Genomic DNA, 57,671 nt, shown 5'->3' on the forward strand with positions numbered 1-57,671 from the left:
AATATGATGGGGTCGCAGGACCGATTAAAGTTATTGGCTTTTCCGAGAGAAACCGATTACCCCAACGGGGTTAAATATCAATAGCCCTGGGTGGAGTGAAACGGAACCCAGGGTTGAAATGCGCAACATCAAACCAGGCGCAATCACCCAGTTTTTGAATGCTCCCAGCCAGCATGCGCCGCATCGCAAAACGTTTGTTTTATTGTCAATGCGTCCTTGTCCTTATGCCGGACGGGCACATCCTTTTTCATTGATAAAAAGGATGCAAAAATCTAGTCAAAGTGACCCTTCTCCCCACCTCAGGATTTTTTCTTTCCGGCGCACAACCCTGAATACCCACCAAAAATCCTTCCCACCAACGCCGGCCCGGGCGACTTTGACGGCCCACGCCGCTTTCACCTTAGGGTGAAATAGGGGACTTAAGGATCGAAACTTTTTCCTTGGGTTCTGTCGCCTGGCCCTTTCATAAAAGTCCAGATCAAGTGAGGATTAATACGCATAGAGTTGTCTATTAAGGGTAGTTTCCTTTGACGGAAGGGGTGGCCCCGAGTACACGGGGACGGAGTGGTTTCTCCTTCCCAAGAAGCTCACCCATGGCTTTTTTAAGTTTACAAGTCGCCCATGATTTCTGAAAATATTTTAAAGGACTGGACGCGGGTTTGATGGTCAAAAATATGCGATGTGATCATGATCTCATCGGCCTGGGTCAGTTCCAGGAAAGCTTTTAGATTTTCGCTTAGTCTATCGCGCCCGCCAATCAGAGCATAGGTCAGCATCTGATCGATCTCACGCTGAAAGATCCCCCAGGCACTGGTCTGTGAAGGATCATCGGGTGGCTGCATCAGTTCTCTTCGTCCGGTGATGATTCCCAGGATCAGCCGTTTTAAGGTCGTCGCCTGCCGTTCCGCTTCTTCATCGGTCTCGGCGGCAATCACCTGGCTGCAAACCATCACATAGGGTTTGTCAAGTTGTGGCGAAGGCTGGAAATTTTCGCGGTAGATCTCCAAGGCGGCCAGCAGTTGAGCCGGCGCAAAATGGCTGGCAAATGCGTAGGGCAATCCCTGTGATGCTGCCAGATAGGCGCTGTCGGTGCTTGAGCCCAGGATCCACACCGGGACATCGGTGCCCTCGGACACAAAAGACCGCACGGCACTGTTCCGGTTGTCGGCAGAAAAATATTGCCGTATCTTCTTCACTTCATTGGGAAAATCGTGCACAGCCACCATCCGGTCTGAGCGTATTTCACGGGCTGTCAGCTGGTCGGTGCCCGGCGCACGGCCTAAACCCAGGTCAATCCGCCCGGGAAAAAGCGAGGCCAAGGTTCCAAATTGTTCCGAAACGATCAAGGGCGAATGGTTCGGCAGCATGACCCCGCCCGAACCGATCCGGATGCTTGTGGTGCCTTGCGCCAGATACCCAATGATGACCGGGGTTGCGGCACTGGCCACATTGGGCATGTTGTGGTGCTCGGCCACCCAAAAACGGGTGTAACCAAACTGTTCCGCCTGTCGTGCCAGGTCGAGGCTATGCTGTAAAGCTTCGCGCGGCGAGGATCCTTCGGCAACAGGTGCCAACTCCAAAACCGAATAAGGAATGTTTTTCTTTGATGTCATAGTCTAAAACCGATTGAACTACTACTAACAACAAGCCAGCCGATTTGATTAAAAACAGCTCCTCATTTTTCAGCGTTCCTGCACCTATAAAAAAAAGATCGGCCATTGGCCGTTAGTGCTACTCTTTATGAGTATGGTTGAACATCTTGGAATTTGAGACTGATCACTGTCACTGCCGACTTCCTCCTCACCTTATCAATAATGATTCTATATTATGCTTTTCGATAAATATTTTGTTGGAACTATTAATCCATCTTTCGTAAATTGAACCATAAAATTGCGGAAAGTAAACCGCCGGCTGGTCATCAACCAATCCGGGTTCGAAGTCAGGAGCGGAAGAAGAGGCCGGCGGAACTGCCGCAATATAGAACTAAATTCTATGTTTTCATGAGTTATCAAGAAGATTTTGACGCATGGAAAGACCAAATTGAGAGTCTTCCATCCGATCAAGTCAAGCTACCCAATCAACCCATTGATGATTTTGTAGCAAGTACCGAAACCCTGGCTGTTGAAGCCAATGAAGACCGCGAGGCACTGGCTGCCGCCGGTATGGATGTGACCCTGATTGATGAACTGCGGCCCCTGAGTGGCGCCCTGCGCTATTGCCAGGCCGTGTGGATGAGTGAGTATCGTGCCCGCGAAGAAGCTCAAAAGGAATGGTTGGAGCAATCTCCGCAAGCGTATCAATTGCGGAATGAGCTTTTGCACCACCTGGCATTTGCCTATCGGCATCACAGCGAAGCGCTGCAAAAAGTAATGCGGATCCGCGAAGGAGCCACCCACGCCGATATGGTGCAGGATTTGGTTGATATCGCCCTGTTGGGTGAGAAGTATCCCGAGCCACTGACGGCCATTAATTTTGATATGGCTCTGCTGGAGCAATCGCGTACGGTGTCGCATGCCATGTCGGAGCTGCTGGCAGCCTCCAATGGAGCGGCAGGCGACAGCAGTGCCAACAAACAAATGCGGGATAAAGCATTCACCTTACTCGCCGAAAAGGCCCGAATTGTTCGTGATTATGGTCAATATGTCTTTTGGAAAGATGAAAACCAAAAGAAACGCTATTACGCTTGATTTTATTGGTCCCCGGGCAGCTAAGACCCTCCCCGGGGACCTTTAACCCTCCACAACGCCAACCGACCCTCCACAGCGAGAACAAAGCCGCCACAGCGAGAAGAATCTTATCCACAACGGGGGAAATGCCGCCACGACGGGAAAAATCTTATCCACAACGGAAAAAAAGCGTCCACAGCGCGAAAAATCTTGTCCACAGCGAAAAAAATGCCGCCACAGCGGAAAAAATCTTGTCCACAACGAAAAGAAAGCGTCCACAGTGCGAAAAATGCTATCCACAACGGAATGAAAGCCGCCACGACGGGAAAAATCTTGTCCACAGTCAGAAAAACGCCGATTGGAAATAGGTGGTCATGCCCAATCATTTTCATGCGATTGTCATTATTGGTGAAAACGATTACCGCGTCTCTACATCCGGCAAACCCGCGAATAAATTCGGGCCACAATCCAAAAATCTGGCATCGATCATTCGTGGGTTTAAATCGGCCGTTACCATGGGCGCCCGTAAAATCGATTCCGAATTTGCCTGGCCATCCCGGTTTCACAACCACATCATCCGCCATCCGAAATCGTTCCAGCGAATTTCAAACGATCCGCCAGCTGCCGGACCAACCCGGCCAACTGGACGGACGATCGATTGAATCCGGACAAGCAAAAACATGGACATGGGGAGAATGGGGGGTGTGGGGTGTGTAAGCGGGCAATAGAAGATTCTATGAAACGCACAAAAAATAATTTTAGGCCAGTGGGGTTTTGAACCCTTTGCATGATTCTCGGAAAGACCCTGAAACAAATTCAAAAGGATGCTCTGCAAGTGGGCACGGGGGTAGACTTTGAGGATTTGCATTGACAAAACAACCCTATTGCGTAACAGAATGCCCTGACTACTCAGAGACGGCCAGCGATCGGAAACGACCTTTCAAGTCGATCACGTCAAAGACCCAAAACCACTTTTTTAAGCTTTTTCTGTAGCTGAATGACAAAATCAATCCTGTCTTCCCTAAAGTTGCCAGATGGATATTTTTCGTAGTTCTCAAATTTCTGCTTTGTGTATTCAAGTGACTCCAAGATAAAATCAAGATCCTCTTTTTCAAGGTCTACTTTCATATATTATTTGTTTTTAGTGTAATCGTGATCAAATCCATTTCTCGATAAATACAGCATAAATTTCTGTAAGGCATCTGAAGCATAAGGTTCCTTTAACCTCCGTATTCTTCTGATATTGAAATTGAATTCGTCGTCTCTTCGGTTGTATGGTCTTTGAGGCAATCCTTTCAAGGATGTGTCAAGAGATATAACTGGCTTTAAAAATACTTCAAGCTGTCGAAGTTTTTTCACGTGCGTCAAAGCATCTTCGAGTTCACAAAGCTTATTTTTACAGTTTAAATAATGCTTTCTCAACTTCTTATATCTCAGTTGTAAAGGAAAATGAAAAAGTTCACTTTCAAGTTCTTCTTTCTTCAAATCTATTTTGCAAACTCCATCTGAATCAAAAATAGCTAAATCTAAAACATCCAGTCTCAAAGAGTAATTACGTGGAAATTTCACAAACAGATCTTTACATTCAATTTCAACATAGAGATGCGAATGCAATGGTCGTTCTTTTACAATCTCAACTATTGAAGCAACTTCAAAATCATGGTCTCTGCTTCCTTTTTTTCGGATAGAAATGTTACATGGCTGAACCAACAATATATATTGCTTCTTGCCTAACTGAAAGATATCTCCATTAGCTAGCGGATAATGTAAGAGATTAACGGTCTCTGAAGCATCGAATATTTCTTTATTTCTTAAATCAATAGCCTGCTCGCTCCATCTAACCTGCTCATTTTCTACAACAATCCTATCATAAGAACGAATTGTCGCTATCGAAGAATTAAACTTTGATCTTATTTTCGGATCCGTAATCGAATCTTTTAGTGACGAATCTTGGATTATACTTGAAACTCGAAATAGAGTATTCATCTCCCAAATACCTTCCTGAATCGAGGTTCTTTGAACGATATGGTTATATGTTTCTGGGGACATCTCCCTTATCTCCTTTATTACATTTCGCTGTGCGTTCTTTAGTATCTCGATTGACTGATCCTTTAATTTTTCAACCTCCTGAACAAGAATTACATTCTTAATTCCTTCGATAAAAGACCATTTGGGATCGGAACTAAATGATTCCTTCGAAATAGGATAGAACTTCGCTGCAATTTCGGGAGCGATGGTGTATGTGGTACACCATTCTTTTTTTTTATTAAATTCTTTCCCCACAGAGATGAGATGGGAAAAAACAGCGCAGCAAGTTTGTTCTATATAGTCGCCGGTATTGAGTGTTTCTAGTAGATAATATATTCCGTTTTTCTGCGGGTCTTTTAACTCCATGTCAAATAGACAAAGTACTCTATCGTTGGCATTCAATATCGTCGTCGAAAAGAAATTTTCCCTCTCTTTCTCCCATTGCTCTGGTGAAAATGTTTCAACATATTTTGGCATAAAAGATTTTAGACTGATAACCGGAGAAATATTGACGACATCATCATCTTTACCCTGGGCTTCATAAATCATTTTCATATGTTCATATTTGCTAAGAACATCTAGGTCCTCCCATATTTTTTCCAGCCCGCGATTAAAAATAGGATCAGGATCGCTCCAATTAACGAAGTCCAGACTAGGAGCACTCACTTTTTCTTTCTTCAAAAATTTCAAGTTTCCTATAAACTCCTCTTTTAGGTTTTCAATAGAAAAACGGTCATCGATGTATGCAATCTTTCTTATTCCCGCTTGCTCCAATAACTGGGCTAAAGCTGCTGTCGGATCATTTGCTGTTGTGATTGATGAGGTCATTTCTTAATCACGTTAGAAAGGTTAATTGTGAATTTATATCTACGCTTATTTTCATTTAAATCTGGTGCTAAACTTATTGTACAACCAATTGAATCCAACAATTGCTGGACAATAAATAATCCCAATCCTCGGCCGGTCGATTTTGGTTTCAATGTAACGAATGGTTCAAACAAACTTTCTTGTACATTTTTCGAAACACCAAAACCATTATCAAAAATATCCACCCATGGTTTCTGTATTACAATGGAGATTTGAGGTTTGAATTCAGGTTCATTCCGTTTTCTATCATTTAACCAGTATTCCGAATTAAGAATAATGTTATCGGTTACCTGAGTAAAAACGCCGCGGTTCATTTCAACTTCAAAATCATCTGTAATTATTAAATCAAATTCAATATTTTGCCGTTCAAACCGATTCTGAAAGAAATCTTCTTGAGATTTGAAGAAACTACTAACAAGAAAATTCTCTTTTTTATCACGAACATATTTCAATGCAGGATCAAGGTGCTTCAATTGAACTCTCAAACCTTTAATTGTAGACGTGATATACTCAAAGAAAACATACATATCCGAATTGGAAAGAGTGTTGTTCTCCAGTTTCTTTGAATAAAAGCTCGATTTTTCAGCCAATTGGTCTGAAATATTTTTGAACTCGTGACTAACCGTTTCTGCAGTTAGGCCAAGACCTGCTAATTCCGAAAAGTTATTAAGCTGTTCATCTAGGATCTCGATCTTGGATTTTAATACAGTTATTGCTTCGTCCAATACCTCCACCTGCTCAATGATCGGAAGTATCTCATTTAATGATATTTCAGCATTTTCTAATTGAAGAGACATTTTAGCAAAGTATTCTGCGTATTTCTTTTCTGTTTCGTTTGAGAATAGCGGCGATCGCTTAATCCTATTAGCTTCTTGTTGTATCTCTTTACGCGTTGTTGCTATGCTCACTTTGGCTACTTTCGCATTGTCTTTTACCAATTTAGCTTTATCTATTGGTTGTTGTAGCGCATTAAAAGATTGTGATATTGTCTGGATTTTTCTGTTCTTCGTACTGTGTTCCAGGATAAACTCATTGTAATTACGTCGAACAAAATTTAAGAATCGATTGCATTCATCTCTAATAAAGAAAGCCATGCTTTCAAAATTTCGAGAATAAGGATTAGAAACCAGCCCTTCCCGGTCGGTTTTGTCTTTCAAGTTGCCGTTTTCATATTCATCAATGGCAATGTAGCCGATTACGTTAGAAGGCCTCAAATAATAATATGAAGTCCCAGTTGTTTGAGCCTCTCTTAATCTTAACCAGTCGTTCCCATCTAATCCAAACGGTTTAACAGCAAATCCGTTCCTATAGATTTTAATCCCAATTTGCTGCTCTGCAAATTCCCTATAGTTTGAGAATGAGCTAAAAGCAGACTGAAATTTTTCTTCAGAATTAACCCAGCGATCAAAAGAGAATTCATGAATTTCACCTGTGAAATTCCCCGGATGGGCAATTCCTCCATCTGTAATTTCAAGTTTAGACAAATCGGAATGAAGTTCAAACTGTTTTGAAAACGATAAAAAGAAACTTCCCTCTTCCATTCTCTGAAGGTTGAAATCGTTTTTCTTAAGTTGCAAGAAATCTTGAAACTTTCTACCCCTGTCTGGTTCTATAAATTGGAAATATTCGTCTTTCCGTTGTCCGATTAACTTTTCAGGGCGGATTTTGCCAGTTATAAACAATAAATCGTTTTTTAAGTGGAAAGAAAAACATGAAAGTGCAATATCTCTGAGTGCGACGTTCTCTTCAAGCAAATCTATGCTTTCACCATTCACCTTTAAGAAAACTTCAAAAGGCTTATTATCTTGATATGGAGATATCATTTGAGATATCTGTCCTTTAAAAGTCTCTAAGTTTTTTCCTTTCCACACTTCAGCATCCTTAATATTGGAAAGAATTAACGTCGTTCCCTTCCTCTTTGAATCTAGCTCCTTATAATCAATAGGAATCTCACTTAACTTTATGTTTTTCTCAAAATCCTCCCAATTAAAGGCAATGTGAATTTGGTTTTTATTTTCTCTAGCAGTAAATATCTCACAGCATTTTGCTAAACGTTGAGTGCTTAATCTTCCAAGCCCCTTCTCTCCAAGTGGCGCTCTTCCCTTTGCTGTTTTTGCTTTAAGTAGTTTAAGGTTCCTTTTTGAAGAAGTAGAAATTATCAGCCATGCATTTCTGATAACTTGTAAATCCATGCCATCTCCATCATCTTCAACCAAAATATATCCTTTATGATCAGGATAGAAAAGAGAAGGATTTGAATATTTATTTGTAGTATCGATCTCAACTGAAACATAAGTCGCATCTGCATCATAGGCATTTTTAACAAGCTCCATTAGCGCTGTTATTTCATCTGTAACAAGTTCTTCCCCGAGCTGTTTTACTACGTGTGGATTTATATCAAAGCGTAAATTTTGTAGCATTTTGAATCAATAGGGTTTTCGGAAGATAAGGATTTTTTCTTTACTCATTGTTTTACTGATGTTATTACGACTAGGCATTCGCTTATATAATATTTCACGCTCAACATCCGAAATAAATTTTATCCCCTTACTTTCCATCAGCTCAATCAAGATCAAATCATTCCGGATCTCTCTACCTGCAACATGTCGATTCCCAATTGTCCAAATTAAATAGGCATTTAGACTCAGATTTTCGATAATGCGATCAAGCGATATCTCAAAATCATTTACAAATGCGATTGTTTTTGAGAGTTTCCTCTGATCTTCAGCAGGAAAGCTTTCGAAGAAATCTTTGAGTGCTTTGGTCTTTGCAAATAATTGTTCTTTATTGTTGATAACTTCTTTCTCAATTCTACCCCCTAGACTGACTCTATCGATCTCTTGAGTAGTTCTTAGAAAGTTATAATCAAGATCATCATCAATATCTTTTAAATTTATCCATTGCAAAGGCAAATAAGCATGTTGCCCATAAGTGACAGTTGTATGGTTATCGCCATAAGGAGGAGAAGATACGAGCAAATTGTATTTTAATGAGGTCTTGATCGATTGAGATGTGTCGCCCCAGCAGATACGGACGTTATTGGTGTAATAATTATCTTTTTTATATCCCTTGCTTGTTAGTTCTGCATCAAATCGAATTATGTCATCTAAGCTTCGCCTCGCGATTTTTCTGAATTCAGTAATTGGCGATATTCTTCTGTTCATAATCTCCAGTTGAGGCCTTTGGTGCAATTTATAGGTCGATGTTCTGTCATTGCTAGTGATTCTAACAGTTTCTGCTAGCGCAATCCAAAAGAATTGTCGCAAATCTAAATCTTCGAACGACTGAATCACTCGCCTAATTTTTGATAGCTCAATTTGAGTTTGTACAGTAAACCACTTATTGATGTTTGGGAAATTCACTTCCACTTTGTTTGATGAGTCTTCATCGATTCTCTTTGTGAATATCGACACCCCTTCATTAAGCTTTGCCAAATGAAATACTTTAGTTTTAACTTTGGATAGAAGTACCGCCAAAGGATTTATATCTTGACCAAAGCAATTCAATCCGTATTTCATCGCAATTATAATACTTGTTGCAGACCCCATGAATGGATCCATCATTAAGGCATCAGAGGGAAGAAATCTTCTTATTGCTCCTACAACAGCTTCTTGGCTCATTGGAACCATCATGGCGGGATATTGAAATAATCTATGAACGTTGTCTGCCCTGCAATTCCTGGATGCATTTAGCTGATCCTGATCAATTTGTTTAATACAATTTAAGATTTCAAAGTCAAGGTTGCCAGAACTCATCATGGATAAATATATAATTGATCAAAAGTAATCAAAAATGCTTAACAGTAAATTTTCAAACGGCTAAAATACTTTTACCATCAAATCACTGGCAAACATACATCCGATGCCATTCCAAAAAATCGGGGTGGGGTAAATACTTGGCCGGTTTGATTAATGGTTTCCCTTCGAACTGCTGAAACCATTGTTGGTAATAGGATCGGGTACAATAATCCTTTGTGCTTGGCGCCAGAACGAGTTTGTACTTTTCATCAAATGAAATCAAACCTCTATCGAAAGCCCTGTCAAAATGGGCACTCAAGCAAATCCCGTTGGACGGATTGAGCCGTTCTTCTTTGTTTTCGGCCCAAGGAATAATATGGCTGGCAATCAACAGTTCGGGCATGTCGATTCCGGTAACAGCGCATTTTCCGGTATAGTTAGCCAGCACAATCTGCCGAAAAACCGATTGGTTCACGCGCACTTTTACTTCGCGGACTTTGGTTTCGCCTTTTAAGTTTTCCGTACCGGTCAACAACTCGGCATACTTGGTTTCAATTTCCTGGTGCTCTAACTCAGCCAAAATCCGTTCGCTTTCAAACAGCAATTCTTCCTTATTGTGGATAAACTCATCCCAAATGGGTTGCACCTGTCGGATACCCCCTGTTAATCCCCGGACTCCACGTTCCTGGTGGTAAGGGTCAACACTGGCAAAGTTGCTTAGCCGCATGGACATGGCGCTCGGTGTGCGCCCAACAAGTTCAGCCAAATGAATGATCTCAGGTGTTCGGTGATGCAATTTCCCAAAAGGCAAACGTAAGTACAGGTTCAAGGCGAGGATCAGTTCTTCGCGGGTCCAAAGTCGTCGTTCGGTGGGCATAAGTTCGGTTATTTTTTGCCTGACTAATGTAGTAAACAAAACTTAGATGGCCAATACGGTTTCATTCGTGCATCGTGCACATCCATGCAACAAAGATAGGGAGTTTTAGCGGGCGGATTGGGGCGGGACTGACCACCTCCTTCCCGAAGCGAGTTCGGGACAGGCTCTTGGAAAGGACAACCACCTCCCCCGTGGAAAGGACGAACCACCTCCCCCTCGCGTTGCTCGGGTACTCCTTCCGTCAGAGGCCGGACAGGCTCTTGAAAAGGAGGAGAAATGCTCAACTTGCGGGGGTTTGCTGTTGATAGCAAGCAGTATGTCACTGGCCAAAATTCTCCTCCTTACAAAGAGCCCTTCCTTCCCCGAGTACTCGGGGAAGGAAGGAGTACTCCCGGTTTACCGGGAGGGAGGTGGTTGGGAGTATTTCTTCTTCATCAACTTGGTGGCTTGGTGTTAAAAAAAGATTCAAGCTGTACGATTCAATCAAAAAAAATTGAGCGCCCCACTTGTTGTGAGACGCTCAATGATCAGGCGTTAGGAAACGCTTGACTTAACTTTTGGCTTCCCCGATTTCGGCCTGGGGCTGGTTTTCTTCGGGAAGCATGCCTGTCCACTTTTTGATGCGGTAGTTGATGCGGATGGTGAGCATATACATCACCGGTGCAATGAGCAGGGTGAGGAAGGTGGCAAAGCTCAATCCGAAGATCACCGTCCACGACATGGGCCCCCAAAAGGCGACACTCTCGCCACCCAAGGAAAAGTCGGGGTCGAAATGGGTGTACAGCGTAATGAAGTCGAAGTTGAAGCCCACCGCCAGTGGCACCAGTCCGAGCACGGTGGTAATGGCCGTGAGCAACACGGGCCGCAGCCTGGTTTTTCCGGCAATGACCAAACATTCAATTTCTTCTTTGACCGGCAGGAAAGCCCCTTCGCTGTAGTTCAGCTCATCGCGCCGCCGCTTGCGCATCAGGTCGATGTAGTCGATGAGCACAATGCCGTTGTTCACCACAATACCCGCCAGGGAGATGATCCCGATTCCGGTCATGATGATGACAAACTCCATTTTGAAGATGGCCAATCCGAGGAACACCCCGATGGTGCTAAACAGCACGGTGATCATGATGATCATGGGCCGGATGAAGGAGTTGAACTGGGTCACCATGATCAGGCCAATGAGGGCCACGGCTACCAGCAAGGCAAAGAGGAGGAAGTCGCTGCTTTCGTCCTGCTCCTGTTGTTCGCCGGTAAAGGCATAGTCGTAACCGCCGGGCATTTCGTAGCTGGCCAGCACCTGCCGGATTCGGGCATTCACCTCGTTGGCGTTGAAACCTTCGGTGACATTGGAGCTGATGGTGAGCACCCGCTTGTGGTCAATGCGGTTCACCTTGTCGTAGGTGGACGAGTACTCAAAGTCGGCCAAGGCCGAAATGGGAATGCTATTGCCTTCCACCATCAGCTTTTGGTTCATCAGGGTCGACACGTCGTTGCGGTATTCTTCTTTCAGGCGAATGAAGATATCGTACTCATCTTCGCCGTCTTTAAAATCGCCCACATCGTAGCCATACAGCGAATTACGCAGGGCCATGGCGATTTCCTGGGTCGACAGTTCGTAGCGGCGGGCCTTGTCGCGGTCCACCTTCACCAGCATTTCGGGCTGGTTCACATTGATGTCCAGCTTCAGTTCTTCCAATCCGGGAATGTTGTCGCGGTTGATCCGGTTCATGAAGTCGTCGGTAATCTTGATGAGTTGTTCAAAGTCGTCGCCACTCACCTCAATGTTCACATCGGCACCCACCGGCGGCCCGTTCTCTTCTTGTTCAACAAAGATTTTTGCACCCACAAAACCCCGCAGGTTGCCCGACAGCTCCCGCATAATTTCGGCCGTGTTGATGCCATCGCGCAGCTTAAACTCCACAAACGAAATGGAGGTGAGCGATTTGTTGGGGCTCTGGTCGTTCTCGAACATGCCGCCTTTGCCGTTGCCCACCGAGGTGGTGACCGACTTGACAATGGACTGGTAAGGTTCGAGGGTCCGGTTGATGATATCTTCTACCTGGCGCGACACCACATCGGTGCGGTCGATGGAGGTTCCCAAAGGCAGCTCCATGGTGACATAGATGGTTTGCGGGTCGGTGCTTGGGAAAAACACCACGCTGGGTTGGCGCACCCCGTAAAACCAAATGGACACGACGAGCAGCAGGAAGGTACCGCCAAAATAAAGGATGGGCTTCCAGCCGGTGAGTGCACTGCGCAACTGGCGTTCGTAAAAGTTTTCGAGCCACACCAAAAAACGGGTTTGAAACCAGCGTGCCCACGGGCGAAACACCAGCACATTGAGCACCATGAGCAGGGCCACCGTCATGATGAGGTTACCCAGCAAATAGATTTTGGCCAGGTAAAACACCGCGGCAATCGCGGTGAGGATGACGGCGTGCTTCACCGTTTTTTTCCAATCCACCTTTCTGCGGATATCATCAATTTTCATGAACCGCGCAATGAATGGCGGGTTGAGCACCAGGGCAACAAACAGCGACGAGGCCAGCACCACAATCAGGGTTTGTGGCAGGATGCCCATAAATTCGCCCACAATGCCTTCCCAGAACATGAGGGGCACAAAGGCCGCCAGGGTGGTCAGGGTGGAGGAAATGATGGGATAGGCAATTTCGCTCACCCCTTTTTTGGTGGCACTTAGCGTGGAATAGCCCAGCCCATGCAGGCGGTACACGTTTTCGACCACCACAATGGCGTTGTCCACCAACATCCCCAGGGCCAGAATCAATCCGTACAGCACCATGGAGTTCAGGGTGATGCCCATCTGGTCGAGAATGACAAAAGAGATGAACATGGACATGGGAATGGCCAGTCCCGAGAACAGGGCATTGCGGAAACCCAAGAAGAGGAACAGCACAAAAATCACCAGGATCATCCCCATGATGATGCTGTTTTCGAGGGTGGCAATGTCGTTTTTGATGTAGGTTGACATGTCGTCGGTGACAATGATCTCGAGGTTGCGTGGCAAATAGCCCTGCTCCACCTGCTCATCCAATATGTTTCGGATTTTGGCGGTGGCATCCAGAATGTTGGCGCCACTCTTTTTCACCAGTGCCAGGGTCACCACCGGCCGGTTGTCGAGCCGCGAAATGGTTGACTTTTCCTTGTATCCATCCACCACATCGGCCACCTCGCGCACATACACCGGCTTACCCTCATTCAGTTTGATAATGGTGTTGCGAATCTGGTCCATGTTGGTGTAGTCGGCTTCGGTACGCACCACACGTCGCGTTTGGTCGGCTGTAAATTCACCGGCGCCAATGGTCACATTCTCCATTTGCAGGGCCAGGGCGATGTCATCGTAGGTGATGCCACGCGCTTCCATCTTGTATGGATCAACATTGACCTGTATTTCGCGGTCGTCGATTCCCCGGATATTGGCTTCCGAAATTTCGGGCAGGCTTTCAAACTCATCCTGCAAGATTTCGGCATACTTCTTCAGATCGCGCATGCTGAAATCGCCCGAGATGTTGACATTCAGAATGGGGAACTCCGAGAAGTCGAGGTCCATCACCAGCGGATCGTCTTCCAGGTCGCCGGGCAGGTCGGAGCGGGCCTTGTCCACATTGTCCTTGGTGTCCTGCAAAGCCTGCTTGATCTCCACATCGGTATTGAACTCCACCACAATGGTGCTCACATCCTGGTACGAAGCCGAGGACACTTGCTTGACCCCGTCCATCCCTTTCAGTTCCTTTTCAATGGGCCGGGTAATCAGGTTTTCAATATCCACCGGCGAGTTACCGGGATAGATCGTTTGGATAAAAACATAGGGAACGGCAATTTCCGGAAACGACTCCCGGGGCATTTGAACGTAGGAAAACAATCCGAACACCACCAGCATACCGGTGAGGATGTAGATGGTAATCTTGTTTTTAAGCGCCAGGTAGGCCGGTCCAAACTTCCGCGTAATGTGTTGCGAGTTATCGTGTACTTTTTCTTTCTTCATGCTTATGGGTTTTTACAGCGATCCAGGCTGTTCATGAATTGATATGCACCACGGTTCCGTCAATGACCTGGCTAAATCCTTCGGAAACGACTTTCATGCCGGCTTCCAGGCCTTGCGTCACTTCGGTGCGGTTGTTGTCGGACACGCCGGTCTGCACATAGACTTTCCGCGCGACCTGGCTGTTCCCCTCGGCCTCAACCACAAAGGTGTATTTCCCTTTGAAGTCTTCCTTGATGAGGATGGAAGGAATGACGATGGCCTCTTCAGCCACGTAATCGCGAAGCTTCACCACCGCATCGAGGTTGGGCTTAATCAGGTTGTCCTTATTTTGAAGGTCGAGGCGGATGCGGAATGTCCGGTTGTTGGGATCGATAAAATTACCAATCATCAGGATTTTGGTGGTGTGGGTTTTGCCAATGGCCGGGAAGTACACCTGCACTTCATCGCCCTGCTCAATCTTGGTGAGGTACGACTCGGCCACATCGGCATACACCTTGATCTTTTGAATGTTCACCAACTTGGCAAAGGGCACCTGGGGACTGGCAATCTGTCCCTGCTTCTGGTAAATCACGTCAATCACTCCATCCACCGGAGCCACAATGCTCGACATGCTTCTTTGGGCTTTCAGTCCTTCCAGTTGCTGCTCCAACGAGTTCATGGTCGATTTGGCTTGCAGGTACTGCAACTCCGAACCAATGTTTTGGTCCCACAAATTTTTCTGACGCTCGTAGGTGGTGCGGGCCATCTCCAGGTTGATTTCCACTTCATCGATGGTCCGTTCAATGGGTTCGGCATTCAGGGTCGCCAAGACCGTTCCTTTCGAAACGCGCTGTCCTTCCTTCACCTTGATGTCCAGAATCTGTCCGGAACCTTCGGGGCTGACATTCACTTCCTGGTCGGCTTCCACGCTGCCGCTCACTTCAATAAAATGCTCAAACTTTTGAGGTTGAAGTTCGGTAAGCACCACTTCAACTTTATCTTCTTCGGTGGTGGCTTTCAGCTCTTTTTCAAGCTCGGCTATTTTCACCTCCAGCTCGTGCAGTTGCTGCTTGTATTCCACCAGCTGGGCTTGTTTTTCCTGGCTCTCATTACCGGCGTTACCAGCAGCACAGGAAGCCAAAAGGACAACAACCAAAAGGCCTGCGAGCTGATGCATCAATTTTTTGTTTTTAACGATTCGGTTCATCTTGTTTCTTGTTTAAAGTTTTCCAATTGCTTTGTCTAGGGTAATCTTCGAGTTCAGGAGTTGAATGACGGAGGCCACCCAGGCTCCCTGCGCCTCAATGTACTGGGTTTCGGTTTGCGAAAGCTCTACACTGCTACTGATCCCGTTGTTGTACTTGATGGTTGTCTTGTCGTAAATCTTCCGGGCCAGTTGTTTGTTGTCCACATCGTTTTTGAGTTGATCCACGGCACTTTCAATGTCGGCCACTGCCGTCAGGTAATCTTTCTGCAAGGTTTGCTCGGCCAGTTTCTGATCGTTTTCCGCTTGCTGGTAGGCAAACTGCGCCTGCTTCACAATGGCCCGTTGCTGGCCTGCCGTGAAAATGGGCACCGTCAGGTTGAAACCCACCATGGATGATTTGAACCAGGGCACACTGCTTTTAAACAAGTTGGCGCTGTTGCCGTAAGCTGTTTTCGACCAGTTGTAAAACCCACTCAGCTTGGGCAAATAAGCCGATTGGGCCAGCTTATACTCCTTCATCGACAATTGCCGCTGGGTATCCAGCATCCGAAAATCGATGTGCGAGGCATAGTCGAATCCGCCAACCGGCTCTTCCTCCTGCAGCAGCGGATCGAGAAATTCATTGAGCGACTCGCTGAGCGCGATCGTTTCTTCCACATCCACGCCCATGGCGTATTTCAACACCATGCGGGCCACGCGGATTTCGCGCTCGGCCTTCAGGATTTCATTCTCGGCCTTCTGAACCAACAGGCGCATTTGATCCACATCCTGCTCTTCGGAAAAGCCATTTTCATACATGGCGCGGGTGTCGTGCTCCAGCTTTTGCGAGTTCTGCAGGTTCTCTTTCATCACCTTCAGGTTTTCCTCGGCGGCCAGCACCATAAAGTAAGATTGAGCCACGGCATGCTTAATCTCAATTTCTGTTTTCTCTTTGGTCTGCGAAGCCATCTGCAGGTAGATTTTGGCCGACCCGACACCCACAATGTAGGAGCCATCAAAAATCAACTGGTCAACGGTAAATCCAAAGTCGGAGTTGTAATCCTGCCCAAACTTCACGGGGATGTAAGTTCCGGCTTCTTCGCCAAAAAACTCTCCGGGGATGAGCGATACGGGCAGATTTAAAAACTTGGTGTAATTGGCGCTCCCCGAAATTTGCGGCAAACCCATGGCAATGGTTTCCCACACTTTCTTTTGAGCAGCAGAAACATCAAGCCCGCTGTTTTGGATGACATAGGAGTGCTTCAACGCATAAGCCTGGGCTTCGGCCAAAGTAAACTTCAGATCGTCCTGAGCTTTTAAACCGCTTGCCAGTAAAAAAAATAAAAGCAAGGTCGTGAGCTGTTTCGTCTTAGTTTTCATTCTGAACATTGTTTAATTGTTGTTTATAGTATTTCAAGCCTTCTTCTGTACAAACGCCATGAAAGTGGTAATCCATCAACAGGTCGAACAATCGCATATCCCGCACTTCCTCTTCCGAAAAAACCTCATTGTCGGGATTGAGCACAAATAAAAAGCGCCCTACCACAAGGCGCGCCATCACGTCACTATCTATTTCTTCGCGAAACAAACCTTCCGCTTTTCCCTGGTCCATGATGGCCACATTATCCAGGTAGATTCGTTTCCGCTTATAGGCCCTTATTTTGCGATACACTTCGGGATAACTTTTCTTCAGATCGTACTCCATGTTGTTGTGAACGATCTTCAGCATTTCGCTGATGTGCTTCCGGATCCAAAAGATCTTGTCGATGGCATTCAGCGATTGGCCTTCCTGACAATGAAACGCTTCATCTTTCATTAAGAACGCATCGACCACCGCATCCACCAAATCCGCTTTATCCTTGAAATACAGATAAAGGGTTTTTTTCGAAATCCCCAGCTCTGCGGCAACATCATCCATGGTTACACTTCGTATGCCATGCCTCATGTACAGCTGCCCCACCTGCCCCAATATCTGTGCTTTTTTCTCTTCCATAATCCTTGCAAAGGTAGGATGCCACTTTCATCGGAAACTATAATTCCGCGAAAAGTTTCCTTGGTTTACGAAGAATTAACATAGCGCCATGAAGATTGTTTCCAATTTCGGACACAAAACTATTTTATTACCCAAAGTTTCCCGGATAAGAATCGGTGAACAAAGAAATAAGTCGAGGAATGGCGATAATCGGTTTGCGGAATGCGTCGGATTTTATAGGGTGAATTTGATAGCCGGCGAAAGGCATCTGCTAACGGATACGAATTGATTCGAAAGCGTATGGGCTAAAGCCCTCTGGTGTCATGTGGTGTTTTGCCCGCGGACAAATCCTGGGCTTAGTGATGGTGCTCATCATCTTTGTCCCGCTAACTTTGCTGCGACACAATTCAGTATGCCCGCCCTTCAGTGCAGGGCCGTTACAACAAATCAAGCCGGGCTTTAGCCCAAAACTTCTTCGCCGCCAGATTCCCGGAACTTGATTACTCCAGGTTTAAAAGCGCTTCGGCCACACGGAGGTCCATGGGATTGGTGATTTTGATGTTTTCGGGGTTTCCATCCACCAGATGAATGGCGATTCCAGCCGCTTCGCAAACCGAGGCATCGTCGGTAAAAAAATCGGACTCCCTTTGTTCGTAGGCTTTTTTTATCAATTCGGTTTGAAAAGTTTGCGGGGTTTGCACCAGTCGGAACCGGCTCCGGTCCACATGCTGGCTCGCCTGACCGGTCAACTGCCGAAGCGACTCCACCACCGGCGAAACCGGCAGGGCATTTCCTTTTTCCTGCGCCGTTTGCAAACAATGCTGCAAGGTTTGGGCCGACACCAGGGGCCGAACCCCATCGTGAATAAAGACGATTCCGCTGCCGCTGATGGCATCCAATCCGTTTTTAACCGACTGAAAGCGGGTTTCTCCGCCGCTCACCAGCCTGATTTTACCGGTGAGCTGAAACTGCCGGCGAATTTGTTCCCAACGCTCCAGTTGCGACGCCGGCAAAACAAGCACCACGTCCATTTCGGGATCAAAATCCAAAAAACGCTGGATGGTCCACACCAAAATGGGTTTTCCGGCCAATTCTATAAATTGTTTGGGAAGCTCCGCCCCCATTCGCGAGCCCACTCCTCCGGCAACAATTAAAGCAAACTTTTTCATCCATCAGCATGTTTAGGTCCTGAGCCGCAATGACGGATTGTTCGCAAGGCAATCAACAGCAACAAGCAGTTCACGACGTCAGGAAGCAAAAATAGCATTCCATTTTTTAATTCCTGTTGATTCCGCAAAACAATCGTTTTAAGGTCACCGACCTTTTTATTACTTTCGGTTGCGCTGCTATCACAAATTGTTAAAGACTCGAAACATGACACGAAATGATTCGCAGTACCTATCTTTACCTTGAAATTGAAAACAAACCCGCATAAAACAACACCGCCCATGAAAGTATTATTCGATTTTTTGAAGGAACTTCGCGAAAACAATAACCGCGAATGGTTTAATGAAAACAAGCAAGGCTACGAAGCCAGCAAAGAGCAGATCCTTTTTTTTACGGAGTTGATGATCCAGGAAATTCATAAGTTTGATGCCGATGTTCCGCTCATCGATCCGAAAGATTGCCTCTTCCGAATTTTCCGGGATGTGCGCTTTTCGCACGACAAATCGCCGTACAAAACCCACTTCGGAAGTTTCATCGCCAAAGGAGGCCGCAAGAGCGACCGGGCCGGCTATTACATTCACCTGGAACCCGGAAACTCATTTTTGGGCGGCGGTGTGTGGCATCCGGAAGCGGCTCCGCTCAAAGCCATTCGAACCGAAATCCTGGATCACCCGGAAGCTCTGAAAGCCGTACTTGATGATGAAAAATTCAAAAAATACTATCCGTCCATCGAAGGTGAAAAGCTGAAAACGGCCCCCAAAGGATTTCCAAAAGATTTTGAGCAGGTGGATTTGCTGCGCTACAAATCGTACGCCTTCGGTTTTCAGGTCGAGGATCAAACTGTTTTGGGTGATGATTTTGTCAGTCTCGCGGTTGATGCTTTTCGGGAACTTTCGAAGGCAAACCGCTTTTTGAACGACGCCTTGGACAAATGGTGTTGAACAATATCTAATCGTTCGTCGGAGTTATAGGGTGTTTTAGGCCCCAAAATGATCAGTTCATATCTTTTTTTCAAAAAGGGGGTTACCTATTGGTTCCATTCTGAATAAACCTATAGGTAGTTTCTTCCCAATCAACCCATTTTAAAAAAAGAAAGCCGGACAATCGTTCCGGCTTTCTTTTTTATTTGGTGTACAAGTATCGTTTTATATTTCGCTTGGGCGTTTTCTCAAACTCCTGGTCCACGAGTTCGATTCGTGCCAGCTGGCTGTATTTTGGAAGTTCGCGGTTGGCGTGCACCCGGTTTTCTTCCATCAGTTTGGCCACATGAGCCCGATCGAGTTTCTCAGCCTCAACGATTTCGGAGTCAGGAAAAACCAGGGCTACCAGCTTTCCTTCGCGTTCAATCACCACGTTTTCCAGTATTCCTGGCAAATTCGACAACTTGGCTTCAATCTCTTCCGGATAAATATTTTGCCCCGAAGGCCCCAGCAGCATGTTCTTGCTCCGACCTTTAATGTAGATGTAGTTTTGTGAATCGATCAGCCCCAGATCGCCGGTTTTCAGCCAGCCATCGGCGGTAAAAGCTTGCTGTGTGGCCTCCTCATTCTTATAATAGCCCTGCATCACATGGATTCCTTTCACCTGAATCTCGCCCACTTGCCGGTAAGGATCGCTGGAGTCAATACGTACCTGCATGCGGTCGACCAACCTGCCGGCTGACGAAGGTTGGGTAGTATTCCACGCATCATACGAAATAAGCGGCCCACATTCGGTCATCCCATAGCCAATGGTAAACGGAAAGTTGATTTTCCGAAAGAATTCTTCCACCTCATGACTCAGCGGTGCGCCGCCAATCACGATTTCATGAAAACGCCCGCCAAAGGTTTCGACAAGCTTTTCCTTCACCTTTTTATGCAACACCCCTGAAATGCCCGGAACCTTCAGCAGAAATTTCATCAGGGGTTTCTCCAGGTTGGGCAGAATCCGTTTCTTATAAATTTTTTCGATGACCAGGGGCACCGACAAAATCAGATGGGGTTGAATTTCCCCAAATGCTTTCAGAATCACTTGCGGCGTAGGTGTTTTGCTCAAGAAAGTTATGTGACAGCCAACAGAGGCGGGAAACAAAAACTCGAACAACAAGCCAAAAACATGAGCCATCGGTAAAAACGACACAATTTTGTTGCCGGTGGTCAAAGGCATGTGCTCGCGCGCATAAATCAGGTTCGACAGCAAACTTGCCGCCGGAAGCATCACGCCTTTGGTAAAGCCAGAAGTTCCGCTGGTGTATGAAATCACACACAATTCTTCCTCGCCCAGCTCTTCCAGGTCGAAGTTCTCGGGAAGAATCAGATCGACAGCGCCCGCTTTTAAGTGCTGCTCCCAGGCCGGAAAACAGGCTGCATCCTGATCAAACAGCAGGCTGAAGGCCGTGAGGCTAATCACCGCCTGAAGCTGCGGCATTTCTGCAACATCCAGCTTTTCAAACAGCTGGTCGGCAGCAAACAAAAGTTTTGATCCGGAGTGCTTCACAATGTGGTGCACATCAGCCGGGTTAAAATCGGGAAGCACCGGCACCGCGATAGCGCCGTAGCCAATGGTGGCTAAAAAAGAAATGGCCCAGTTAGCCGAATTTCGACCCAACAAGGCTACTTTATCTCCTTTTTGAATTCCACATTCCTTGAAAAACAAATGGATTTGATGAATTTTCTGAGCGACTTCGCCGTAATGATAAGTTGACCCGCCATAGTCTGAAAACATGGGCAAGTCCCAATGCTGCAGCAGCGATTCCTTATAAAGCCCAATCAGACTTTGCGGCGCTAATGTTTGGTTCATATTTCTATTTCTCAATGATTCCTTCAGCCGGAAATATCTTTTGTGATTCGTGCAATCCGCTCCACGGCATCGTCAACATAAGCTGTTTTTTCCATGCCGATGGTCATCGTATGCACATTTCCACTTTCCCAGGCAAATCTAAGGGATTTTTCACGAACTTCCTCCTGGGTCAAATTGCCGCCGCCAAAAATCTTCATGCCAATCACCCCTTTGCCCGCATCCTTCGCTGTTTTCAGAAGCTTCATAATCTCCTCAGGCGTTCCGTCCATCCGCACCTGATCGGGATTAATCCGGGCCAGGATGACATCGACCCAGGGATCAACCACGGCCGCTTTCATGGCGTCGATGTTGTGGCACGACACGCCCACCAGCTTGACCTCGCCTTTTTGTTTGGCTTCGGAAAGCTGCTCACGAAACGAAGCTTTTTCGGTCACCCAGTTGCCATTCATCAGGCAGTGCAGCAACACGATGTCAAAATATTCGGCACCCAGTTCCTTTTTAAAGCGATCGAGGGTTTGCTGAACCGGCACCACTTTGTTCCAGTTGTTGTCCTCGGTCCAAATTTTGGTCATCAGCTGAAAATTGTCGCGTGGCACTTCTTTAAACAGCTCGCGCACAAAGGTGTGGGTGCCATACGAATCGGCCGTATCAATAAAAGTTACCCCGCGGTCGTAAGCATGGCGCGACACTTTTTTGAAGGCATCCATGCCTCCGCGGGTCAGCACCGACTCGTGCGCCCAGCCGTTGGTTCCGCAGCCAAAAGCCAGCTGCGACACGTTCAGGCCTGTTTCGCCAAGCTTCACCTGGCCGATCGTCCCATCGGCAGGGCCGGCAAAACCAGTAAAGGCAAGACCTGCCGAAACGGCTGAGACTCCGGCAATTCCTTTTCGAACAAATTCGCGACGATTAATCTTTTTCATTTTACCAATATCTTTAAAGGTTATCTATAAAAACCTCTGACTTTCAAATCATTTCCAAATCAGACAAAATCATCCTCAATATATTGTAATTGAGTGGGAATACAAAATCCTGCTTGTTAAGAAGTTTAAACGGTTTGCCATAGCTGTTTTTTATTATTTTAGCGCTTTCTTTTAAATGAAAACTTAAGATAAAACCGAAATGAAGAAATTTTTACTGGCTCTTTTTGTGAGCGTTGTTGCGTTGGGCGCTACCGCTCAGAATGTTCAGCTACATTATGACCTGGGAGAAACCCGAAAATTGGTCACAACAACGGTTGAAATGTTCCGTCCTGACAAGTACGGTTCAACCTTTTTCTTTGTTGACATGGACTACAGCTCGGACGAACGAAATGTAGACAATGGTCTTTCTCTTGCTTACTGGGAAATTGCCCGTGCCTTTAAGTGGACAGAAAACCAAAAATTCATGCCTCGTGTGGAATTTAACGGTGGCGTATTGAAGCTCGACGGTGTTGGTACTCCATTCATTCCCATTGGAAACTGCTGGCTGGCTGGGGTTGAACGCACTTGGGCATCGGCCGACTTCTCAAAAATCCTGACTTTACAGGCGAATTACAAACACATTAAAGACAAAGAAGATGCAGCCTTCCAGTTAACTGCTGTCTGGACCATTCAAATGCTGCAAAATAAATTGACCTTCACTGGTTTTGCCGATTTCTGGAAAGAAGAAATGTTTTGGGGAACCGACTATCGCTTTTTAACAGAGCCACAACTGTGGTATAACGTGTGCCCGAATTTCTCATTCGGTACCGAGCTTGAGCTCAGCAATAATTTCGCTAAAGACGGATTCCAATTCAATCCTACGGTTGCTGCCAAGTGGACCTTTTAATCTAAAACTTCCACAAACATGAAACGTTTTTTCAAACTCGATGAAAACCACACCACCGTAAAAACGGAAGTTTTAGCGGGAATCACGACCTTCATGACGATGGCCTACATTCTGGCGGTTAACCCCAGCATTTTGAGCGCCACCGGCATGGATAAAAACGCCCTGTTTACAGCCACAGCCCTGTCGGCCTTGGTGGCTACTTTGGTCATGGCCCTGGTGGCCCGCCTCCCTTTTGCCCTGGCTCCCGGAATGGGACTGAACGCCTTCTTTGCCTTCACCGTGGTGTTGGGCATGGGCTACAGCTGGCAATTTGCACTGACCGCCGTGTTCCTGGAAGGAATCATTTTCCTGATTCTGACCGCTTTCAACATCCGTGAGCTCATTGTCAACGCCATCCCCATGTCGATGAAACATGCGGTGTCGGCTGGTATCGGGCTGTTTATTGCCTTTATTGGCTTGCAGGGTGCTGGTGTCATTGTCAACAACGATGCCGTATTGGTTGGCCTGGGCGACATGGGTTCACCCAGCGTTTTGATTGCCTTGTTTGGCGTATTGCTGATCGGCATTCTGCTGGCTTTAAAAGTGAAAGGTGCTTTGTTGATCGGTATTTTTGCGGCAACGGTTGCCGGAATCCCTTTTGGGGTGACCAACTTGCCCGAAGGACATTTGGTTTCATTACCACCTTCAGTTGAGCCCATTTTCTTCAAATTCGATTTCCACCAGATTTTCACCATCGACATGCTGATCGTGCTGTTCACCTTCCTGTTTGTCGATATGTTCGACACAGTTGGTACGCTGGTTGGTGTTTCGTCGAAAGCGGACATGCTAACCGAAGATGGCAAAGTGCCACGCGCCAAGCAAGCCCTGTTTGCCGACGCTATTGGAACAACCTTTGGTGCCATGCTGGGAACCAGCACCGTGACCACTTATGTGGAAAGTGCCTCGGGTGTTGCTGAAGGCGGACGTACCGGATTGACTTCGCTGACCGTAGCAGGTTTGTTCCTGGTAGCCTTGTTCTTTGCTCCGCTGTTTATCATGATTCCGGGAGCTGCAACGGCACCGGCGCTGATTATTGTTGGTTTGTTCATGTTGACGCCCATTCTGAAAATTGATATGGATGACTTCACCGAGTCCATTCCGGCCTTTTTCACCATCATCATGATGCCATTGGCTTACAGCATTGCCGAAGGAATCGTGTTCGGGATGTTGGCCTACGTCATCCTAAAACTGCTGACCGGAAAACACAAAGAAGTTTCGTTGGTGATGTATGTACTGGCTTTGCTGTTTATTGTGAAGTTTATCGTCTAGACGAAGTTTACCAAAATCATAAAAAAAGCTCCATGAATCGTGGGGCTTTTTTGTTGAATGGAGTCCATCCCGGGTGGCGCAGATTCCGATCCACCATTTAGGAACCGGCGATTAAAAATCGCCGCACCCGGCTGCTTTCCGCGCCAATGCATGTGAACGAGTCATTCTGAACTTGTTTCAGAATCTGTCAGCTTTCTTCCTTAGGTCAAATATATGATTTCGTTTCAGTGAATTGCCAGCCGATTAAAGATTAGCGCGAGCTAGAGCCTTGATAACCGTTTACAAATTGGTGCCCGATTTGGGCAGCAGAAAATACTTTTGAAAATTGAAATCGGAGCCTATTGAAACCAATTCAAATGCAAGGTGAAGTTCGTTGACCGAACGCCAGGTACGGTCTGTTAGTACTAGCCTGAATTCCCCGTAATCGAGCAGCGCAATCATGGCTTTGCCAAACTTTGTTTTCGATAATAGGCAAGCTGGCAAAAGACTATCGTAAAGTTGAAGGTCTTTGGCGAAATCGTTAATGATATTGAGATGATTGGGCAGAGTCCCGTGAAACCAGAGCTCCTTATCGTATTCATCGGCTGCTTCAATCGATTCCTTCAGGTAACGGAAACTCTCTTCATCGGGTTTAAACCGGAGCCCATTATCCAATTTTTTCAGAATTGCCTCCGACATGGAGTTTACACCATCTAAAAATTGGCCATTGCCCGAGCTTGTTATAAAAATCGCTACTTTCATTTTTTTTAGATTTATTGTTTTACTACTAACTCTATTACCGATTCCCCTTAGCGCGATTGTGCGTTTTGCACAACATTTGGCAGTTTTTAACATCCGTTGCGCCGCCTTTGCTCCAGGCCGAAACATGGTCGGCATCCATTTCTGCCAATTTCCAGATCTTGCCCTTGTTGGCATCGTGCCCAAGGGCGCATAGCGGACAGTTCGACTGGCCTTTTGCTTCAGCCGCTTTGGTTTGTTTGGTATAGACCGACCTTTTGGTGGCGTCGTCGAAAACCCGAACATCGAGCAACTTACTGTCGACCGACCCACCAAGGATGTATTCGAAAATACCTCTGCGGTTTTTCACATACGGATCGCCGTATAGCCGTTGAACTTCCGCTGAAACCTTTTTCGGGTCGTAAGGGGTACGGTGATGTTCTTCGTACAGTCGGCCCCATTCCTGCCCACACATCTCTTTTTCCACATCGATAAAAACCCCCGACACCCAATCGATCACGCTGTTGAAATAAGTTTTCAGCTCTTTGATGTTCGAATCGTAACGGTGGCGGCTCATGTAATCCACAATGTTGCCTTTACTCACCCAGTCGAGCGCCCGCTCCAGAAACTCCTGCCGGTTGGCACTGCCTTTAATGTAGGCGCTCCATTTTTGGATGTTGGAGTTTTGCGTATTGCTAAACTCTTCCTTGGCCCGCGTAACAAAAGGGCCTGAAAAAATGGCGTTGTTTACTTCCTGTTCGTTGAGTGGAACACCCGCGATGTTGATGGTTCGGAACCACTCTTTGATCTCGCTTTCCTCGCCCTCACATTCGTAAATCAGCAACGGGGTTTCGAGTATTTTCTTTTGCTTGTCGGCGGCAAGACTGTCGAAGTAATGGGGTTTACCGTTTGGATCGATTACCGCAAATTTGTTGGTCACGTATCGGCCAAAGCTGGTAATGCGTTGCTGCCCGTCGAGCACTTCAAATTTATCGTCGGCTACTTTTACAAAATAGATGAGCCCCAACGGGTATCCTTTCAGGATGGATTCAATCACGGCCACATCTTTTTTACCATCGGCATAAATGTAATTGCGCTGGTACTCGGGCTGAATGGTAAGTTTGCCGCTCAAACCAAAAAGGCCTTTGCCTTCGAGTTCATTATAAAAAAAGCCTTCACAAATGGCTGCAACAGTGATTTCGGTTTTTAGGGTTGTTTTCATGAGGTTTTCTTTTTGATAACTAAACGGTCGTACATTCTGCGATAGGTTCCATCTCCGTTCGACAAATAAAAACGTGGGCCACCTTGCATATAAGTGCCTTTCTTCGCCACTTCCGATATTGGTACTCCCAATGCTCTGCTTGAACCAATAATCTCGAACTGCTCAGGGCTATATTTATCAAGAAAACTAATCGGCACACCCATTGCCCCGTCATAATCATTCGGAATGGCATCGGTAAATGGCACTTCAATGGCATCGTAATTAACATACCGGTCATACGAATCTTTCCCTTTGAGCTCCTTGTGCTTGCTGTATTTCAGATTCTCTTCCATCGACATTAGGGCTAAGGGCTGGTGACGCCTGCCATGGTCAAGGTTGGTAAGCCAGATTGATGATACATTTTTCATGTCTGTTCCATCGATAACTTTATCGACATCATCCGGATTCTTTGTTTCAAACCACATACCACCCGACCATTCTGTCCGCCCAGACCAAATCTTATTTTCTTTGAACAATGGAAAGACTTCCTGATACGTAACACAATTCTTATTGCCCACAATTACAAACTGCTTATCCGCTTCTAAAATCCAGGCTAAAAATTCGCGAAACAGCGAGAACGGCGGGTTGGTAATAATGATGTCGGCATCGTCGCGCAGTTTTCTAATTTCGTCGCTTTTAAAATCGCCATCGCCTTCCAGGTAGTGCCATTCCAGGTCGCCCACATCTATCCGACCATCGCCGCTCTTGTCGTGGTCGAGTATAAAAATCTTCCCGTTCTTCTTGGTTTTGTAGGCGTCGTACTGCGGGTCGTTTACTTCGAAGAGCGAGGGCTGGTAGCCGCTTTTGTATTTTTTGCTGTTGGCCGCATAGCTGGTACTAATCAGCTTTTTCAGGCCAAAGCGCTCAAAATTTTGTGCAAAAAAACGGGTAAAGTTGCTCCACTCGGGGTCGTCGCAAGGCAGCAAAATGGTCTTGTCGCGAAATACATCGGGATTGTAGTCGATATAAGCGTTAATTTCTTTTTCAATATCCTGGTACTGGGTGTAAAACTCGTCGTTTTTGGCGCGTTTCGCGTCTCTAAGGTTGCTGTTTGCCATTGCTGGTTTGTTTGGATAATATGCTTGTAATTGTTGTTGCCCGACCCGCTGCTTCAAATTTTAAATCCATCACAAAACCACTTGCGGGCGAGTCATTCCTGTTGCTGATTTTTTTGGTGGCTTAAAATTAACATACTTAATAAAGAAAACAACACAGTAAGCGAACAAATGCGCGACAACCCCAAAAACCTTTTGTAAAACATGAAAAAAGTACTGGACTCGTATTTATATTTTACTGTAATTTTAGTTTCAATAATTTTTATTCATCAACTAACACATTTAAATCCATGACACAACGAAATTACAGCGTGAAAGACGAGGTCATGCTGATGGCCTGTAAGACAATTGTTAAAAACATGTCAATCAACCTCTCCGATTTGAGTTTGGTGCGTTCCAACTGGACCGAAGACTATGTCGCCGGACTGGACACGAAGATCGACACCGCCGTGAACGACTTCCTGGGGCTGGATAAACAAAAACACCTGCGTGCAGCCACCGACCAGGTAGAAGACATCCTGAAACCGGCGATCAGAAACCTGGGCTTTCTGAAAACGCAAATTGAGGTCGATATGGGCAAAGATGCCAAAGAAATTCTCAGAGGGCTTGGGTACACCAAACCCTTGAACGCGCTCGACCAGGAAGGCGTGATTACCCTACTGTATGCCTTCAAAAAAGGCATGACCGACGACCTGAAAGCCCAAATGCTGGCCAAGGGAACCAACCCGGTCCTGATCGACGAAACGATCGGCTATGCGGAAGCCTTACAGCAGGCCAACCTCAGCCAGGAAGTGCTGAAAGGAAGCTCGCGCGAACTGTCGGCCGAGGCGGCGACCGCGTTCAATGATATTTATACCGAGGTCATTGGCATTTGTAAGATTGCTTCGAGAATCTATCACGACGACCCGGTTAAAAAGTCACAATTCACCTTTAACAAGGTGGTCGCGCGCATGGGCGCCAACAACAAGAAAGAAGAAGAACCCGTAGCTGAATAAGCTGCACCAATAATTCCATAGCCGGGTGGTTTCGTGCCATCCGGCTAAAATTCCCCCTCCACCCTCACCCCCAGTCCGTATTATTGCCCCCTAAATTGACACAGGTAAATCTTCACATCATTTCGACCTTGATATACGAAATGAAAATTGGAGAACTACCGAAAGTTTTGACACTCAAGTCCCCCACTTCGCCGGAGGCGAAAGCAGCGCGGGCCGTCAAAGTCGCCCGGGCCGGCGTTGGCGGGAAGGATTTTTGGCGGGTATCCGAGGTTGTGCGCCGGAAAGAAAAAATCCTGACGCGGGGAGAAGGATCACTTTGACAAGATTTTTTTGTTTCGTTTTTTCATCGAATGGAAAAAATGAAATCCGGTCCGGAAGGACAAATTAACTAATCTGAATAAAAAACGTTTTGCGCTGCGGCGCATGCTGGTATAGGAGCTTTTCAAAACCCAGCGATTGCGCCTGATTTGATGCGGTGCCATTGACCCCCTCCCGAGTGCTCGGGATTTCACTGCACCCGAGGCTACTCATATTGAACCCTTTGGGTTCGACACAGTTAATTGAACACTCTTCCTGAACATTACCTCAACTCCGACGGAAACCTCCGCCACACACCTGGAAAGCTCCACAAGGAAGACCGCAAGCTCCCCCACGAAGGTAGACAGTCCCGCCACGTAAACCGCAAGCTCCCCCACGAAGATAGATGGTTCCGCCACGAAGACCGCAAGCTCCCCCACGAAGATAGATGGTCTCGGCACGAAGACCGCAAGGTCCCCCACGGAGGTAGATGGTCCCGCCACGCAAACCGCAAGGTCCGCCACGAAGGTAGACGGCTCCGGCACGAAGACCGCAAGGTCCGCCACGAAGGTAGACGGTTCCGGCACGAAGGCGGAAGACATTTTGGCGGATCGGAACCCGCTGCAGCAAAAAAAGAGGCTGCTTCACCCGAAACAGCCTCTTTTTAATATTGATATTGAATCGTTGCTTACTTTAATTTGGCAAACAACGCTTTGAAATTCACTTGCGAAGCGATGATTCCTTTCAGGTCGGCAATGGCTACACGCTCCTGCAACATGGTGTCGCGGTGGCGAATGGTAACCGTTGCATCCTCCAGTGTTTGGTGATCCACAGTAGCGCAGAAAGGCGTTCCAATGGCATCCTGGCGACGATAACGTTTACCGATCGAGTCTTTTTCGTCGTACTGGCAATTGAAATCGAATTTCAGGTCGTCAATAATTTCGCGGGCTTTCTCCGGCAGGCCATCTTTCTTGATCAGGGGCATCACGGCCAGCTTAATCGGAGCCAAAGGTGCAGGCAATTTCAACACCACGCGGGTGTCCTTCTTGCCATTGGCTGCTTCCAGTTCTTCTTCAAAATACGAGGCCGACATGATTTGCAGGAACATGCGGTCGACCCCAATGGAGGTTTCCACCACAAAGGGGACATACGATTTTTCCAGCTCCGGATCGTAGTACTGGATTTTCTTTCCGGAGAATTCCTGATGCTGCGACAAGTCAAAGTCGGTACGCGAGTGAATGCCCTCCACTTCCTTGAAGCCAAAAGGGAATTTGTACTCCACATCAACGGCAGCGTTGGCGTAATGTGCCAGTTTTTCATGCTCGTGGAAGCGGTAGTTTTCTTCGCCAAAACCAAGGGCCTGGTGCCACTTCATGCGGGTTTGCTTCCACTTGTCGAACCATTCGAGCTCCGATCCGGGACGAACGAAAAACTGCATTTCCATTTGCTCGAATTCGCGCATGCGGAAAATAAACTGACGGGCAACAATCTCATTCCGGAAAGCTTTCCCGATTTGGGCAATGCCAAACGGAATTTTCATGCGACCGGTTTTCTGCACGTTCAGGTAGTTGACGAAAATCCCCTGCGCCGTTTCCGGGCGAAGGTACACCTTCAACGCGCCATCGGCCGTTGATCCCATTTCGGTGCCAAACATCAGGTTAAACTGGCGCACATCGGTCCAGTTTCGGCTTCCACTGATGGGGCATACAATTTCCTGGTCCTCGATGATTTGTTTCAGCTCGGCCAGGTTGTTGTCATTTAAGGCTTTTGAAAAGCGGGCATGCAATTCATCCCATTTTTGCTGGTTGGCCAGCACCCTTGGATTGGTTTCGCGGAATTGTTTTTCATCGAAAGCATCGCCAAAGCGTTTTTGCGCCTTCGCCACTTCCTTGTCCATTTTCTCCTCAAACTTGGCCAATTGCTCTTCAATCAGCACATCGGCCCGGTAGCGTTTCTTCGAATCCTTGTTATCAATCAGGGGGTCGTTAAACGCGTCCACATGGCCCGAAGCCTTCCAAATGGTGGGGTGCATAAAAATTGCCGAATCCAGTCCAACCACATTTTCGTGCAGCATCACCATGCTGTCCCACCAATATTTTTTGATGTTATTTTTAAGTTCTACTCCATTTTGTCCGTAGTCGTACACGGCGCCAAGCCCATCGTAAATTTCACTCGATTGAAACACAAATCCATACTCTTTACAATGCGCGATCAGCTTCTTGAAAATATCTTCCTGAGCCATATGTTATTGATGATTAAATGTTGATACTTGATGCTTGATACTGGATACTGGATGCTTGATACTAGATACTGGATGCTGGATACTGGATTAAAACTGAAGAATCACAGATACTGCTCCATGTGCTCTCTCCCCGTTCAATCGACTTCTTCAAAATCGACATACTCCCCTTCATCCTTTGACACTCGTCCGTTTTTATGACGGTCTCTTTCGATGGTCACTTCACCTTCAGGCTTTGAGTTCCGTGGGTCGCGAAAATCGCGATGTTGCTTTGGCTGGTTAATAAACATCGGCAAAACATATTTTGTAAGAATCTTGATCGCGTAATAAATGATCACGATCACAAGCACGGTTCTAAAAAAACCAACCAAAAATAAAATCACATTTAATTGTTCCATATCTCTTGAAAATCAGCGGGCGTAAAATTAGTAATTAATTATGAAACCGGAATTCATTCCTTTAATAAATACCCCTGGCGGGCAATTGGGGTAATTTCATTTTTAGAATATTTCTACCTTTGCGGCAAACGAAAGAAAAATGACCACATACAAACGCGTGCTGTTAAAACTGAGCGGCGAATCGCTCATGGGCGAACAAGCTTACGGTATTGACCAGGAACGACTGAATGACTACGCCATGCAGATCAAGGAAGCGGTAGCCCTGGGGGTTCAGATTGGAATAGTGATTGGCGGCGGCAATATTTTCCGCGGGCTGAGTGGAGCGGCCAAGGGATTTGACCGCGTAAAAGGCGATCAAATGGGCATGCTGGCCACCGTGATCAACAGTCTGGCCCTGAATTCGGCACTCACCGCCAATGGTGTCAAGTCGAAAGTTTTGACGGCGATTCGCATGGAGCCTGTTGGCGAGTTTTACTCGAAAGACAAAGCCATTGAAACCCTGGAACGGGGAGAAGTGGCCATCTTTTCGGCCGGAACCGGCAACCCGTATTTTACAACAGACACCGGCTCGTCGCTACGCGGAATTGAAATTGAAGCCGACGCCATGCTGAAAGGAACACGAGTGGATGGTATTTATACTGCCGACCCCGAAAAAGACCCGACAGCCACCAAGTTTGACCGAATTTCGTTTGATGAAATATACAACCGGGGCTTAAAAGTGATGGACCTGACGGCCACAACCATGTGTAAGGAAAATCATTTACCGATCGTTGTTTTCAACATGGACAAGAAAGGCAACCTGCTGAAAGTCTTGTCTGGCGAGGATATTGGAACACTGGTACACGTTTAATCGATTGATAAAAGTCAATTCCCGATTAAAAAAGTTAAGAAATTCCAAAATTCTTTAATTTTTTCTATATTTGCTCACAGCACAAAAAAACGGACCATTTATTTGGATATGGAAGAAGAATTAGAATTGATACTTGAAGTTTGCAAAGAAAAAATGGACGCTGCCATTGACCATTTAGAAAATGAATTGGTTCATATTCGTGCCGGCAAAGCTTCAACCCGGATGCTGGACGGAATTATGGTGGATTACTATGGAAGTATGACTCCTTTGAATCAGGTTTCGAACTTGAGTACGCCCGACGCACGTAGTATTGCCGTTCAACCTTGGGAAAAGAAAATGATTTCGCCCATCGAAAAGGCAATCATGAATGCAAACCTGGGTTTCAATCCTGAAAATAACGGAGAGATTATTCGAATTGCTGTTCCGCCGCTGACCGAAGAACGCAGGAAAAACCTGACCAAGCAAGTGAGTCAGGAAGGCGAAAAAGCCCGGATCAGTATTCGCGGCGCACGAAAAGAAGCCAACGAAGGTTTGAAAAAACTGCTGAAAGAAGGCTTGTCAGAAGACTTGCAAAAAGATGCCGAAGCAGAAGTGCAGGAGATGACCGATAACTTCGGGAAAAAGGTCGACAGCTTATTGGAGGAAAAAAATCAAGAGATTTTAACGATATAATTGTTTCTAGTTTTCTGTTTTCTGAACATTGTTTAATTGTTTTCATGGCTTTGAGGCAGCTTGTTGAAGCTGCCTCAATTTTTTTGCCCAAGTCTCATCCACTCCTACCTTCCAAAACGAAAATCAGCTTCGACTGACATGATTCAATCGAATTTTCATCAGTAAATAATTAGTTTTTTAATGGCCTGATGGAACTCACATGTTGTTGAATATTATTTTCATTCGTGTTTGTGTGCGGAGCAACATGTTCGTTTCATCCCATTTTTATATTCGTTTGCTTTCATTAATTTTAACACGCAAAACAAGAAGCCGGAATCACAATTTTCATCATCCGTTTGAAACATTCACCTTGTAAATCAAACAATAAACTATGGTAGGATTGGTTGATTATCACATGCACAGCCTTTTATCTGACGGGAAAAACTCCTACGAAGAGATGGTCAAAGCAGCCATTGATTCCGGGCTGGAGGAAGTTGGATTTAGCGATCACGTTTGTCTCAAGCCCGTTGACTGGGCCGTGATGCCCATTGACATTCCGGTGATGACCGAACAAATCCTCGAACTGCGCGACAAATACAGCGCACAAATTAAAGTGCGCTACGGTATTGAAATGGACTATTTCCCCGGCAAGGAAAAAGAAATCCTGAAAATCATCAGCAGTTTGCCACTTGACTATGTCATTGGCTCGGTTCATTTTATTGGCGACTGGAATTTCGACACCGATCAGTCGCTGTACGGAAAATGGACGAATGATGAACTCTACAACATGTACTACGAACTGATCCAACTGGCTGCCAAGTCGGGTTTGTTCGATACCATCGGCCACCTCGACATCATCAAAAAATTTCGCGTTTATCCTGAAAGTGACCAAAGCCAACTTCTGGAACAGACCTTAAAAGTCATCAAAGAAAACAATGTGGTGGTTGAACTCAACACCGGCGGACTGGATCGTCCCTGCGCCGAATTAACGCCCAGCCCAGAGATTGTCACCCTTTGCTACCAACACCACATTCCCATGACCATCTCGTCGGACGCCCACGCCACAAACCAAATTGCCCGCCACTATGAAACGGCCATCAACCTGATGAAAAAGATCGGCTTTGAAGAAATTGTGACCTTTGAAAACCGAGCACGAAAAATGACACGGATTTAGTCATCACTATCAAAACCTCGTGTAGAACATACGCTGTTAAATATAAATCAACTTTTAATTCAGGCTGAAACTAATAGAAATTGTATCTTTGACCCCTAATTTTTTTTCATGGAAGAACCTGTGGGACGTATACTGGAAACGATTCATATTCCATCTGATTTGCGTAAGCTAAAAGTGGAGGATTTAACCCCGCTTTGCGATGAACTCCGACAGTTTATCATTGAAGAGGTGTCGAACAACCCCGGCCATCTGGGCGCGAGCCTCGGCGTTGTGGAACTCACCGTCGCCCTTCACTACGTGTACAATACCCCTTACGATCAGCTGATTTGGGATGTGGGGCACCAGGCCTATGGTCACAAGATTTTAACAGGCCGCAGGGCCGAATTTCACACCAACCGAAAATACAAGGGTATCAGCGGCTTTCCAAAACCTTCGGAAAGTGAATATGATGCTTTTGGCGTTGGACATGCCAGCACTTCCATTTCGGCAGCACTTGGCATGGCCCAGGCCGCAACCGTAAAAAAGGAAAAAGACCGAAAAATTGTCGCTGTTATTGGCGATGGCTCCATGACTGGAGGAATGGCCTTTGAAGGATTAAACAATGCGGCCTGGAACAATTCAGATGTACTCATCATACTGAACGACAACAATATGGCCATCGACCCCAACGTGGGTGGTGTTAGCAACTATTTACTAAACATCTCTAAATCGAGCACTTACAACAAGCTCAAGAATGAGATTTGGGAAGGACTGGGAAAACTCAACGGTTTTGGGCCAAAAGCCAGGCGGCTGGTGCAAAAAACAGAAGGCGCGTTGAAATCCTACCTGCTAAAAGAGTCCAACCTTTTTGAAAGTCTGGGCATCCGCTATTTTGGCCCGGTTGACGGACACGATGTGGAATACCTGGCCCAAGTGTTGCGCGACTTGCGTGCCATCAAAGGTCCGAAGTTACTTCACGTGCTCACCAAAAAAGGTAAAGGTTTTAAGCTGGCCGAAATGAACCAAACGGTTTATCACGCCCCCGGCAAATTTGACAAAGAAACTGGTGAAATCATCGGTTGTGAATGCGAATTGAACAAACCACCCAAGTTTCAGAATGTGTTTGGCAACACGCTTGTGGAACTGGCCGAATTGAACCCCAAAATCGTTGGCGTTACGCCGGCTATGCCCACCGGAAGTTCGCTCAACATCATGATGGAAAAAATGCCCGACCGCGCTTTTGACGTTGGGATTGCCGAACCCCATGCGGTGACTTTCTCGGCTGGCATGGCGATTCAGGGACTGGTGCCTTTTTGCAATATCTATTCCAGCTTTATGCAGCGGGCTTACGACCAAATTATTCACGATGTGGCCATCCAAAACCTGAATGTGGTGTTTTGCCTCGACCGCGGCGGACTAGTTGGTGCCGACGGAGCAACCCATCACGGGGTGTTCGACCTCGCCTACATGCGCAGCATTCCCAACATGATTGTGTCGGCTCCCATGGATGAGATTGAGCTGCGCAACCTGATGTACACCGCGCAACAGGAAAACATGGGGCCTTTCTCGATACGATACCCACGAGGCTGCGGATGTAAGGTTGACTGGCAACAGCCGTTTGAGCTGATAGAAATTGGAAAAGGCCGAACCATTTCCGAAGGCGATGAACTTGCTATTCTAACCATTGGAACCGCTGGAATTGCGGCCTCGCGCGCTGTGAAATCGCTCAAAAATAAAGATATTTCAGTTGCCCATTATGACCTACGGTTTGTCAAACCACTTGACGAAGACTTGCTCAACCAGGTGTTTAAGCAATTCAAAAAAGTCATTACGGTGGAAGATGGCGTAACCCAGGGAGGTTTTGGTTCTGCCGTGATCGAGTTTATGGCTGCCAACGATTACCGAGCCAAATTGGTCCGCCTGGGGGTACCCGATCAGTTTGTTGAACATGGAACGCCCGAAGAATTGCAGCGCGACTGTGGCTTCGACCAAAAAGGAATTTACCAGGCTTGCATGGAATTGCTCCAGCGACCGGAGTAATTTCGTCGGCCTCAATACTTTATTTCAAGACGATTCGTTTAGCAAAATAAACCAACCCATATTACTTTGGAACTCTATTTTAAAAAACGTCGTTGGAAACTCCTCCTTCTCATTTCAGCTGTGCTCATCGGAGCCGGCTCGCTGCTTTACACCAATTGGCTGATTGGCCAAATGTCGGTGCAGGAACGAAAAAGCGTGGAACTTTGGGCCGAAGCCATGAAACGGCTGGTTGACACAGATGATGGTGGAAAACAGGATCTGACATTTCACCAAACCATTATGGGCAACAACACGACAATCCCGATCATCTATACTGATGAGAACGGCACTATTTTAGGTGACCGCAACATCAAATACAATGAAAAACGCAGGGAAACAGTGTTGCAGCATGAACTGGCGAAAATGAAAAGCCAAAAAGCGCCCATTGAAATTGTTCTTTCAGCGAATGTCTCCCAATATTTATATTACCGCGACTCTAACCTGCTGCAAAACCTGCGTTACTTTCCGTTGGTACAGTTCGGCGTAATCATGCTGTTCATCTCGGTCTCCTATTTTGCCTTTAGCACATCGCGAAAAGCAGAGCAAAATCAAGTTTGGGTGGGCATGTCGAAAGAAACCGCCCACCAGCTCGGAACGCCCATATCATCGTTAATGGCCTGGGTCGAAATCCTGAAAATGAAAAACATCGATGAAAACATGATTGAAGAAATTCAAAAAGATGTTTCTCGCCTCGAAAAAATCACCGAGCGCTTTTCCAAAATTGGTTCAGCTCCCGAACTCATCACCAACGATCTGAAACAGGTTTTGCAATCCACGATCAGCTACCTTGAAAAACGATCGTCGAAAAAGGTTCGCTTCGAACTTGGACTGGATGAAACGATTCGCTACGATGTTCCTCACAATGCTGCCCTTTTCAGCTGGGTGATTGAAAATCTATGTAAAAATGCCATCGACGCCATCGAATCCGACGGGATAATCAAACTGCAGTTGTTGCAAAAAAACGATCATTTGATGCTCGATATTTCAGACAATGGCAAGGGCATTCCAAAATCGCAGTTTAAAACCATTTTCGAACCTGGCTTTACCACCAAAAAACGCGGGTGGGGACTGGGGCTTTCGCTTTCAAAACGCATTATTGAGAACTATCATCAAGGTAAAATCTTCATCAGGCAGTCGGAAGTAGGCAAAGGAACCACCTTCCGTATTGTACTGCGACGCCACTGACTTTTCAACATTACTAATTCTGATAATTCCTTGAATGAAAGAATTTTGCAGAAAATAATGGTTTCCTTGTTAAAAAAATCAGATAATTTTCTCCTTTTGTTTATTTTTTATACTTTTGCAACACTTTTTTCCAAGCAATGGCATATTTAAACGCATACAACATTGCACTCAAAGGACTTGCAATTGGCAAGCATGATTTTGACTATCAGGTAGGAAAGCAATTCTTTGAGTATTTCGACGGAGAAATCGCCGGAGACGGCCGCGTTGAAGTCAAGCTGGAACTGGAAAAAAGAAGTGCGTTAATAGTTCTTTGGTTTCATGTAAAAGGAACGGTAAATATACAGTGCGATCGCTGTTTAGACTTGTTTGATCAGCCGATTGAAAGTCAAAACAAAGTGTTCGTCAAGTATGGTGAAGAAAAATTTGAAGATGGCGACGATGTGATCTGGATTGCTCCCGATGAAACCCACATCAATGTGGCCAAACTCATTTATGACTTTATTATTTTATCGATCCCGATAAAACATGTCCATCCGGACGATGCCCGGGGCGAAAGCCTGTGCAATCCGGAAATGCTGGAGAGACTGAACTTCTTGTCTGTAAAGCAAGAATCCGAAGAAGAAAGCCCGGAAACAGATTCCAGGTGGGACGAATTGAAAAAATTATTAGGTAACAAATAAAGACTTTTTAAAATGGCACATCCAAAACACAAAACATCAAAATCCAGAAGGGATAAGAGAAGAACACACTATAAAGCAACGCCATCAACGCTTGCAACGTGTTCAAACTGCGGAACTACCGTAAAATACCATACGGTTTGTCCTGAATGTGGGTATTACCGCGGTAAGCTCGCAATCGAAAAAGACGTTACTGTTTAACCTTCATAGCACGATCAGAAGACAGCCTCTTCTGATCTTTTTTTACCCCTTCAATAAACTTTTCGAACATTTTAATTAATTGTTTTAAAGCGACTTACAGGTATTCTTTTGCCTCATTTTTCTTTGCTGTTCGAATTTTTCACCCTATCTTTCGCAATTATTTTTAACTGAATTTTGTTAATTAACGGCCAATGTGCTTTCATTCAGGAAATGACTGCCGTATTGGATTGAATAAAGAATAAACTATGCGAGATATTCGTGCTGCTATTACGGGCATTGGTGCTTATTTGCCTGAATACAGGCTCACCAATGAAGAGTTAAGCACTATGGTTGAAACCACCGATGAATGGATCATGCAACGCATCGGCATCAAAGAACGACGCATCCTGAAAGAAAAAGGGAAAGCCACATCAGACATGGGAACGGAAGCAGTGAACGAACTGCTGAAAAAAACGAACACCCATCCCGACGAAATTGATTTGGTGATTTGCGCCACCATCACTCCCGACCGTCCGCTGCCGGCAGCAGCCAACGTGATCAGCCGGAAAGCAAGATTGACCAATGCGTGGAGTTTCGATATCAACGCGGCCTGTTCCGGCTTTGTATTTGCCTTAACAACCGGAGTTCAGTTTGTTGAAAGTGGCCGATACAAGAAGGTAATCATTGTTGGTGCCGACATGATGTCGTCGATAACCGACTACACCGACCGGACAACCTGTCCATTATTTGGCGATGGTGCCGCGGCAGTTTTGCTTGAGCCCACGACCGAAGATGTTGGCATTATCGACCACATCAATCACACCGACGGCAAAGGACGCCACTACTTGCACATGAAAGCTGGCGGGTCCAAATTTCCAGCTTCGGCTGAAACCGTTGAAAACCGCATGCACTACGTTCACCAGGACGGCCAAACGGTATTCAAATATGCCGTTTCGCGCATGGCCGATGTAGCCGTCGAAATCATGGAGAAAAACAAGGTCACGCCTGAAAATCTGGCCTGGCTGGTTCCGCACCAGGCCAACATGCGCATTATTGACGCAGTTGCACGCCGCATGAAAATCAGCCCAAAACAAGTCATGATCAACATTCAAAAGTATGGTAACACCACGGCTGCTACCATCCCCCTTTGTTTGTACGATTATGAAAGTCAGCTGAAAAAAGGCGACAACATTATCCTGGCTGCTTTTGGCGCCGGTTTTACCTGGGGCTCCATGTATTTGAAATGGGCCTACGACACAGACCAATAATTTCACAGCAACATAAAAGATACCCCTCATGAGCAGACTGTTAATTCAAAGCCACCAAGAATTCGAAAACCACCTGGGCCAAAAGTTGGGCGTTTCGGAATACCACACGGTAACCCAGGAACAAATCGATAAATTTGCCGAAGCTACGCTTGATTTCCAATGGATTCACACCAATCCCGAAAAAGCAAAAACCGAAGGCGCTTTTGGCAGCACCATCGCCCATGGCTACCTAACCCTTTCCTTACTTCCCTTTATGTGGGAACAAGTGGTGGAAGTGAAGAACTTTAAGATGTTGGTCAACTATGGTATTGAACAGTTTAAATTTAGTGCTCCGGTATTGGTAAACAGCAAAGTACGCACCCATGTGTGGCTACAGGAGTGCACCAACCTTCGGGGAATTAGCCGGATAAAACTTCGGGTTCAGATGGAAATTGAAGGCAACAAAAAACCCGCTTTTGATGGCACCATCATCTTCCTGTATCATTTCAACAATTAACCGGTTTTTTGCCCCACAGACTAAACCTTGGATCTGATCGTTTGCTATAGTAACTGACCCACAATTGTTCCGGTATATAAAACCAAGCTGAGACTTGGTGGTAACCCAAGAAGAAATATCTTCCTGGTTGCTGCCGCACCTTTGGGAGAAGATTGCAGAAAGTCAGACGATTTAAATCCGATTCTTAGTATATTTGATGGTCTTCAAAAAAACAAATAGCATGGCAAAAATAAGCAGCGAAGTTGATTCTCAAGGAATTAACCTAATAGGCAAAGGAACGCGCATTACCGGAGATGTTGCTTCGGATGGCGACATCAGAATAGACGGTGAACTGAACGGCAACTTAGACTGCTCCGGCAGAGTTGTTATCGGCATCACCGGCAAAGTGACCGGAGAGGTTCGATGCAAAGACTCCGAGATATCCGGATTTCAAAAGGGCAAACTTCAGATCGAACAGCACTTGAGCCTGAAATCTTCATCGAAAGTTTACGGAGAAATCAGCACAGGAAAGTTGAGTATTGAACCCGGTGCTTTATTTTCGGGTTCGTGCAAAATGGGTGAACAAATCAAACATGATGAACCCAAAGAACTTAAAAAAGCATAAGCAAAAGTTCGACAGTTTTATCCGATATTCCAGCCTGGCTTTTGAAATGGTCACCATCATGGCACTTGGTGTCTTTATCGGTTTTAAGATTGATCAGTGGCTTGATTTATCTTTTCCGGCTTTTACCCTGGCACTTATGATCATTTCTGTTATTGCCGCCATTTACCATGCCATTAAAAAGTTTCTCAAATGAATGCACTCATGAAGCGATTTATTCTCCGGTCAGTTCTCCTAACTCTTTCACTCGCCTTCACTGCCTGGATTCTTTATAATCAGATCATTCCGCAACACCACTTTAAACTGTGGCCATTTATTCTTATTTTTTTCTTTGCCACAACAAACCTTGTCCACTTTTATTTGTTAAGAATTGCCGGAAGTAACATGCCAAAGTTTACATCGAGCTACATGGTTTTAAGCACAGGGAAAATGTTGTTCTATCTGCTTGTGGCCATTGTTTTTTTTATGGCAGAGCGAGAGCTGGCAAAACTATTTTTAGTCAATTATTTAATCGCTTATGTTTGCTTTACCATATTGGAAGTTGCTGAAATCAGCCGCGTTGTAAAATTGAACAATTAACTTGAAACAATTGATTTTTTTAGTAATTTGGAGGTACCTTTTTTCAAAGTGACATTCAGACTGATTAAAACTTTATGAAAGCAATAAAAAGCCAGAGATACACCGCTTTTATTCTATTTTTTCTTTTAAGCTTTAGCATCACATCAACACCTGCTTTTGCTGAAGGTGACAGCCACGATTCACACTCCAAAGAGTTTATTCCAGGCGAATACATCATGCACCACGTTGCCGATGCTTTTGAATGGCATTTGGCCACCATCGGAGAAACGCACATTACGGTGCCACTCCCCATTATATTGTACAGCAAAACCAGCGGCTGGCACGCTTTTATGTCGTCGAAGTTTGACCACGGAAACACAACCTACAAGAACTTTCGCATTTCGCACCACGGAGAAAACTCCGGGAAAATTGAAGAAGTTAACCAACAAGGAGAAGTGATTGGGCTCCCATTAAACTTATCGATCACCAAGGTGGTCGCCGGAGCACTTTTCAGTGTTGTCCTGCTGCTCCTGATATTTGTTTCCGCAGCCAAATCAGCCAAACGGCGAACCGGACAGGCACCCAAGGGCATTCAAAATACCGTTGAGCCCATCATCCTTTTCGTTCGCGACGAAATTGCCAAACCCGCTATCGGCGATAAAAAATACGAAAAGTTCATGCCCTTTTTGTTGACCTTGTTCTTCTTCATCTTGCTAAACAACCTAATGGGGCTGATTCCCATATTCCCGTTTGGAGCCAATGTTACCGGAAACATTGCCGTCACCATGTCACTGGCATTGTTTACGTTTGCCGTAACCAACCTCAATGGCAACAAACATTACTGGAAAGAAATATTCAACCCCGATGTTCCCATGTGGCTGAAGTTTCCGCTCCCGCTGATGCCCATCATTGAGCTATCGGGTGTAATTACCAAACCCTTTGTTTTAATGGTTCGTCTTTTTGCCAACATGATGGCCGGCCACATGATTGTGACCGTTTTCATCAGCCTTATTTTTATCTTTGGAAAACTCATGGGGACTGCTGCAGGCTTGGCCATCAGCCCGGTATCCATCGTATTTTCACTTTTTATCCTGATGCTTGACCTGTTGGTTTCATTTATTCAGGCTTATGTTTTCACCTTACTGTCAGCCCTCTATTTTGGGATGGCCAAAGCAGAACATCACTAGTTTTAACACTATAAATTAATCTTTATGTTATCAGCTATTTTAACAGTTCTATTGCAAGTAACAGATGTGCTGGATGCCGAAACTGCAGCAGCCACCTTTGAAGGCTTTGCAAAATTGGGTGCAGCGCTTGGAGCAAGTTTTGCTGCCATTGGTGCTGGTATGGGCATCGGAAAAATCGGTGCTGCTGCCATGGAAGCAATCGCACGCCAACCCGAAGCAAGCGGCGACATTCGGTCAAGTATGATCGTATCAGCTGCCTTGATTGAAGGTGTTGCGTTCTTTGCTGTAATCACCTGTGTTTTAGTTCTTTTTGTTTAAAAGAATTGTATTTATTGGTCGTCCCCTCCCGGGATTGCCGGGAGGCTGGACGACAACAACTTAAAAAACAAGAATTATGGGATTTGTTACTCCGGATTTTGGAACCCTGTTTTGGATGACAATCATCTTTGGGATCTTACTCGTTATCCTAAAGAAGTTTGCCTGGAAGCCGATTTTGACAGCTTTAAAGGAGCGGGAAACATCGATCGCCAATGCGCTTTCGTCGGCTGACAAAGCTCGCGAAGAAGTGAAGGACCTGAAAGCAGACCACGAAAAAATTATTGCCCAGGCCAAAAAGGAAAAAGATCTGATTATAAAAGAAGCCCGTGACTTAAAAGATAAACTGTTGGCTGAAGCTAAGACCCAGGCATCCGGCGAAGGACAAAAAATTGTTGCTGCGGCACGCCAGCAAATACAAGCTGAAAAACAAGCAGCCATAAGCGAAATGCGAAAACAAATCGCTGACCTGTCAGTTTTGATAGCCGAAAAAGTCATCCAAAAAGAGTTAAAAGACAAAGCCTCTCAGGAAAATCTGGTTGAAGACCTCCTGAAAGATCTTAAACTACAATAATTTCATGGATCAAAGTAAAGTGACCGTCCGCTATGCGAAAGCTTTCTTCGGCCTGGCAAAAGAAAAACAATTGCTGGATGAGGTGAAGAATGACATGGAAATGATTGGGCAACTGATCAAAACCAGCACCGATCTGCAACTGCTTTTGGAAAGCCCGGTCGTTAAATCCTCGAAGAAAGTCAGTCTTTTGAAAACAATTTTCGAAGGAAAAGTGAATCAACTGACGGTTGATTTTTTAGCCATGGTCGCAGCAAACAAACGGGAGATTTTTACCCAGGGCATTTGCCTGAATTTTGCGGCGCTCTATCGTCAGGATCAGGGGATCAAATCGGCCGTCATTACTACGGCGGTTCCATTACAAGAAGATTTAGTCTCACAAATACAAAAACAGCTCGAAAGCGAATTCAAGACAAAAGTTGAGTTAAGCCAACGAGTAGACACCGAACTCATCGGAGGATTTGTTTTGCGTGTCGACGACCGCCAGATTGACGCCAGCATGGCTTCAAAACTGCGTAGGGTCAAGGAAACATTTTTACAAACTCAAATCAACAAGTAAAAAACTATAAAACAATGGCTGATATAAAACCCGCTGAAGTATCCGCAATACTAAAACAGCAACTGCAAGGCTTTCAGTCGCAAGCCGAATTGGAGGAAGTAGGAACAGTACTCCAGGTTGGTGATGGTATTGCCCGTATCTACGGGCTTTCAAATGTTGAAGCAAACGAAATGCTTGAGTTCCAGGATGGTGTCAAGGGGATTGTTTTGAACCTTGAAGAAGACAACGTTGGCGCCGTACTTTTAGGGCCTTCCGAGGGCATCAAAGAAGGCGACACCGTCAAGCGCCTGCAGCGCATTGCCTCCATCGAAGTGGGCGAAGGCGTCCTGGGCAGGGTGATCAACACCATTGGCGAACCCATTGATGGAAAAGGTCCCATTCAAGGCGAAAAATTTGAGATGCCACTGGAGCGGAAAGCACCGGGAGTGATCTACCGCCAGCCAGTGACCCAACCGCTGCAAACCGGTATTAAAGCCATCGATGCCATGATCCCGATCGGACGTGGACAACGCGAGTTGATTATCGGTGACCGCCAAACCGGAAAAACAGCGGTGGCTATTGACACGATCATCAATCAACGCGAAAATTACGAAGCCGGAACGCCGGTTTACTGTATTTATGTGGCCGTTGGACAAAAAGGCTCCACCGTGGCCAACATTGCAGCGACACTCGAAAAATATGGTGCAATGGATTATACGGTCATTGTTTCGGCAACAGCCTCCGATCCGGCAGCACTGCAATATTATGCACCCTACGCCGGTGCTTCCATTGGCGAATACTTTCGCGATACCGGACGCGATGCCTTGATTATTTTCGATGACCTCTCCAAACAAGCAGTATCGTATCGTGAGGTCTCCTTGCTACTTCGCCGCCCACCAGGCCGTGAAGCTTATCCGGGTGACGTTTTTTACCTGCACTCAAGATTGCTGGAGCGTGCTGCAAAAATCATCGAATCCGATGAGATTGCTTCAAAAATGAACGACCTGCCCGAGTGCTTGCAGGGAAAAGTGAAAGGTGGCGGCTCACTGACGGCCCTGCCCATTATTGAAACCCAGGCCAGCGACGTTTCCGCCTATATTCCGACCAACGTAATTTCGATTACCGATGGCCAGATTTTCCTGGAGTCGAATTTGTTTAACTCCGGCGTTCGGCCAGCCATTAACGTCGGAATTTCCGTTTCGCGTGTGGGTGGTAATGCACAGGTGAAAGCCATGAAAAAGATTTCGGGAACGCTGAAGCTGGACCAGGCCCAATTCCGCGAGCTCGAAGCATTCTCAAAGTTTGGTTCCGACCTCGACGCGGCAACCATGCGTGTGCTCGATAAAGGACGAAAAAACGTAGAAATTCTGAAGCAGGGACAATATGCTCCGATAAAAATTGAGCACCAAATTGCCATTATTTACTGCGGAACCAAGGAACTGCTGCGCACCGTTCCGGTGGAGAAAGTAAAAGCTTTTGAAAAAGATTTTATTGACACCCTGGAAATGGAGCATCGCCCAACACTGGATCAATTGAGAAAAGGAATCCTGAACGACGACATGACCGGAGTTCTGGAAAAAGTAGCAAAAGAAGTAGCAGAACGATATAAATAGTGAAACGATTGAACGATCAAAGTTGCGATTTTGATCGTTCAACCATTCAATCATTTGCAGAAGATGGCCAGTTTAAAAGAAATACGTACACGAATTTCATCGGTAAAAACCACCCGGCAGGTGACCAGTGCCATGAAAATGGTTTCGGCGGCCAAGCTGAAAAAGGCCCAGGATGCCATCCTTCAAATCAGGCCCTATGCCGATAAACTTCACGAAATTCTGAGCTCAATCAGTTCGAGCCTCGAAAATAGCGACGAGTCGGTTTACACGCAGCAGCGGGAGCCCGAAAAGGTGCTGATCATACTGGTTAGCTCCAACCGTGGCCTTTGTGGTGCCTTCAATACAAACATCGCCAAAACGGCTTACGAACTGGCCCTGACCAAATACAACAGACAACTGAAATCGGGGCAACTCGGGTTTTTGATTGTTGGCAAACAAGGCGAAAAATACCTCAAATTGAAAAAGATGCCGGTCGTAGGACAAGCCAACGACTTATTGGACTTGCTGACGTTTGAGCAAACATCAAAACTGGCAACAAACCTGATGGCCGATTTTGAAGAACAAAAGTACGACCGGGTTGAACTGGTTTACAATGAATTTAAAAATGCGGCTGTTCAAATTCCTACGGCAGAACAGTTCCTTCCGGTAGCGATGCAAAATGAAGAAGATGAGTCAACCAGCCATTTCGACTTCATTTATGAACCAACAAAAGAGCAAATTGTAGAGGAGCTCATTCCACGATCGCTGAAAATCCAGTTGTACCGTGCGCTACTCGACTCGAACGCCGCAGAACAAGGTGCGCGCATGACTGCCATGCACAAGGCAACGGACAATGCCACGGATCTGATTAAAGACTTAACCCTGACCTTCAACAAAGCACGCCAGGCAGCCATTACCAACGAAATTTTGGAGGTAACCAACGGTGCCGAAGCGCTGAATGGCTAAATTGAGTCCGTATCTTTTTTTGAAGGAAATAAGCTGTCGTGTTCGCCACCAGCTGTTGGTGTCCAAGATCCCGGACAAACTCAAAACAAATGCGGGTGTAAAACTGTCGTTTTACTAAAACCAGCCAAGCGATGACTAGGAATACTTCCGGTTCGGATGCCTATAGGAAACAGGTGTTGGATGAATTGCATGCCTGGCAACGCAGCATGCAAAAAAAGCCAAGCATACTGAATGAAGCGACTAAAAAGCTTCAGGCAAAAGCAAACCGCATCATCCCCGAAAAGGCCCACCAGGCCATCACCCAAGCCATAAAACACACAACACAGAGCATCATGACCGGTTCCGGACTGATCACGCCACGCCTCGTCTTGTCGGATGCTCCGCTCGAAATGCGCGAAGCCAAAATCATCGACCGCATCAAATTCTACCGCTCAACTGCCGCTGTAGAAGGAGCAGCCACCGGATTTGGCGGAATTTTATGGGGCTTTGCCGACCTCCCACTCTGGATGGCCATTAAAATAAAAATGCTGTTTGAACTGGCCGCCCAGTATGGCTTCGACACACAAGACTACCGCGAACGGATCTTCATCTTGTATGTTTTTCAATTGGCTTTCTCGAGTCAGGAACACCGGAATAAGGTGTATCGACTCATCGAAGACTGGGATAAACACAAACTACCAGACGACAACAATCAACTCGACTGGAGAACCTACTGGGAAGAATACCGCGACCACCTCGACCTGGCGAAACTGTTTCAACTAATTCCAGGTGTGGGCGCAGGAGTTGGAGCGGTTGTTAACTACAAATTGACCACCCGACTGGGCAAGTTTGCCATGAATGCCTATCGCATGAGACTACACCTTCAGTCCTAAAAACGGGAACTGCTTTTCGAGTCGCCCTCATTCACGAAGCCCAGAAGTCACCTTATCAATAAAAAACAGCACCCACTTTTAAAAACCAAATACGAAATCCGTGAAGTCTCTTTTGACGATTCGTTTGATGAAGAGTCCGACTGTTTAAGCGGACCCAAAAAACTATTTCTACAAAAAAAAGGAGCCTCAGCAGAGACCCCTTTTTAAACGTTATTGTGTATTTTGAATGTATTATTCAGATAGGGCAAAACGAACAAACTCAGTGGCTGTCAATCCTTTGTCTACTGACTGAAGGTATTCTTTCACGGTTTGCTTGTTATCCTTCACAAAGGCTTGGTTCAACAAAGTACTTTCTTTGAAGAATTTATTCAAGGCGCCTTGTGCAATCTTATCCAGCATCGCTTCCGGTTTTCCTTCCTGACGGAATTTTTCCTTGGCAATCTCCAGTTCCTTGGCAACGATTTCCGGTGAAACATTGTCTTTATCAACGGCAACAGGGCTCATGGCAGCCACTTGCATGGCCACATCTTTCATCACCTGTGTGTCAACTCCAGCCTGGTTGAAACCGACCAAAGTAGCCAATTTATTTCCCGGGTGAATGTAAGGAACAACCGCTTCTGCTTCTACTTTGGCGAAGAACGACAGTTCAATCTTTTCGCCAATAACACCGGTTTGCTCGGTCACGTGCGATTCGATGGTACGGCCATCAACTTCCAAAGCTTTCAGCGCATCCAAATCGGCTGGCTTGTTGGCAATGGCTGCCTCCAAAAACTTGTTGGTAATTTTCACAAAGTCTTCGTTTTTAGCCACGAAATCAGTTTCGCAGTTCAAAACGACAATTGCTCCGTATTGATTATTCTCACTAACACCGGCCAGGACGACGCCTTCTGAAGCTTCACGATCAGATCGTTTGCTTGCAACCAGTTTGCCTTTTTCGCGGATTATTTGAATAGCGGCATCAAAATCGCCATTGGCTTCGGCAAGGGCGTTTTTACAGTCCATCATGCCGGCTCCTGTTGCTTTACGCAACTTCATTACATCTGCAGCAGTAATTGCCATAATTGATTATTTTTATTTTATTAAAAGAGCAATTATTCTTCGTTTTCATCATCTTTCACTTCAACCTTTTCGGCTTTAGCGGCTGATTTTTTGCTCTTGGCTTTTTTGGGTTTCTCTTCGTCTCCCTCGTTATCGCGTTCCACTTTGCGCTCGTTCAATCCTTCGCTAATGGCATCGCACATCAGGCGAACGATCAGGCGAACCGACTGAGAAGCATCATCGTTGGCAGGAATGATAAAATCAAGTCCTTCAGGATTTGAATTCGTATCGACCATCGCAAATACAGGAATACCCAATTTTTGAGCTTCGCGCACGGCGATCTTTTCTTTCATCACGTCAACCACAAAAAGGGCGGCAGGCAAACGAGTCAGGTCAGCAATACTTCCCAGTACTTTTTCCATTTTGGCCCGTTGACGTGTAATTTGCAACTTTTCGCGTTTTGACAAGTTACTCCAACTGTCTTCCTTTTCCATCTTGTCAATGGAAATCATTTTCTTTACCGCTTTGCGGATGGTTGGAAAGTTTGTTAGCATACCTCCTGGCCAACGCTCAACTACGTAAGGCATATTCACACTCCCTACGGAATCAGCAACGATATCTTTCGCTTGTTTCTTCGTTGCCACAAATAGTATTTTGCGACCCGATTTGGCAATTTGTTTCAAGGCGGCAGCAGCCTCATCGATTTTTACAACTGTTTTTTGTAAGTCGATGATGTGGATTCCGTTTTTCTCCATAAAAATGTACGGAGCCATGTTTGGATTCCACTTTCTTTTCAGGTGGCCAAAGTGAACACCTGCATCCAGTAATTCTTGAAAATTTGTTCTTGGCATCTTTTTACTTTTATAAATAATTTGTTGAAAAGCAACCCCTGAGTAGCTCCAGGTTTACAGGAAGTCTCAGCAGTTTCAGATCCACAGTCATATTTAGATTGAATAATTCGATTAACGTTTTGAGAATTGGAAACGCTTCCGTGCTTTTGGCTGACCTGGTTTTTTACGTTCCACTTCGCGTGGGTCGCGGGTCACAAATCCGGCTTGTTTCAATATTGTTCTTGACTCGGGGTCAATTTCCATCAAGGCTCTTGTAATGGCCAAACGCAGTGCTTCCGCCTGTCCTTTAATACCGCCCCCATCAAGATTCACTTTGATGTCATATTGATCAGCTACACCAACCAGGTTCAATGGTTGCATAACAATATACTGTAGCGTACCATTGGGGAAATATTCTTTTAAATCCCTTTTGTTGATGGTCACATTTCCTTTGCCCTCGCTAAGATAAATACGAGCCACAGCAGATTTTCTACGTCCTAGGGTATTTACTACTTCCATTGTTATAATTTAATCGTGTTTAAATCAATTACTCTTGGATTTTGAGCTTCTTGCTTGTGCTCTGGTCCAACATACACTTTCATGTTTCCATAAACCTTGCGACCCAAGCGATTTTTCGGGAGCATGCCTTTCACAGCTTTCTCAACCAAACGCTCGGGATACTTCGCCAAAATATCCGCAGGTGATTGCTTACGTTGCCCACCAGGATAGCCGGTGTGGCTCAGGTAAACCTTATCACTGATTTTGTTACCTGTTAAACGCACTTTCTCTGCATTAATCACTATTACATTGTCCCCACAGTCTGCGTGAGGTGTAAAGTTGGGTTTGTTCTTTCCTCTCAGGATTTTAGCAACAGCACTGGCCAAACGACCAAGTATCATATCCGTTGCATCAACAACAACCCATTCCTTATTTGCCGTGGCGCTGTTGGCCGAAACGGTCTTGTAAGATAAAGTATCCACTTGCCTTTAATTTTTTTAAATTAACACTAAAAGTTGCAAAAACTTACATTTCAATTGGTTGGGAGGTTTCCGACTTATCAACACCGGGCATGTTAATAAGGTTTCTACCAGCAACATTATCAATTATTTATAAGAACTGCAAGTACGGACAATAATCGGGACTGCAAAAGTATTTCTTTTTTCTTAAAATCCAAACAGAAATGACTGCCGAAAACAAAATTAAATCAAAGATTTACAAGGTGGAAGGTGACAAAAGGAACGCATCGGCAGGTTGACCATCAAAAAACAGCAGCTTCGGAGCGCTAGGACTATGCTTTTACGAATAGCCTTCAGCGGAGCGTGAACCGCCAGGGTTTACTCTGCCAGGGCTCACCGGCATAATGGATTCCAACACGTGCCGAGGTTTTTACATCGAGAGCCGGCGCAGCATCTTCAATCCAAAGCCGGGGCGAAAGAGCAAGATTTTCACCATAAAAAGAGCGGTCGAGCTGGAGTTCGCGCCCCACCCTTCCGGGGCCGTCAATACCTTTCAAACCACGAATCAGCACTGCCGATCCGTTACCAGCCTCTTCCGTCACAAAATTCAAAAGCCAGTACTGTCCATAGATGAGGTACACGTAAATCATTCCGCCGGGCTCGAACATGACCTTCGTGCGTTTGGTCAGACCTTTACTGGCATGGCAGGCCAAATCTTCCTGACCACAGTAAGCTTCGGTTTCCGTAATCTGGTAGCAACGGGTTTCACCGTTATCAAACACGCGAACCAGGGTTTTCCCCAACAATTCGCGGGCAACAGTCAGGGTATCGCTTTGGAAGAAATCGGCAGACAGGCGTTTCGTGACAGGTTTCATACCACGAAGATAAAACTTCCGGCCACACTGCGTAAAGCTTTTACATCTCCTTCGTTTAAGAATATTTAACTAATTACTTGAAAATGACGACCGCTTTTAAACAAAGCTTTATTAATTTTGTCGTTTGTCATTAAAAGAAGTCAGAATGAAATACAACAGAAAACAGAAAACAGGATTTTCAATCGTTGCCGGATTGTTGGTGGTGCTATTGATATTCACCGGATTCAACCGCGATGAAAAACTATTCCTGGTCGACAAGAATCTGGATATTTACTATACACTGGTACGGGAACTCAACCTTTTTTACGTTGACGATATCAACCCCACCGATTTGGTAAAGACCAGTATTGACGAAATGCTCGAATCGCTCGACCCATACACGACCTATATTCCTGAGTCGGACATGGAAGATTTCAAATTCATGACTACGGGCGAATATGCCGGCATTGGCGCTATGATCTCCAAGCATGGAGACCAGGTGGTTATTTCGGAACCCTATGAAGGATTTCCGGCGCAGAAGTCAGGTTTAAAGGCTGGAGATGTTTTGTTGGAAGTAGCAGGAAAATCGACCACGAACATGTCGGTGGAAGATGTGAGCAACCTGCTTAAAGGACCTGCCAACAAGGTCGTCGATGTCAAGATTGAACGTCCGGGACAAAAGAAAAACCTGGAGCTTGCCATTGTTCGTGAGAAAATACAGATTGATGCTGTGCCGTACTACGGCATGTTGGACGATGAAACCGGCTACATCCGTTTGTCGAACTTTACAAACAACTGTGCCAGCCAGGTAAAAAAAGCATTTGTTGAGCTAAAAGAACAACACGATGCAAAAAAACTGATTTTGGACTTGCGTTCCAACCCGGGCGGCCTGTTAATGGAGTCGGTTGAAATCGTGAATCTCTTCGTTCCAAAAGGTTCGGAGGTGGTGAGCACCAAAGGCAAAGTGAAACAGTGGGATAAAACCTACACGGCCACCGAAAATCCCATTGACACCGTCATGCCCATGGCTGTTTTGGTCAACCAGGGATCTGCCTCAGCCTCCGAAATTGTTGCCGGCGCCCTGCAAGACCTCGACCGGGCTGTTATTGTTGGCACGCGTACCTTTGGAAAAGGCCTGGTTCAAACGACCCGCGACCTGAGCTATAACACTAAACTGAAAGTAACCACCGCCAAATATTACATTCCGAGCGGGCGCTGTATTCAGGCCCTCGATTACTCACACCGCAACGAAGACGGAAGTGTTGGCAACGTCCCCGACTCGCTGATCAGTGAATTTACCACAAAAAAAGGGCGCAAGGTTTACGATGGCGGTGGCATTGTTCCAGATCTTAAAATTGACCTGGATCGTTTGAGCAGCCTGAGCATCAATCTTGCCCGCCAGTTTATGTTCTTCGATTTTGCCACCCAGTTTGCCAATGAGCATGAATCGATCGCTGCTGCCGAAGAATTTAAGATCGACGATGCCATTTTTAACGACTTTAAAACTTTTGTCAAAGAACGCGGTTTTTCCTACCAGTCAGAAACGGAGAAAGTTTATCAAGAGCTAATGGAAACGGCCAAACAAGAAAAATACTTTGATGTGGCCGAGCAAGAATTTGAACAGTTAAAAGTGAAAATCGGACACGAGCTGGATCAGGATTTTGAGTCGTTTAAAGATGAGCTAAAAGAAATGCTGACCGATGAAATCGTCACCCGCTATTATTACCAGCGCGGAGCTATAAAATCAGCCATTCAGGATGACAAGGGTATTGAGAAAGCCAAAGAGACGCTAAAGGATCCCAATGCCTTCAGCTCTGTTTTTACCAAAGGAAAGATCATTTCATCCAACCTCATCGTCCAGCCCGACAACGACTGGGTCCTCCGTCCCAGCCTGGAGCTGCACGAGGCTTAGCGAATTCTTCACGACAAGCAAATTCCCATACAAGGTACCATGATATTGAACCCCCTGCAGCGCCTGTTGCAGGGGTTTTTCTTTTCAAGACTTTCGCTAAAAGTTATTTCACACCGATTTGGCAAAAAAATACAGTCATGCCACAATCATCAATAAAAATAAATTTATCTTTATCGCGATTTTTATGAAAACCAAAAAAAACAACTATGACAAAATTCTATCTGAGCTTATTAGTCAGCTTCCTGACCTTGTCAGTAGCAGCGCAAACACATTTGTATGAAAACCCGGCGTTTGATAAAATCGCGAAGGAACATCAAATGATCGCCGTCGTACCTTTTGATGCCACAGTTTCTTTACGCCCCAAACAAATGAAAGACATTTCGCCTGAACAGTTGCAGCGCATGGAGCAATCCGAAGGCGAAAGTGTACAAATGGCCATGTATTCCTGGTTTTTGAAAAGAGAAAAAAGGGAACAGCTAACTGTAAAAGTACAGGACACCAATACAACGAATGCGCTACTGAAAAAGAACGGAATCACTTACGAAAACCTGACGGAATACACACCTGAAGAACTCGCAAAACTGCTTGAGGTTGATGCGGTTGTATCAGGTAAGTTTGAAACCAGCAAACCCATGTCCGAGGGAGCATCGATCGCCTTGGGCGCATTGATTGGCTTTTGGGGAAGCACCAATAAAGCTGTACTGAATATGTTTATTCACAATGCCGCCGACGGACAATTGCTAATCAATTACAACAAAGGGGTGAGCGGATCCGTGGGCAGTAGCACCGAAGATTTAATCAATATTCTTTTACGAAAAGCATCACGCAGAATTGCCTATACAAAATAAGTTGGGCACAAGAAGAGCTTTAAGAAGGGCCCTCCACGGCCCTTTTTATGCTTTCACTCAATCTCGGGGTGGCTCATCTCATCAAACATCCCAAATGGCCAAAACAATGCTCCGGGCGGTTTTAAATCAATGCCCACTTTTTTTAAAATCAATCTCCTTTGCGAGCCTTCTTCCCACCACAGTCTCGTTAACCAGGAAACTTTGCAGCCAACTTGCTTATCATGAATCCAATAGCTGTTCCTGTAAAAACTTCGTAAACCAAAAGGAGTTTTAGGTGCTTTAGTATTTTATTATAACTTTACCCACAACCTTGGACTGAATATGAACTAAAAACGTAAGGGGATGAAAAAAGTATTACTTCTTTTTTTTGTACTGGCAATTATTCATGCTGAAGCCCAAACACAGCGTGGGCAACGACGAAATCTGCCCATCAGGGAAGGCGGCCAAACAATTGATGCCGGACAGATTCCGGAAAAAATGCGCACGGGCGGCAGTCATGACGGAAATGATCATCAAAACGACACCCGGAGAATAGCAGACCTTAAAAAATTAGCCGATGAACTGGTCAACGCAGTCACTTTTGATGACATTGTGTGGCAGAACAAAGACGCAAAATTGACCAAAGTTGATGCCGGAAATGCCCTGAATGCGCATGTCACGGATCCGGAAGATGCAGACGGAGATGGCTACGGCGATGTTGTGCAAAAAGGAGTGAACCCACTTCATGAAGGATCTGAAGCTGCAGGTGAAAACCCGCTTTTTCAGGAAGGAACGCAAAATCCGGGAAACGATGGCAGCAGAACACCCCCCGTGCAACAAGCCACAGGAGATTTAAAAGAACTATATCCCCCCGGAAATAAGGGAAATGGCAGCCGTTTTTCGAGCTTCGACGAAATTGAGTTTTTCGCATGGCAAAACTTGAGCGGTGAAACTGCGCATGGAAATTATGCTATTGAAATTACGAAAGTGGGAACTGACGGGCAGGCGCAACACACATTTGTTGGCACAAGCCTGAGCAAAACGGGCCGAAATCCTCAAACCGGAAAAGAAATAAAAATGAGGACCGTCAAAGTCGCAAAGTTTAAGGCCGGACAAGCGTTGGCCGACCTTGTTAAACGCACCGGAAACCCCAATCAGGAGGGCCCTGCCGGGGCTTCCACCAGCGGTCGTTACTACTGGATTGTGAGAGAAACTACGACGGGGATTTCATCAAAACCAAGCTATTTTTCAATTTCAGAAGAAAAAAATAACCAAACTGGCTACGACGAAAAATCGGCTATGCTAATCGTAAAAATTGATGAAACGGCCCTAAGAAATACCAATACTTCAATCGACAACAGCAAGGATGCACAAACGCTAAAATCAGACAAAAGACTTGATATTCGGGCGTTGAGAGCAAATGATGCCCGGCATGGATTAGGAGCAAGGCACCACGATGCACGGATTAAGAATGCAAAGGCCACTGATGCTCGAATCAAGGATGTGCGGATGTCGGATGTGCGGAAAAATGAGCTTCGTGCAACAACCAAAGTTGACGAACGCCATCAAGGCCTCATCAGAAATCGAACGGAACCGACCAATAAACCAATCGAGATTACCGAGGAAAGCTTTAAAATAGCTCCCCAACATGGCCTCGATACAAAATATGCAAGGATTCAGAATGGCCAAACAGTGCAGATTTCGAAAAGCAACGTACAGCTAATTGCTCCCTTCCTGCCAAATCCGCATGGAAGTACCATCAACTATCGCTGGATTGTCAGAAACAAAAAACAGAATAGCGAAGCGTCGTTTCAAGGCACCAGCATTCAGTACCAATTCGATAATGAAGGAATTTATGAAATTGAAATCACACCAGTAGTGGAACAAAAAAGCCTGGATTCCTATCATGTCACCCTTATTTGCATCTAAGCGCGTTGTGGCTTTATGAGTTTAAAATCTGGCTTATTGCTGCTTTTACTCTTCCCGTTCTGTGTGGCTAGCCCACAGGTTTCAAACCCGAGGCATCCGGCAGAATGGGAAGAAATTCGTGGTGTCGTTATGGGGTTTCGCTATTTTAAGAATCCGAATGTGAGCTGGGATGAAGCCTTCGATCCGTTTATAAAAACAGCCCGGGCTTGTATTGACGAAGGCATTGATTTTTACATTGTTGAACTGCCGGAAAGTCAAAGCAAAAACCCAGTCCCAATTCGCTTAGACACCGTTTTCAGCAATCGAAACATTGATTCGCCATTGGTCCATATTATTACAATCGATTCACTTTCAAATACCTTACCCTGGGTTCGCGATCATGGCATGTACCAAATTTATCAAAATGAGGTTGGTGATCGGCTTTTTTTCAATTTCCCTGACGACCAAACAGGCCGATTTATGGCCAAATTCCTCGATATTCCATCGGAAATCATTCACTCCGAAATGGCAGACAACTATTATACGGATGGTGGAAATTTTTTAACCGATGGGCATGGAACATTCAACATCGCCGCAACCAATACCTCTGAGAAGTTGCCTGCCGGATTGCTTGAGGAATATGACTATTTCTACCAAAATTTTGGCATTAAAAAGACACTGAATCTATCAACTTCGTTTGTCCATGTTGATTATTTCATCAAATTGATCGATGAGGAAACCGCCCTGATCGCTTATATTCCGAACAGCAATTACGACATTTCCATCGATGAGTTTTACGACGACCAACATGCCATTGATCAAGCAGTCATTTCAATTTCACAACAGCTCGAATCGGCTTACGGACGAGAAATAAAATTCGTTCCGATACAAAACGCACCCACCTCCTATGACCGGGATACAAAAATCGTCTTAAATACTTCAAAGGCAACTTACATTAATTCGATCATCATCAACAAAACGGTTTTGGTGCCCCAATATGATGTGAAATTGTATGATGAACGGGCGCTCGAGGCCTATCGAAAAGCGATGCCCGGATACAACATTGTTGGGGTAGCTTGCCGACAATATGCCCATTTGGCAGGAGCCATTCACTGTTTAACCCACGAAATTTATGCTGATAACCCAATCTATGTCAGGCACAAGTGGCTTCAAGGAAAGCTGTCACATCATCCGGGCGGCTATCCGGTCAATGTCATAGCCAAATCATCCGATGGAATTCAAACCGTTAATTTGCATTGGCGGGCAAACGAACAAGGGGAATTCAGTTCAGTTCCGATGGTATCGACCAAAAACGACCAATTTCAGGCGACTATTCCAGCAGCAAAAAGCGGCACCCCAATTGACTATTATATTGAAATTCAGAATAATAATGGCAAGCGCATACATAAACCACAGGTTGCACCAACGGACTCTTACAGCTTTTCAATCCAATAATAATTCTCCCGAAAATATTCCAGCCCAACGGTTCCAGTCAAAATTGCAAATCGGATCATTAAGATGAAAATATCACGATAACCGCTAAAACGAAATTTGGATGTTGTGGCTGCCAACCGCATATGCCAGCATCCAACCCAATACTGATTTCCAAACCTCAATTTCCATCAATCAAGTATTTTTTCAGGATCTCCGTCTGCGGATTTTTCAGGATGTCATCGGGGTGCCCTTGCTCAATAATGTCGCCATAATACATAAATACAACATGGTCGGCCAAACGAACCGCCTGCCGCAAAACGTGAGTGACCAGAATGATGGTGTAATGCTCCTTTAGCTCTTTAAAGAGATTTTCAATAGTCTTGGTCGAGATGGGATCCAATGCTGATGTCGGTTCGTCGGCTAGGATAATGGTGGGTTTTACGGCCAAGCCACGCGCCAGACAAAGGCGCTGTTGCTGACCGATGGACAGACTGTTGGCCGGATTATTCAGGCGGTCTTTCACCTCGTCCCACAAGCCCACCCGTTTCAGGTTCGACTCCACACTGTGAGCAATCAGTTTTTTGTTGCGGACTCCCTTCAGCTTTAAACCATAGGACACATTTTTGTAGATTGAAACGGGCAGGGGAAACGGACGTTGGGACAACAAGCCCATCTTTTGCCGCATGATGGGGAGATCTTGTGACGCTTTCAGGATATCTTTCCCATCAATCAACACCTCGCCACCGACGATCAGCTCTTTGTGCAAATCTGTTAAACGGTTTAAACTCTTGAGCAAAGTGGTTTTACCGCAGCCTGATGGCCCCAACAGAACCACAATCTTAT

54 protein-coding genes (1 of these 54 only partly in view) are annotated in these 57,671 nt (G+C 45.7%); 29 read left to right on the top strand and 25 right to left on the bottom strand.

All coding sequences use genetic code 11. The annotated features are described in order from the left end of the window. Positions 1-608: 608 nt before the first annotated feature. A complete protein-coding gene (locus NC99_RS14180) occupies positions 609-1,613 on the bottom strand; it encodes an LLM class flavin-dependent oxidoreductase (RefSeq protein ID WP_053184857.1) in 1,005 nt (334 codons plus the stop codon). A 387-nt stretch (positions 1,614-2,000) separates the two neighbouring features. Here NC99_RS14180 and NC99_RS14185 point away from each other — a divergent pair, with 387 nt between their 5' ends. Together NC99_RS14185 and NC99_RS14195 are read left to right on the top strand one after the other, a co-directional pair. Beyond that, entirely contained in the window at positions 2,001-2,687 is a 687-nt protein-coding gene (locus NC99_RS14185) for a hypothetical protein (RefSeq protein WP_157624907.1), read from the top strand. A 353-nt stretch (positions 2,688-3,040) separates the two neighbouring features. After that, complete coding sequence (locus NC99_RS14195; RefSeq protein ID WP_053184867.1) at positions 3,041-3,328, top strand: hypothetical protein; 288 nt, start codon at positions 3,041-3,043, stop codon at positions 3,326-3,328. A gap of 292 nt (positions 3,329-3,620) precedes the next feature. Here the strand turns inward: NC99_RS14195 and NC99_RS21935 are convergent, their stop codons facing one another. The 10 genes from NC99_RS21935 to NC99_RS14245 all read right to left on the bottom strand — a co-directional run bounded on the left by NC99_RS21935 (position 3,621) and on the right by NC99_RS14245 (position 18,478). Further along, positions 3,621-3,794, bottom strand: coding sequence for a hypothetical protein (locus NC99_RS21935; protein ID WP_157624909.1), 174 nt, complete (start codon positions 3,792-3,794; stop codon positions 3,621-3,623). Between the two features lie 3 nt (positions 3,795-3,797). Beyond that, positions 3,798-5,522: a hypothetical protein gene (locus NC99_RS14200; protein WP_053184870.1), complete on the bottom strand. Its 1,725-nt coding sequence runs from the start codon at positions 5,520-5,522 to the stop codon at positions 3,798-3,800. Beyond that, positions 5,519-7,981 (bottom strand): sensor histidine kinase, encoded by a 2,463-nt coding sequence (locus tag NC99_RS14205; RefSeq protein WP_053184873.1) that lies wholly within the window; start codon positions 7,979-7,981, stop codon positions 5,519-5,521. Before NC99_RS14205 ends, NC99_RS14200 begins: the two co-directional genes overlap by 4 nt. 6 nt (positions 7,982-7,987) lie before the next feature. After that, a complete protein-coding gene (locus NC99_RS14210) occupies positions 7,988-9,319 on the bottom strand; it encodes a hypothetical protein (RefSeq protein ID WP_053184876.1) in 1,332 nt (443 codons plus the stop codon). Positions 9,320-9,401: 82 nt separating this feature from the next. Next, positions 9,402-10,175, bottom strand: coding sequence for an HNH endonuclease (locus NC99_RS14215; RefSeq protein ID WP_053184879.1), 774 nt, complete (start codon positions 10,173-10,175; stop codon positions 9,402-9,404). A 550-nt stretch (positions 10,176-10,725) separates the two neighbouring features. Continuing rightward, positions 10,726-14,172, bottom strand: a complete 3,447-nt coding sequence (locus NC99_RS14225) for an efflux RND transporter permease subunit (RefSeq protein ID WP_053184885.1) — start codon at positions 14,170-14,172, stop codon at positions 10,726-10,728. Between the two features lie 31 nt (positions 14,173-14,203). After that, entirely contained in the window at positions 14,204-15,328 is a 1,125-nt protein-coding gene (locus NC99_RS14230; protein WP_162231228.1) for an efflux RND transporter periplasmic adaptor subunit, read from the bottom strand. A gap of 42 nt (positions 15,329-15,370) precedes the next feature. Then, positions 15,371-16,717: a TolC family protein gene (locus tag NC99_RS14235; RefSeq protein ID WP_053184892.1), complete on the bottom strand. Its 1,347-nt coding sequence runs from the start codon at positions 16,715-16,717 to the stop codon at positions 15,371-15,373. Then, the gene (locus tag NC99_RS14240; protein ID WP_053184895.1) at positions 16,707-17,330 is read right to left on the bottom strand and encodes a TetR/AcrR family transcriptional regulator; all 624 of its coding nucleotides are present in this window, start codon (positions 17,328-17,330) and stop codon (positions 16,707-16,709) included. Before NC99_RS14240 ends, NC99_RS14235 begins: the two co-directional genes overlap by 11 nt. Positions 17,331-17,809: 479 nt before the next feature. After that, the gene (locus NC99_RS14245; protein WP_053184899.1) at positions 17,810-18,478 is read right to left on the bottom strand and encodes a 2-C-methyl-D-erythritol 4-phosphate cytidylyltransferase; all 669 of its coding nucleotides are present in this window, start codon (positions 18,476-18,478) and stop codon (positions 17,810-17,812) included. 279 nt (positions 18,479-18,757) lie between these two features. Here NC99_RS14245 and NC99_RS14255 point away from each other — a divergent pair, with 279 nt between their 5' ends. After that, positions 18,758-19,417, top strand: a complete 660-nt coding sequence (locus NC99_RS14255; RefSeq protein ID WP_053184905.1) for a DUF2461 domain-containing protein — start codon at positions 18,758-18,760, stop codon at positions 19,415-19,417. A gap of 181 nt (positions 19,418-19,598) precedes the next feature. Here NC99_RS14255 and NC99_RS14260 read toward each other — a convergent pair whose 3' ends face one another. Together NC99_RS14260 and NC99_RS14265 are read right to left on the bottom strand one after the other, a co-directional pair. Beyond that, positions 19,599-21,254 (bottom strand): AMP-binding protein, encoded by a 1,656-nt coding sequence (locus NC99_RS14260; protein WP_053184908.1) that lies wholly within the window; start codon positions 21,252-21,254, stop codon positions 19,599-19,601. 23 nt (positions 21,255-21,277) lie between these two features. Beyond that, positions 21,278-22,174 (bottom strand): aldo/keto reductase, encoded by an 897-nt coding sequence (locus NC99_RS14265; RefSeq protein ID WP_204375015.1) that lies wholly within the window; start codon positions 22,172-22,174, stop codon positions 21,278-21,280. A gap of 199 nt (positions 22,175-22,373) precedes the next feature. Here NC99_RS14265 and NC99_RS14270 point away from each other — a divergent pair, with 199 nt between their 5' ends. Together NC99_RS14270 and NC99_RS14275 are read left to right on the top strand one after the other, a co-directional pair. Then, entirely contained in the window at positions 22,374-23,060 is a 687-nt protein-coding gene (locus tag NC99_RS14270; RefSeq protein ID WP_053184910.1) for a DUF5020 family protein, read from the top strand. Between the two features lie 18 nt (positions 23,061-23,078). Further along, a complete protein-coding gene (locus NC99_RS14275) occupies positions 23,079-24,368 on the top strand; it encodes an NCS2 family permease (RefSeq protein WP_053184912.1) in 1,290 nt (429 codons plus the stop codon). Positions 24,369-24,647: 279 nt separating this feature from the next. On the opposite strand, the gene NC99_RS14280 is transcribed toward NC99_RS14275, so the two are convergent. The 3 genes from NC99_RS14280 to NC99_RS14290 are packed head-to-tail and all read right to left on the bottom strand — an operon-like array spanning position 24,648 to position 27,404. Beyond that, on the bottom strand, positions 24,648-25,109 hold the full coding sequence (locus NC99_RS14280; RefSeq protein ID WP_157624911.1) for a hypothetical protein: 462 nt from the start codon (positions 25,107-25,109) through the stop codon (positions 24,648-24,650). A 34-nt stretch (positions 25,110-25,143) separates the two neighbouring features. Then, positions 25,144-26,307, bottom strand: coding sequence for an HNH endonuclease family protein (locus NC99_RS14285; RefSeq protein ID WP_053184916.1), 1,164 nt, complete (start codon positions 26,305-26,307; stop codon positions 25,144-25,146). Further along, entirely contained in the window at positions 26,304-27,404 is a 1,101-nt protein-coding gene (locus NC99_RS14290) for an adenine-specific methyltransferase EcoRI family protein (protein ID WP_053184918.1), read from the bottom strand. The genes NC99_RS14285 and NC99_RS14290 overlap by 4 nt, the downstream gene beginning before the upstream one ends. A 287-nt stretch (positions 27,405-27,691) precedes the next feature. On the opposite strand from NC99_RS14290, the gene NC99_RS14295 reads away from it, so the two are divergent. Next, positions 27,692-28,396 (top strand): hypothetical protein, encoded by a 705-nt coding sequence (locus NC99_RS14295; RefSeq protein WP_053184920.1) that lies wholly within the window; start codon positions 27,692-27,694, stop codon positions 28,394-28,396. Positions 28,397-28,981: 585 nt separating this feature from the next. Here the strand turns inward: NC99_RS14295 and NC99_RS14305 are convergent. From NC99_RS14305 to NC99_RS14315, 3 genes are all read right to left on the bottom strand, one after another. Beyond that, entirely contained in the window at positions 28,982-29,341 is a 360-nt protein-coding gene (locus NC99_RS14305; RefSeq protein ID WP_157624913.1) for a hypothetical protein, read from the bottom strand. A gap of 40 nt (positions 29,342-29,381) precedes the next feature. Next, on the bottom strand, positions 29,382-30,935 hold the full coding sequence (locus NC99_RS14310) for a glycine--tRNA ligase (RefSeq protein WP_053184930.1): 1,554 nt from the start codon (positions 30,933-30,935) through the stop codon (positions 29,382-29,384). 134 nt (positions 30,936-31,069) lie between these two features. Then, positions 31,070-31,330, bottom strand: a complete 261-nt coding sequence (locus tag NC99_RS14315; RefSeq protein ID WP_053184932.1) for a hypothetical protein — start codon at positions 31,328-31,330, stop codon at positions 31,070-31,072. A gap of 139 nt (positions 31,331-31,469) precedes the next feature. Here NC99_RS14315 and pyrH point away from each other — a divergent pair, with 139 nt between their 5' ends. From pyrH to NC99_RS14405, 19 genes are all read left to right on the top strand, one after another. Further along, the gene (pyrH, locus tag NC99_RS14320) at positions 31,470-32,180 is read left to right on the top strand and encodes a UMP kinase (RefSeq protein WP_053184935.1); all 711 of its coding nucleotides are present in this window, start codon (positions 31,470-31,472) and stop codon (positions 32,178-32,180) included. A gap of 108 nt (positions 32,181-32,288) precedes the next feature. Next, positions 32,289-32,852 carry a ribosome recycling factor gene (frr, locus tag NC99_RS14325; RefSeq protein WP_053184938.1) on the top strand — a complete coding sequence of 188 codons (564 nt, stop codon included), beginning with the start codon at positions 32,289-32,291 and terminating at the stop codon, positions 32,850-32,852. 370 nt (positions 32,853-33,222) lie between these two features. Beyond that, positions 33,223-34,005: a histidinol-phosphatase HisJ family protein gene (locus NC99_RS14330; protein ID WP_053184941.1), complete on the top strand. Its 783-nt coding sequence runs from the start codon at positions 33,223-33,225 to the stop codon at positions 34,003-34,005. A gap of 108 nt (positions 34,006-34,113) precedes the next feature. Beyond that, a complete protein-coding gene (dxs, locus tag NC99_RS14335; protein ID WP_053184944.1) occupies positions 34,114-36,024 on the top strand; it encodes a 1-deoxy-D-xylulose-5-phosphate synthase in 1,911 nt (636 codons plus the stop codon). A 66-nt stretch (positions 36,025-36,090) separates the two neighbouring features. Next, a complete protein-coding gene (locus tag NC99_RS14340; protein ID WP_082326498.1) occupies positions 36,091-37,248 on the top strand; it encodes a sensor histidine kinase in 1,158 nt (385 codons plus the stop codon). Between the two features lie 137 nt (positions 37,249-37,385). Next, on the top strand, positions 37,386-37,928 hold the full coding sequence (locus NC99_RS14345; RefSeq protein WP_053184952.1) for a YceD family protein: 543 nt from the start codon (positions 37,386-37,388) through the stop codon (positions 37,926-37,928). A gap of 12 nt (positions 37,929-37,940) precedes the next feature. Then, a complete protein-coding gene (gene rpmF / locus NC99_RS21660) occupies positions 37,941-38,126 on the top strand; it encodes a 50S ribosomal protein L32 (RefSeq protein ID WP_082326499.1) in 186 nt (61 codons plus the stop codon). 245 nt (positions 38,127-38,371) lie between these two features. Next, positions 38,372-39,373 (top strand): beta-ketoacyl-ACP synthase III, encoded by a 1,002-nt coding sequence (locus NC99_RS14350; protein WP_053184955.1) that lies wholly within the window; start codon positions 38,372-38,374, stop codon positions 39,371-39,373. A 28-nt stretch (positions 39,374-39,401) separates the two neighbouring features. Beyond that, a complete protein-coding gene (locus tag NC99_RS14355) occupies positions 39,402-39,869 on the top strand; it encodes a MaoC family dehydratase (protein ID WP_053184958.1) in 468 nt (155 codons plus the stop codon). A 220-nt stretch (positions 39,870-40,089) separates the two neighbouring features. Then, on the top strand, positions 40,090-40,473 hold the full coding sequence (locus NC99_RS14360; RefSeq protein ID WP_053185035.1) for a bactofilin family protein: 384 nt from the start codon (positions 40,090-40,092) through the stop codon (positions 40,471-40,473). Continuing rightward, complete coding sequence (locus NC99_RS14365) at positions 40,442-40,666, top strand: AtpZ/AtpI family protein (protein WP_053184961.1); 225 nt, start codon at positions 40,442-40,444, stop codon at positions 40,664-40,666. The genes NC99_RS14360 and NC99_RS14365 overlap by 32 nt, the downstream gene beginning before the upstream one ends. An 8-nt stretch (positions 40,667-40,674) precedes the next feature. Next, positions 40,675-41,049 carry a hypothetical protein gene (locus tag NC99_RS14370; RefSeq protein ID WP_157624915.1) on the top strand — a complete coding sequence of 125 codons (375 nt, stop codon included), beginning with the start codon at positions 40,675-40,677 and terminating at the stop codon, positions 41,047-41,049. A 74-nt stretch (positions 41,050-41,123) separates the two neighbouring features. After that, positions 41,124-42,215 (top strand): F0F1 ATP synthase subunit A, encoded by a 1,092-nt coding sequence (gene atpB / locus NC99_RS14375; RefSeq protein WP_053184965.1) that lies wholly within the window; start codon positions 41,124-41,126, stop codon positions 42,213-42,215. Between the two features lie 24 nt (positions 42,216-42,239). Beyond that, positions 42,240-42,533 (top strand): ATP synthase F0 subunit C, encoded by a 294-nt coding sequence (gene atpE / locus NC99_RS14380; RefSeq protein WP_053184969.1) that lies wholly within the window; start codon positions 42,240-42,242, stop codon positions 42,531-42,533. 76 nt (positions 42,534-42,609) lie between these two features. After that, positions 42,610-43,104: a F0F1 ATP synthase subunit B gene (locus tag NC99_RS14385; RefSeq protein ID WP_053184972.1), complete on the top strand. Its 495-nt coding sequence runs from the start codon at positions 42,610-42,612 to the stop codon at positions 43,102-43,104. Positions 43,105-43,108: 4 nt separating this feature from the next. Next, complete coding sequence (gene atpH / locus NC99_RS14390) at positions 43,109-43,660, top strand: ATP synthase F1 subunit delta (RefSeq protein WP_053184975.1); 552 nt, start codon at positions 43,109-43,111, stop codon at positions 43,658-43,660. A gap of 14 nt (positions 43,661-43,674) precedes the next feature. Continuing rightward, positions 43,675-45,252, top strand: coding sequence for a F0F1 ATP synthase subunit alpha (gene atpA, locus NC99_RS14395; RefSeq protein WP_053184977.1), 1,578 nt, complete (start codon positions 43,675-43,677; stop codon positions 45,250-45,252). A gap of 63 nt (positions 45,253-45,315) precedes the next feature. Beyond that, the gene (atpG, locus tag NC99_RS14400; RefSeq protein WP_053184980.1) at positions 45,316-46,197 is read left to right on the top strand and encodes an ATP synthase F1 subunit gamma; all 882 of its coding nucleotides are present in this window, start codon (positions 45,316-45,318) and stop codon (positions 46,195-46,197) included. Between the two features lie 131 nt (positions 46,198-46,328). Continuing rightward, entirely contained in the window at positions 46,329-47,069 is a 741-nt protein-coding gene (locus NC99_RS14405) for an EcsC family protein (RefSeq protein ID WP_053184983.1), read from the top strand. A gap of 231 nt (positions 47,070-47,300) precedes the next feature. On the opposite strand, the gene tsf is transcribed toward NC99_RS14405, so the two are convergent. The 5 genes from tsf to NC99_RS14430 all read right to left on the bottom strand — a co-directional run bounded on the left by tsf (position 47,301) and on the right by NC99_RS14430 (position 50,768). Further along, the gene (gene tsf, locus NC99_RS14410) at positions 47,301-48,128 is read right to left on the bottom strand and encodes a translation elongation factor Ts (protein WP_053184986.1); all 828 of its coding nucleotides are present in this window, start codon (positions 48,126-48,128) and stop codon (positions 47,301-47,303) included. A 32-nt stretch (positions 48,129-48,160) separates the two neighbouring features. After that, positions 48,161-48,958, bottom strand: coding sequence for a 30S ribosomal protein S2 (gene rpsB / locus NC99_RS14415; RefSeq protein ID WP_053184989.1), 798 nt, complete (start codon positions 48,956-48,958; stop codon positions 48,161-48,163). A 111-nt stretch (positions 48,959-49,069) separates the two neighbouring features. Further along, positions 49,070-49,456 carry a 30S ribosomal protein S9 gene (gene rpsI, locus NC99_RS14420; RefSeq protein ID WP_053184992.1) on the bottom strand — a complete coding sequence of 129 codons (387 nt, stop codon included), beginning with the start codon at positions 49,454-49,456 and terminating at the stop codon, positions 49,070-49,072. Positions 49,457-49,458: 2 nt separating this feature from the next. Next, positions 49,459-49,917, bottom strand: a complete 459-nt coding sequence (gene rplM / locus NC99_RS14425) for a 50S ribosomal protein L13 (protein WP_053184995.1) — start codon at positions 49,915-49,917, stop codon at positions 49,459-49,461. A 329-nt stretch (positions 49,918-50,246) separates the two neighbouring features. Then, positions 50,247-50,768: a DNA-3-methyladenine glycosylase gene (locus NC99_RS14430; RefSeq protein WP_053184998.1), complete on the bottom strand. Its 522-nt coding sequence runs from the start codon at positions 50,766-50,768 to the stop codon at positions 50,247-50,249. 145 nt (positions 50,769-50,913) lie between these two features. Here NC99_RS14430 and NC99_RS14435 point away from each other — a divergent pair, with 145 nt between their 5' ends. From NC99_RS14435 to NC99_RS14450, 4 genes are all read left to right on the top strand, one after another. Continuing rightward, complete coding sequence (locus NC99_RS14435) at positions 50,914-52,659, top strand: S41 family peptidase (RefSeq protein ID WP_082326500.1); 1,746 nt, start codon at positions 50,914-50,916, stop codon at positions 52,657-52,659. Positions 52,660-52,865: 206 nt separating this feature from the next. After that, positions 52,866-53,507 carry a hypothetical protein gene (locus NC99_RS14440; protein WP_053185000.1) on the top strand — a complete coding sequence of 214 codons (642 nt, stop codon included), beginning with the start codon at positions 52,866-52,868 and terminating at the stop codon, positions 53,505-53,507. 342 nt (positions 53,508-53,849) lie between these two features. Beyond that, the gene (locus NC99_RS22770) at positions 53,850-55,415 is read left to right on the top strand and encodes an HU family DNA-binding protein (protein ID WP_053185003.1); all 1,566 of its coding nucleotides are present in this window, start codon (positions 53,850-53,852) and stop codon (positions 55,413-55,415) included. 15 nt (positions 55,416-55,430) lie between these two features. Continuing rightward, positions 55,431-56,849, top strand: a complete 1,419-nt coding sequence (locus tag NC99_RS14450; RefSeq protein WP_053185006.1) for an agmatine deiminase family protein — start codon at positions 55,431-55,433, stop codon at positions 56,847-56,849. Between the two features lie 157 nt (positions 56,850-57,006). On the opposite strand, the gene NC99_RS14455 is transcribed toward NC99_RS14450, so the two are convergent. Further along, on the bottom strand, positions 57,007-57,671 hold the 3' portion of the coding sequence (locus NC99_RS14455) for a phosphate ABC transporter ATP-binding protein (RefSeq protein ID WP_157624917.1). 106 nt of this gene lie beyond the right edge of the window; only the last 665 of its 771 coding nucleotides appear in the window; its start codon lies off the right edge, out of view; it ends in the stop codon at positions 57,007-57,009.

Origin of the sequence: Sunxiuqinia dokdonensis (assembly GCF_001270965.1) — a bacterium.
In the GTDB taxonomy this organism is placed as follows: domain Bacteria; phylum Bacteroidota; class Bacteroidia; order Bacteroidales; family Prolixibacteraceae; genus Sunxiuqinia; species Sunxiuqinia dokdonensis.

Coding starts and splice junctions, on each gene's coding strand:
- NC99_RS14440 (WP_053185000.1), top strand. CDS start 52,866: ATGACAAAATTCTATCTGAGCTTATTAGTCAGCTTCCTGACCTTGTCA.
- NC99_RS14215 (WP_053184879.1), bottom strand. CDS start 10,175: ATGCCCACCGAACGACGACTTTGGACCCGCGAAGAACTGATCCTCGCC.
- NC99_RS14365 (WP_053184961.1), top strand. CDS start 40,442: ATGATGAACCCAAAGAACTTAAAAAAGCATAAGCAAAAGTTCGACAGT.
- NC99_RS21935 (WP_157624909.1), bottom strand. CDS start 3,794: ATGAAAGTAGACCTTGAAAAAGAGGATCTTGATTTTATCTTGGAGTCA.
- dxs (WP_053184944.1), top strand. CDS start 34,114: ATGGAAGAACCTGTGGGACGTATACTGGAAACGATTCATATTCCATCT.
- NC99_RS14235 (WP_053184892.1), bottom strand. CDS start 16,717: ATGAAAACTAAGACGAAACAGCTCACGACCTTGCTTTTATTTTTTTTA.
- NC99_RS14350 (WP_053184955.1), top strand. CDS start 38,372: ATGCGAGATATTCGTGCTGCTATTACGGGCATTGGTGCTTATTTGCCT.
- NC99_RS14315 (WP_053184932.1), bottom strand. CDS start 31,330: ATGGAACAATTAAATGTGATTTTATTTTTGGTTGGTTTTTTTAGAACC.
- NC99_RS14230 (WP_162231228.1), bottom strand. CDS start 15,328: ATGCATCAGCTCGCAGGCCTTTTGGTTGTTGTCCTTTTGGCTTCCTGT.
- NC99_RS14435 (WP_082326500.1), top strand. CDS start 50,914: ATGAAATACAACAGAAAACAGAAAACAGGATTTTCAATCGTTGCCGGA.
- NC99_RS14360 (WP_053185035.1), top strand. CDS start 40,090: ATGGCAAAAATAAGCAGCGAAGTTGATTCTCAAGGAATTAACCTAATA.
- NC99_RS14205 (WP_053184873.1), bottom strand. CDS start 7,981: ATGCTACAAAATTTACGCTTTGATATAAATCCACACGTAGTAAAACAG.
- atpB (WP_053184965.1), top strand. CDS start 41,124: ATGAAAGCAATAAAAAGCCAGAGATACACCGCTTTTATTCTATTTTTT.
- NC99_RS14430 (WP_053184998.1), bottom strand. CDS start 50,768: ATGAAACCTGTCACGAAACGCCTGTCTGCCGATTTCTTCCAAAGCGAT.
- NC99_RS14330 (WP_053184941.1), top strand. CDS start 33,223: ATGGTAGGATTGGTTGATTATCACATGCACAGCCTTTTATCTGACGGG.
- rpmF (WP_082326499.1), top strand. CDS start 37,941: ATGGCACATCCAAAACACAAAACATCAAAATCCAGAAGGGATAAGAGA.
- NC99_RS14200 (WP_053184870.1), bottom strand. CDS start 5,522: ATGACCTCATCAATCACAACAGCAAATGATCCGACAGCAGCTTTAGCC.
- NC99_RS14385 (WP_053184972.1), top strand. CDS start 42,610: ATGGGATTTGTTACTCCGGATTTTGGAACCCTGTTTTGGATGACAATC.
- NC99_RS22770 (WP_053185003.1), top strand. CDS start 53,850: ATGAAAAAAGTATTACTTCTTTTTTTTGTACTGGCAATTATTCATGCT.
- NC99_RS14210 (WP_053184876.1), bottom strand. CDS start 9,319: ATGATGAGTTCTGGCAACCTTGACTTTGAAATCTTAAATTGTATTAAA.
- NC99_RS14290 (WP_053184918.1), bottom strand. CDS start 27,404: ATGGCAAACAGCAACCTTAGAGACGCGAAACGCGCCAAAAACGACGAG.
- NC99_RS14225 (WP_053184885.1), bottom strand. CDS start 14,172: ATGAAGAAAGAAAAAGTACACGATAACTCGCAACACATTACGCGGAAG.
- pyrH (WP_053184935.1), top strand. CDS start 31,470: ATGACCACATACAAACGCGTGCTGTTAAAACTGAGCGGCGAATCGCTC.
- tsf (WP_053184986.1), bottom strand. CDS start 48,128: ATGGCAATTACTGCTGCAGATGTAATGAAGTTGCGTAAAGCAACAGGA.
- NC99_RS14370 (WP_157624915.1), top strand. CDS start 40,675: ATGAAGCGATTTATTCTCCGGTCAGTTCTCCTAACTCTTTCACTCGCC.
- NC99_RS14405 (WP_053184983.1), top strand. CDS start 46,329: ATGACTAGGAATACTTCCGGTTCGGATGCCTATAGGAAACAGGTGTTG.
- NC99_RS14275 (WP_053184912.1), top strand. CDS start 23,079: ATGAAACGTTTTTTCAAACTCGATGAAAACCACACCACCGTAAAAACG.
- NC99_RS14295 (WP_053184920.1), top strand. CDS start 27,692: ATGACACAACGAAATTACAGCGTGAAAGACGAGGTCATGCTGATGGCC.
- rpsI (WP_053184992.1), bottom strand. CDS start 49,456: ATGGAAGTAGTAAATACCCTAGGACGTAGAAAATCTGCTGTGGCTCGT.
- NC99_RS14245 (WP_053184899.1), bottom strand. CDS start 18,478: ATGAAAAAGTTTGCTTTAATTGTTGCCGGAGGAGTGGGCTCGCGAATG.
- atpH (WP_053184975.1), top strand. CDS start 43,109: ATGGATCAAAGTAAAGTGACCGTCCGCTATGCGAAAGCTTTCTTCGGC.
- NC99_RS14195 (WP_053184867.1), top strand. CDS start 3,041: ATGCCCAATCATTTTCATGCGATTGTCATTATTGGTGAAAACGATTAC.
- NC99_RS14265 (WP_204375015.1), bottom strand. CDS start 22,174: ATGAAAAAGATTAATCGTCGCGAATTTGTTCGAAAAGGAATTGCCGGA.
- frr (WP_053184938.1), top strand. CDS start 32,289: ATGGAAGAAGAATTAGAATTGATACTTGAAGTTTGCAAAGAAAAAATG.
- NC99_RS14260 (WP_053184908.1), bottom strand. CDS start 21,254: ATGAACCAAACATTAGCGCCGCAAAGTCTGATTGGGCTTTATAAGGAA.
- NC99_RS14280 (WP_157624911.1), bottom strand. CDS start 25,109: ATGAAAGTAGCGATTTTTATAACAAGCTCGGGCAATGGCCAATTTTTA.
- NC99_RS14355 (WP_053184958.1), top strand. CDS start 39,402: ATGAGCAGACTGTTAATTCAAAGCCACCAAGAATTCGAAAACCACCTG.
- NC99_RS14270 (WP_053184910.1), top strand. CDS start 22,374: ATGAAGAAATTTTTACTGGCTCTTTTTGTGAGCGTTGTTGCGTTGGGC.
- NC99_RS14180 (WP_053184857.1), bottom strand. CDS start 1,613: ATGACATCAAAGAAAAACATTCCTTATTCGGTTTTGGAGTTGGCACCT.
- rpsB (WP_053184989.1), bottom strand. CDS start 48,958: ATGCCAAGAACAAATTTTCAAGAATTACTGGATGCAGGTGTTCACTTT.
- NC99_RS14240 (WP_053184895.1), bottom strand. CDS start 17,330: ATGGAAGAGAAAAAAGCACAGATATTGGGGCAGGTGGGGCAGCTGTAC.
- atpA (WP_053184977.1), top strand. CDS start 43,675: ATGGCTGATATAAAACCCGCTGAAGTATCCGCAATACTAAAACAGCAA.
- NC99_RS14185 (WP_157624907.1), top strand. CDS start 2,001: ATGAGTTATCAAGAAGATTTTGACGCATGGAAAGACCAAATTGAGAGT.
- NC99_RS14255 (WP_053184905.1), top strand. CDS start 18,758: ATGAAAGTATTATTCGATTTTTTGAAGGAACTTCGCGAAAACAATAAC.
- atpG (WP_053184980.1), top strand. CDS start 45,316: ATGGCCAGTTTAAAAGAAATACGTACACGAATTTCATCGGTAAAAACC.
- NC99_RS14285 (WP_053184916.1), bottom strand. CDS start 26,307: ATGAAAACAACCCTAAAAACCGAAATCACTGTTGCAGCCATTTGTGAA.
- NC99_RS14345 (WP_053184952.1), top strand. CDS start 37,386: ATGGCATATTTAAACGCATACAACATTGCACTCAAAGGACTTGCAATT.
- atpE (WP_053184969.1), top strand. CDS start 42,240: ATGTTATCAGCTATTTTAACAGTTCTATTGCAAGTAACAGATGTGCTG.
- NC99_RS14310 (WP_053184930.1), bottom strand. CDS start 30,935: ATGGCTCAGGAAGATATTTTCAAGAAGCTGATCGCGCATTGTAAAGAG.
- NC99_RS14450 (WP_053185006.1), top strand. CDS start 55,431: ATGAGTTTAAAATCTGGCTTATTGCTGCTTTTACTCTTCCCGTTCTGT.